Genomic DNA, 57671 nt, shown 5'->3' with positions numbered 1-57671 from the left:
CACGCTTTGCGTGCTCAGCGTGGGCCGATTCCCTGGAACGCCGTGGTGCGGGGCGCGTTGTCGGCCGGGCCCATCCTCCTGGTCGCCGTCCTCGCCGACCGCACCTCCCTCGGTGTGGTCGCCGCCATCGCCGCCATGCTCGCCGGGATCAACGACCGGCCCGGGAGCCGGCGGGTCTCCGTCAAGCGGATCGGGGTGCCGGCGCTCGCCGGGGCGGTCGGGATGTTCGTGGGGACCACCGCGGGGGAGCACATCGGGGCGGTCCCACTGACCGTGCTGCTGACCCTTGTCGGGCTGGTCGCGGGGGGTGTCAGTGCCGTCGGACCCGTCGCCTCCGGGGCCGGTACGCAGCTGCTGGTCGCTTCGGCGATCGGGGCGGGCATGCCGTTGCCGGAGGAAGGGGGGCTGCGGGCCGTCGTGTATCTCGGCGGTGCCTGCTGGCTGCTCGCGCTGCGGCTGGTGCTGCCCACCCCCGGTGCCCTCGTCGGGGACTTCCGGTTCGACGGCGAGCGGGAGGCCGTCGCCGAGGTGTACGACGCCGTCGCCGCGCTCCTGGACGCCGTGGGAAGTGAGAACGCCACCGCGCGGCGCGTCGCGCTCACCGCCGCCCTCGATCACGCGCAGGACGCGCTCACCGGACCCCGGCTGCGGCGGTACGCCAGCTCGGCCGCCGAGCGGCGGCTGCACGCGCAGTATGCCGCCGCGCTGCCGCTCGCCGAGGCCGCCACCGCGCTCGCCTGGGCGGAGGAGGCGGTGCCCGGGCGGGCCTCCGCGGGACCCCGACGGCTCGCCGTCGCCGTACGGGAGAACACGCACACCGGGCCGTTGCCCGCGCCCGCCCGGTCGGCGCCCGCGCTCCGGGCACTCGACGACGCGTTGCTGCGGGCCGCCGAGGCCTTCGACCGGGGCCGGGGCGGGGATCTGCACAAGCGCCGGCTCACCGTCCGGGGCGTGCTGCGGTCCGTTTTCGGGGCCGGCGGGCGGGAGTACGGGCTGCGGGTCGCCCTCTGCTTCGGGGCAAGCGTCGCCGTGGCACAGGCGCTGCACCACTCCCACTGGTACGGGGAGCACCAGCACTGGTACTGGCTGCCCGCCACCACCGTCTTCCTCGTCAAGCCCGACCTCGGACCGCTCGTCTCCCGGGTGCTGTGCCGGGCCGCCGGGACCGTCCTCGGAGCGCTGGTCTTCGCCGGATTCGCGCTCATGCTGCCGCGGCCCGAAGGACTCGTCGCGCTGGTCGCCGTCAGCGGGGCGCTCATTCCCGTGGCCACCCGGCACTTCGCCGCGCAGACCGCCGTCGTCACGGTCCTCGTCCTGGCGCTCGTGATGGTGGGCGGCGAGCCGCAGGCCTCCGTCGGCCGGATCACCGAGACCCTGCTCGCCTGCGCGATCGTGCTGATCGTGGGGCACCTGCCGATGCCGGGGCAGCGGGGCGGGGGAGTGCGGTCCCGGCTGGCCGCGGCGAGTGGCGCGGCCGAGGCGTACCTCACGCATGTTCTGCGGGAGACCGAACGGCCTGGCCCACGGGAGATGGCGCGGCCTGGTCCACGGCAGACCGAGCGGCCTGTTCCACGGCAGACCCCGCGCCCTGTCCCACAAGGCGCCGGGTCCGTCGTACGAGACACCCCCGCCGACGACACCCGCGCCCGGCGCTGGACCCTCCGCCGCGAGGCCTACCGCGCGCTCGCCGAGGCCCGTACCGCCATCGCCCTCGCCGCCGCCGAACTCCCCGCGCTCGCCCGGCACTCGGAGGGCGCCGACGAGATCGTCGCCGTGCTCGAAGGGATCGTCGACACGACCACCGCCTGCGCCGTCCACCTCGACGACTCAGGGCGACTCGCCCCCGAACAGGTCCAACGGCTCACCGAACTACTCGACGAACTCGGCCGACTCGACGAGGGGCGAGGACGAGTGGGCGTTCAACTGCCCGGAGTTCCCCTCGCCGGTTAGGGCCGGGTAGAGCCGGTCAAGGCCGGTGAGGAGTTACACCCGTACCCACACCGGTGCGTGGTCCGACCCGGGCGTCCCCACCCGTTTCTTCGGATCCTCGTCCACCGACGGCAGGACGAGGGCGTCCTCCTGCTGCTCGGGCAGGCCTGTCCCCGCCTCCACGATGCGGCGGGCCAGACGGTGGCTCACCAGGACGTGGTCGATCAGTTCGGCGCGCCCGAAGCTGACCCGGGAGAAGCGGCGCGCTGCGGGTATGCGCGGGGCGATGTCCCACAGCCGGAACGGATCGCCGAGGTCGGACTTGAGGAACGCGCGCGGTTTGTCGAGCTCGGAGCCGGGCGGCCCGAGCAGGATCTGTGTGGTGGCGGCGTTCACCACGTCGTTCATGTCGCCGAGGACGATCACGTCCCGTTCGGTCCCGGCGCCTTCGAGCAGGAAGTCCGCGAGGGCGCGCAGGGTCGTCGCCTCGGCCGCCCGCCGGTAGAGGGCGTAGGCGCCGAAGCGGGCCCGTTCGGCCTCGTCGTGCGGCTGGAAGCGGGTCCGGTCCCCGGTGCCCGGATACGACAGCAGCTTCGACTTGAGATGGGCGACCGCCACCTGGAGCACCCCGTCGCCGGTGCCGGTCTCCACGGCGAGGAAACCGCGGCTGGTCTCCCTTTCGTGCGCGTCCGGCTTGTTGCCGTCCTTGACCTGCACGGGGTGCAGCCCGTCCGCGAACGCATGGGTGTCCCGCCGTATCCGCAGGGGGGTACGGCTGAGGAAGCCGACGCGGATGCCCCTGTGGTCCGCGTGCCGGGAGAGCGCGGTGTGCCACTCCCCGCCGATCGCCTTGACCAGATCGGCGAGTGTCTCCTCCTGCCCGACCTCCTGGACGCCCAGCAGCGCCGGGTCGAGCGTGGTGATCACGGAGGCGAGGGCCGCCACTTTCGCCTCGTACTCGGCCTCGGTCCTGGGAGCGCCGTCGCCGCTGTGCGGCAGCATCAGATTCTCTAGATTCCAGGTGCCGACGAGCATGCCGGACCCCTTCCGGAAGGCGTACGACGGGCGGTGCGGTGAGGCCGGCGTGCATGTGCCCGCGCCGCCGCGACAGAGCGGCGACGGGATGCGCCGTTCACCCACTGGGGGGGCAGGACCGCGTCGTACGGTGCCTGTATGACGCCTTCCCCCGCAGGTCTCATCATCACCCCGTGCACGGTGCTGGCGCACGACGATCATGAGCAGGTCGGGTTCGTGCACGACGCCGCGATCGTCGTACGGGAGGGTGTCATCGAGTCGGTGATCAGCAGTGCGCAGGCCGAGGAACTGCCCGCGGCGGAGCGCATCGACGGGCGGGGGCAGATCGCCCTTCCCGGGCTCGTCAACTGCCACACCCACGCGCCCATGGTCGCCCTGCGCGGTGTCGCGGAGGATCTGCCGACCGAGGAGTGGTTCAACGACGTCGTCTGGCCGATCGAGTCCAACCTCACCGAGAAGGATGTGGAGTTGGGGGCACGGCTGGCCTGCGCCGAGATGATCCGGGGCGGTGTCACCTGCTTCGCCGACCACTACTTCTCGATGGACGCCGTCGCCGCGGTCGTCGAGGAGTGCGGCATCCGCGCGTCTCGGGGAGGCGTACTTCTCCTCGCAGGGGCCCCAAGGGCGGGAGAAGTCCCTGGAGTTCGCTCTACGGCACCGCGGCGGCGCCGGTGGCCGCATCACCACGGCGCTCGCCCCGCACGCGCCCTACACCGTGGACGACAGCGACCTCACCGCGACCGCCTCGCTCGCCCTGGAGCACGGCCTCCCCGTCCATCTCCACGCCGCCGAGAACCGCGACCAGGCCGAGACGAGCCTCGCCCGGCACGGTGTGACGCCCATCGAGGTGTTGCGGCGCACCGGGATCCTCGACACGGACGTCCTGATCGCGCACGGCACCGGCATCCTCGACAGGGACCTGCCGATTCTCGCAAGTGCCGTCGGCCGTACGGCTGTCGCGACCGCCCCCCGCGGCTACCTCAAGTTCGCCTGGCCCACCACCACGCCCGTGCGCGCCCTGCACGACATCGGAATCCCCGTCGGACTCGCCACGGACGGGGCCGCCTCCAACAACTCCCTCGACGTATGGGAGTCGATGGCGCTCACCGCGCTGATCCAGAAGTCGACGACCGGTGACCCGCGCTGGCTGACGTCCCGTCAAGCCCTGCACCACGCGACCCTCCAGAGCGCCCGCGCCGTCGGCCTCGGTGAGGTCGTCGGCAGCATCGCCCCCGGCCGGCGTGCCGATATCATCCTGGTCGACCTCACCGGCCCGCACACCCAGCCCGTCCACGACCTCGCCGCCACCCTGGTCCACAGCGCCCGCTCCTCCGACGTGCGTACGACGATCGTCGACGGCCGTGTGCTGATGCGGGACCGGGAGCTGCTCACTGTTGATGTGGGCGCGGTCGTAAGGGAGTTGGGGGAGCGGATGCCCGGACTGCTGGACCGGAGCCATGGCAAACGGATCCAGGATTACAACACCTGAAATCCGGCCTGAGAGAAGCGTTTTGGCGCCAACCGTCGGTGACCGGGCGGTTGCGAGGGATGGTTTCACGCTACACATGAAAGCCGGAGCGCACCTGTCTGACGGGGAGGACCGGCCCAGTGGAGCTGACGATCGACGTCGCGGTACTGCTCGCTGTGATCATCGTGCTGCGGTTGCGTCGGCGAACGCATGCGCGCAGTCGGAACGACGAGAAGCTGACCGTGGCCATCGTGCTGGTCTTCGGGATTCTGATCGCTCCCACCGCCTTCGGGCACGGAGTCGTGGACGTCGTCGGTCAACTCGCCCAGGGGGTCACCGAGTCGGGCAGCCCATGATCTCCGCGCCGCTAGGCTGACGCCCATGGACCCCGCCGACGACCTCCTCGACCGCCCCTACGACGTGTACCGGCGCCTGCGCGACACCGCGCCCGTGCATCGGATCGCCGGGCCCGACGGGACGCCCGCCTGGATCGTCACGCGGTACGACGACGTGCGGGCGGCTCTCGCCGATCCGCGGTTGTCGCTGGACAAGCGGTACGCCACGGCGGGGACGTACAAGGGGTTCTCGTTGCCGCCCGCGCTCGACGCCAACCTGCTCAACATGGATCCGCCGGACCACACCCGGATCCGTCGGCTGGTCGGGCGGGCCTTCACCCCGCGTCGGATCGAACAGTTGCGCGGGCCGATCCGGCGCACCGCCGACCGGCTCCTCGACGCGCTCGGTTCCCACGGGACCACCGATCTCATCGCCTCCTACGCCGCGCCCCTCCCGATCACGGTCATCTGTGACCTGCTCGGGATTCCGGACGAGCACCGGCTGGACTTCCGGGTGTGGACCGACACCCTCGTCGCGCCGGACCCGGCGGCCGGACCCACAGCGGCCAAGGAGGCGGTCGTGTCGATGCTCGGCTTCTTCACGCGGCTCCTCACCGACAAGCGCCGGGCACCCGCGGACGACCTGCTCTCCGATCTGATCGCCGTCCGCGACGAGGGCGACCGGCTCAGCGAGGACGAGCTGATGTCGTTGGCCTTCCTCATCCTCTTCGCCGGGTACGAGAACACCGTGCAGCTGATCGGGAACGCGGTGCTCGCCCTGTTCCAGCACCCCGGACAGCTCGCCGCCCTGCGCGAGGACGCGACCCGGCTCCCCGCGGCCGTCGAGGAGTTCCTCCGCTACGAGGGCCCTGCCCTGCTGGCCATCCGCCGCTTCCCCGTGGAGGACGTCACCATTGGCGGGGTCACCGTCCCCGCGGGCGAGACGGTCTGGGTCTCCCCGTCCGCCGCCAACCGCGACCCCGACCGCTTTCCCGACCCCGACCGTCTGGACCTCGCCCGCGACGCCTCCGGCCACCTCGCCCTCGGCCACGGCATCCACTACTGCCTCGGCGCCCCGCTGGCCCGTGCCGAGACCGAGATCGCCCTGGCCGCGCTGCTGGAACGGTTCCCGGATCTCGCGCTCGCCGAGCCCACCCCGAGGTGGCGCACCTCCCTGCGCGCCCGGGGCCTGCTCGCGCTCCAGGTGTCGTACTGAGTCAACCCGTCCCAGCACAGCTTCGACCCGTCCCATCAAACCCGTCCAGGAATGTGTCGCGACAGCGATGAGTTCCCCCCCACGGTCACCACCTCGAACGGACCGTTGCACAGGAGGGACCTCATGGCGCTTCCGGAGATCGTCTCTCCGGACGAATGGCGCGCGGAGCTGCTGGTCAGGGAGAAGGCGGCCACGCGCGCGGGACGCCCTCAACGCCGAGCGGTGCAGGCTTCCCACGGTCGAGGTCGAGGAGGAGTACGTCTTCGAAGGCGGTGACGGCAAGGCCACCCTGCTCGACCTCTTCGAGGGGCGCGGCCAATCGTCGTCCACCACTTCATGTTCGCGCCCGAATGGGACGCGGGCTGCCGCAGCTGCTCCGCCTTCCTGGACCAGATCGGACACCTGGCCCATCTCAAGGCGCGGGGGACGACATTCGCGGCCGTGTCGAGAGCGCCGTATACGAAGATCCTGCCGTTCAAGGCGCGGATGGGATGGGCCGTGCCCTGGTACTCGTCGTACGGCGGCGACTTCGACCACGACTTCGAGGCCACCCTGGAGATCGACGGCGAACCGGCCGAGCGACCCGGCATCAGTTGCTTCCTGCGCGACCTTGACCGGGTCTTCCACACCTACTCGACCTATGAACGCGGCCTCGACGGACTCGGCTCGACCACCAGCTTCCCCGACCTCGCCGCACTGGGACGGCAGGGGGAATGGGAGGAACCCAAGGGGCGCGCGTCCGCTCTCGGGGCGCCTGCGGGCAGCGTACGCATGAGGTATCACGGAGAGTACGAGATCTGACACGGAGGGTGGGTGATGTCGTCGCACGGTGACGGGACCCTCACACTCCGGGGTGAATCTGTGTCGGCTACGTCTCAGTACGGCAACTCACCGAGGCTTTCGGGCCCTGGAAGGCGTTAACTCCTACAAGCGCTCCTACGGGGAGTGCAACGCTTTCTGGAGGTGCAGGGTGGTGAACGGGCGAACAGTGCTCGAACGCTTTCCCGCTGGCGGGCCGCGCGGATCGTGGCCGGCGGAGGAGTTCGCGCAGGCGAGGCGTCTTGAGGGGCTGCCGGCGGAGGTCGTCATGGATCTCGCGTCGGACACGTTCCTGGTGATCGTCCGCAGTGGAGAGGCAGCGGTAGACGTTGTCGCGTGAGGTCAGCCCGCCTCCTTGGCGGGCACCTTTGCCGTGAACTGCTCGGCCTGGAGCGAGTACAGCTCCGCGTAGACACCACCGGAGGCGAGGAGCTCGTCGGGCGTGCCCGACTCCACGAGCCGGCCCTGCTCCAGGACGTGCACCAGGTCCGCGTGGCGTACGGACGCCAGCCGATGGGTGATCAGGACGACCGTCTGACCGGTGCCGGCCAGGGCGCGGATCTTCTCGAAGACCTCCAGCTCTGCCCGTGCGTCCAGGGCGGCCGTCGGCTCGTCCACGATCAGGATGCGCCCGCGCCGGTAGGCGGCGCGGGCGATCCCGAGCCGCTGCCACTGCCCGCCGGACAGCTCGTGCCCGCCGCTGAAGTTGCGGGCCAGCAGGGTGTCCAGGCCGCGCGGCAGATCGGCCAGCACCTCCCCGGCTCCGGCCTCGGCGACCGCGCCGGACACCCGCTCCTCGGTGAGCGGCACCGAGGAGCGGCCCACCGCCACATTGACGCGGGCGGTGAACGGCCACCGCTTGAAGTCCTGGGCGACCATCGCGACCCGCTCGGCGAGCAGCTGCCGGTCCGCGTGCGCCGCGTCCAGGTCGTCCCACAGGATCCGGCCCCGGTCGGGGGCGTACAGCCCCGCGAGCAGCTTGACCAGGGTGGTCTTGCCGGAGCCGTTCTCCCCGACCAGCGCGACGATCTTGCCGAGCGGCAGGGTGAGGGTCACGTCGTCGAGCGCGGGGTGGGTCGCGTCGCCCGGGTAGGAGAAGGAGACGTTCTCGAAGCGGATCTCCCGCGGCTCGTCCGGCAGCGCGGCCCCACCCTCCGGGATCGCCCGCTCGGCCGCCTCCGTGTAGAGCCGCTGGAGGTCGCCCACGAACAGGGCCTCCTCGTGCAGCGCGTTCATCTCGATGACCAGGGTGTTCAGGCTCTGCGAGCCGGTGCGCACGGCGATCACGGCCGTACCCGCCACCGACAGCGCCATCGCGCCCGCCAGCAGCAGCCCGCCCAGTGTCGCGTACGTCGCCACCGTCGCCAGGCCCGTCCAGGCCGCCGCTATCAGACCCGTCCGGGCCGCGAGCCGGGCCAGTCGGGCCTGCTCCGCCTCCGCCGTCTCCGCCATCGCGCGGTAGTGCCTGAGCAGGAACGGCCCCACCCCGTGGACACGGATCTCCGGCGCCGCCTCCGGCTCGATCAGCAGGGCGCCGAGCAGGCGGCCCGCCCGCACGTGCTGCACCCAGGTGTGGAAGGACTCGTACTGGCGGCGCGCGATGGTCAGCGCGCCCCAGCCGCTCGGGATCGTCATCGTGACCAGCAGCGGCAGCAGCGCCGGGTGCAGCACGGTCAGCACGCCCGCCGCCGCGATCAGCGAGATCATCGCGTTCACCACCCGCGTCGCGAACGAGATCATCCGGCGGGCCGAGGTGGCGCCGTACTGCGCGGTGTCCAGCAGCTTGTGGAAGGCGTGGTCCTCGATCGCGGCCAGCTCGACGGTGGCCGCCCGCTCCAGATACCGCTCGGTCGCCACCCGCTCCACCTTGGGCTCGAGGCGTCCGGTGGCATGCGTCGACGCGGCCCGCAACAGCGCCCCGAGGAGCATCACGGCGGCCATGGTGACCAAGGCGGGCACAGCCCCTCGCAGCCGGTCCTCCAGCGCGCCCCCGCCGATCAGCCGGCCCAGCACACTGTTGACCGCGAGCAGACTCACCGCCTGCGCGAGACCCCGGGTCACCTCGGCGGCCAGCACGGTCCGCGCGGCCCGCCGGTCCGCTTCCCAGGCCAGCCGGAGACTCGCCGACAACAGCGACGGCAGCCGCCCCACCATGGCCCGGAACCCCAGCTCCAGAAACGCGTCGGAGTGGGAGTTCCAGCCCGTGTCGTACCTCAGCGGCCCCCCGAAGAGCAGGCGCTCCGACTCGGAGACTCCGGGCTGCTCAGTGTCACGCCGTTTCCCCACCGCAGACCTCCCCCGATCCTGGACGGGGCCACTATGGCGGCGGCGGGGCGCATGGAGGGAGGGCGCAAAAGGGGGCGGAGAAAACACGCGGGCGTACAACGCGCCGCGAAGGGGCGCGGGGCTGCGTCACTATGCGGCTCCGCCGCGCGGGCGCGGTCGGCCCCGCAGGCCCGCGCCGAAAGGCGGCCTACCCGGCAGAACTGACCGGCCTCGACCAACCAGGAGTCGTCCCCGTCAGCCGGCACAACGCCAGATACAGCGGTATCGGCGGCGTGTACGGCAACGTCCCCTCAGCCCGATGGACAAGAGACGGCACCACCGGGGCGTCCGGAACAACCGCCCCGGTGGCGTACTGGGCAGGCCTGGGCCATTCGAGCGCGTAGTCGGAGTCGGCAGGAACGATCCACCACCAGTGCGTGTCGTCGGCGTACACACACCCGACCCGCGGCAACCGGGTCACCAGCTCTCTGCTCAACTGCACCGGCACCCCGACCGCGTCGCAGCCCAGCGGCACCGTCATCCCCTCCGGAACGGCCAGCCTGCGCGGCGTCCCCGGCGCCCGCAGCCCGCGGCCGAGGCGGACCAGCGTATCCATGGTCAGCACCTGGCCGCCGGATCCGCCGCTCACGCCCATGCGCCCGCGCCCGCTCCGTGATCGCGCGCTTCCCCCACGGGTGCCGCTCTGTGATGCTCCTCGGCCTCGTCCCCCTGGCCCGATCCCCCGGAGGGAACCGGCTTGGGGCGGGCTCCCCAGCCCAGATCGTTGCGCGGGCCGGTGTCCTCGCGGGGTGCGTCCGCCTTGCGCGGCAGCTCCGCCCAGACCAGCAGACCGGGGCCGTGCTCATGGGCGCCCCACGCGTGACAGAGGGAGTCGACGAGGAGCAGTCCCCTCCCGTGCTCCTCTTCGCCGCGCTGCGGGGACGGGTGCGGTTCACCTGGCGCGCAGCCCTCGTCACGTACGGCTATCCGCACCAGGTCGTCATCGTCGTGCAGCTCGCAGACCACACGGCTGCTCGCGGTGTGCACGATGGCGTTGGTGACCAGCTCGGAGACGACCAGGGCGGCCGAGTCGCAGGTGTCCTCGCAGACCGCCCAATGGGTCAGCCGCGCCCTCGTCAGGCGTCTGGCCTGCGCGGGAGAACCCGGATGCGCGGCCAGCTCGAAACGGAACCGGCGCCGGGCAGCAGCCCTGTCGGGCCCTTCTGCCGCGACAGCGCCGAGACCCGGGGGGTGGCCTACGGCAGCGTCTGTTCCTAAGGGCGGGGACGGAATCACGCTTGCCACTATCGCCCCGTCGTGAACACTTGGCAAGTGTCACTCTGAAAAATGCAGAGTGCTGTGTGACGTGGTGAGAGGCCGTGGCACACTGCTCGCAACAGCATCTTGGGCGGCGCCAGTTGGGATCACCGGAGATCCGTACGCAGCGGTATTCGTATCCGTACAGATTTTCGAGTTGGGTCTTCGAATGGCGCCGCTGGGCTGTCAGCATGCTGGTGGCTCTGGCGCCCGTACATGACTTCGTGGAGGTGGAGCGTGAGCGAACCGCGGTCCGCGCCGACGGTCGGCCAGGTCGTCCTCGGCCGACGCCTGCTGGACCTGCGGGAACGTGCCGGGCTCAAACGCGAAGAAGCCGCCCGTATCCTCCGTGTCGCCCCCGCCACCGTCCGCCGTATGGAGATGGCCGAGGTGGGGCTCAAGATCCCGTACCTCCAGCTCCTGCTGAAGGCCTACGGCGTCAGTGACCAGGAGGCCGAGGACTTCGTCCAGCTCGCCGAGGACGCCAACCGCCCCGGCTGGTGGCAGCGCTTCCATGACGTGCTGCCCGGCTGGTTCTCGATGCACGTCAGCCTGGAGGGCGCGGCCGCGCTCATCCGCGAGTACGAGCCGCACTTCGTCCCCGGTCTGCTGCAGACGGAGGACTACGCGCGTGGCGTCCTGCGCTCGGGCGCCATCGGCCAGACCAGCCCCGAGGACATCGAGCGCCATGTCGCCCTGCGCATGGAACGGCAGGGACTGCTCACCCGTCAGGACGCGCCCCGGTTGTGGGTCGTCATGGACGAGACCGTGCTGCGCCGCCCCGTCGGCGGCCCGGAGGTGATGCGTGCCCAGATCGACAAACTGCTCGAGGCAACGAAGCTGCCCCACGTGACGCTCCAGGTCGCCCCGTTCGCCAACGGGCCGCACCCCGGCACGTACGGGCCCTTCGTGCTCTTCCGATTCGCCGTGCCCGAACTTCCGGACATGGTCTACAGCGAGTACCTGACCGGCGCGATCTATCTGGACGCGCGCGTCGAGGTGGCGACCCATCTCGAGGTCATGGACCGCATGGCGGCGCAGGCCGCTACGGCACATCGCACGAAGGAGATCCTCCGGGATCTCCGCAAGGAGCTGTGAATGAATCGCATCAAGCCGCGCCTACCCGTCTACAACGGCATGCCCGCCCGGGAGTTGGGGAGCGAAGGCTGGCACAAGCCGTGGAGCGGCGGCAACGGCGGCAACTGCCTGGAGGCGATGAAGCTCGCCGACGGCCGGATCGCCGTCCGCCAGTCCACCGATCCGGACGGGCCGGCGCTGATCTACACCACCGACGAGATGACCGCGTTCATCGAGGGCGCGAAGGCGGGGGTGGCCGACTTCCTGCTCTCCTGACCTCAGTGCTCAATTGATCGGTAATCACTTAATGGTTGAGATGGACACCAACAAGCCGCATCCCGCGGATGTGCGACTCGTATCTCGGAGGCACACTCAGAACCAGGACGCCATGCGCCGTGGGGCATCCACCAGCCTGCTGACGGCCACCACCGACAGCGGTGGCTGCTCCGCCTTGTCGGGGCCGAGGTTCAGGCCGTAGGAGATCTGCTCGATCGACGGCGGTCCGACTGCGACATTGCGCCGGACCGTCGACGCCGAGGACTGCTCACCGGCCTTCACGGGATACGACGCCGCCATGGTGCCGGTACGGCCGACTCCCGCCTTTCGGACAGTTCCCGGGGGAGATCGGGCAGGAGCGGACGCGTGGGGCTCCTCGGGGGGCAGGCCCCAGGGGGATCAGCCCCAGGGGGATCAGCGGATGCCGTTGTCTCCTACGACGCCTGCGTCTCGCCCGGTGGCAGCGCCCCGCACAGTGCCTCGAGCGCCGCCGCGTACGCATGCTCCGAAGGTGTCGCATACCCCACGACCAGGCCGTCGTGGGCCGGCATGTCCGTGTCCGGGTGACGGAACTCCGCGAGCCCGTCCAGCGCGACGCCCTGCCAGATCGCGGCCTTGACGGCGGACCGCTCGGTGCCCGGCGGCAGCCGCAGCACCGCGTGCAGCCCCGCCGCGGCCCCGCTGACCTCGATGTGCGGCGCCAGCTCGGCCAGCGCGGCGACGAGCCGGTCCCGACGGCCGCGGTACCGCTGCCGCATCTGCCGTACGTGACGGTCGTAGGACCCGGAGACGATGAGGTCGGCGAGGGCCAGCTGGTCGAGCACACTCGCCCAGGCCTCCCGCTCGCCCTTGGCCGCGAGTACCTCACCGACGTACCGCTCGGGCAGCACCATCCACCCCAGCCGCACCGCGGGCGACAGGCTCTTGCTGACCGAGCCGATCAGGATCACCTGCTCGGGGTCGAGGCTCTGCAGGGCGCCGACAGGCTTGCGGTCGTAGCGGAACTCCCCGTCGTAGTCGTCCTCCAGCACCACCGCGCCACGCGCGCGTGCCCAGTCGACCACCGCCGCCCGGCGCTCGGCGTGCAGTGGACCGCCGGTGGGGAACTGGTGCGCCGGTGTGAGCAGGACGGCCCGCTCGCGGGTCAGCCGGTCGACGCGTGCGCCGTGTTCGTCGAGGGGGAGTGGCACGGTCCGGACGCCTTCGGCCGCGAGCAGCTCCCGGTGGAAGGGCAGGCTGTACGCCTCCACGGCCAGCGGGCCGCGCAGGGGCTGCCGGCCTCCGCCTCCGCCTCCGAAGAGCAGTCGCAGGGCGTGCGCGAACCCGGAGCAGATGACGATCCGGTCCGGCTCCGTCCGCACGCCACGCGCGCGTGCGAGGTATGCGGCGAGGGCCGCTCTGAGCTCCGGCCGTCCGGCGGGGTCGCCGGGGCCGAAGACCTCGTTCGGGGCCTGGTGGAGGGCCCGGCGGTAGGAGGCGAGCCAGGCGGTTCGGGGGAAGCCGGAGGCGTCCGGGGTGCCCTGGCGGAGGTCGTGGCGGGTGGAACGTGCGCGTGGGTGGGGGGCCGACTTCCTCCGGCGTACGGCGGGGTGGAGCGGCCGGGACCGTTCGGCGACGCGGGTGCCGGATCCCTGGCGGGCGGTGAGCCAGCCCTCGGCGACGAGTTCGGCGTAGGCGTCGGCCACCGTGTTGCGGGCGACGCCGAGGTCGGCGGCGAGCGAGCGGTAGGGCGGCAGCCGGGTGCCGGGGGCGAGCCGCCCACTGCGTACGGCGTCCCGCAACGCCCGGATCAGCGCGGCCCGCTTGCTGCCCCGACCGGAGAGCTCAAGGTGCAGGTCGGAGCCGATCCGCTCCGCGTAATTGACCCACGATTCTGCCATGGAAATGCACCCTACAGCCGGTCTTTCCGGCCCGTAGGTTCATCACATGACGACGAACACGAACGTGACAGGTACGGCTCGGTTGAACTTCGCGAAGGCCGCCCCGAAAGTGTTCCGGGCCCTGATCGGCTTCGACGCGGCCGCCCGCGAGGGCCTCGACCCCACCCTCGTGGAACTGATCCAGATCCGCGCCTCCCACCTCAACCACTGCGCGTACTGCCTCCACATGCACACCAACGACGCCCGCAAGGCCGGCGAGACGGAGGACCGCCTCCACATGGTCCCGGTCTGGCGAGAGGCCCGTCATTTCTTCACAGAGAAGGAACAGGCCGCCCTGGCCCTCACGGAGGCGGTGACGCTGGTGGCCGACGGCGGAGTCCCCGACACGGTCTACGCGGAGGCCGCGGCCTGCTTCGACGAGCAGGAACTGGCCCACGTGCTGTCCCTGATCCTCACGATCAACACATGGAACAGGGTGGCGCTGTCGACGGCGAAGGTGGCGGGGACGGACGAGCGGGGGTGAGGTAGGGGCCGGCTCGGGTGAGGGAGCGGCGTCTGGCGGGGAGGGGGCGGCGCGTTGGGTGGAGGGGCCGGCTCGGGTGGAGGGGTGGTGTCTGGCGGGGAGCGGGCGGTCTTGGGTTGAGGGGTGGCTCTGTTCGAAGAGCGGTCGGTCTTGGGTAGAGGGGTGGCTCTGGCGGGGGGAGGGACGGCGTTGGGTGGAGGGGCGGCGCCAGGCGAGGGAGGGCGCCGGCTGGGTCCTGCGGCTCTCCTGACCCCACTGGTCCGGCGGTTCCTTGTCGTGCCGGCCCCCTCGATCCGCCGCGACGGCGTGCAACCGCGAATGCCCGCAACCGCGACGCCGCGCCCCAGCGGTACCGACTCGCCGCCCCCCTCGGCCCGTCCGCCGCCCTACACCGTCATCGGCCGGTCATACGGCCCGATGGGCGCCGGCAGTCGCGAACTCCCCGTCAGATACCGGTCGACCGCCGCCGCAACCGCCCGCCCCTCGGCGATCGCCCACACGATCAACGACTGCCCCCGCGCGGCGTCCCCTGCAGCGAACACCCCCGGCACATTCGTACCGAACCCGGCATCCCGCGCGACCGTCCCCCGGGGCTCCATCCCCAGCCCCAACTGCTCCACGAGCCCATCCCCCCGATCCGGCCCGGAGAACCCCAGTGCCAGCAGCACAAGGTCGGCGGGAAGTGTCCGCCCCGTCCCCGCCACCGGCCGCCGCGCCGCGTCCACCTCGACGAGATGCAGCGACCGCACATGCCCGTCCCCGTCCCCGGTGAAGCGCAGCGTGGACGCCGCGAACAACCGTGCGTCCGCGTCGGCCGCGGGCGCGGTCTCCAGATCCCGGGCCTCCTCGTGCGCGGCCGACAACCGGTAGATCTTCGGATACGTGGGCCACGGCTCGGCATCCTCGTCCCGCTCACCACCCGGCTGCGCATAGATGTCCAACTGGGTCACGGAGGCGGCCCCTTCACGCACCGCGGTCCCCAGACAGTCGGCCCCCGTGTCACCCCCGCCCACGATCACGACATGCTTCCCGGCGGCCGACATCGGGGACTCCGCCAGGTCCCCCTCGCGCACCCGGTTGGCCAGCGGCAGATACTCCATTGCCTGCTGAACCCCGGCCAACTCCCGCCCCGGCACGTCCAGTTCGCGCCACGCCGTGGCCCCCGTGGCGATCACCACCGCGTCGTACCGCGACCTGAGCTCCGCCGCCCCGACGTCGCGCCCGACCACCGTGGACGTACGGAACTTCGTCCCCTCGGCCCGCATCTGCTCGATCCGCCGCTCCAGATGGTGCTTCTCCATCTTGAACTCGGGGATGCCGTACCGCATGAGGCCGCCGAGCCGGTCGTCCTTCTCGTAGACGGCGACCGTATGCCCCGCCCGGGTCAACTGCTGTGCCGCGGCGAGCCCGGTCGGCCCCGACCCGATCACCGCGACGGTCCGCCCGGACAACCGGTCCGGTGGCCGCGGCGGCGTGAACCCGAGCTCCCAGGCCCGGTCGGCGACGGCAGCCTCGACATTCTTGATGGTGACCGCCGGCTGGTTGATGGCGAGCACACACCCCGTCTCGCACGGCGCCGGACACAACCGCCCCGTGAACTCGGGGAAGTTGTTCGTCGCGTGCAGCCGGTCGGCGGCCTGCCGCCAGTCCTCTCGCGAGACCAGGTCGTTCCACTCGGGGATGAGATTCCCCAGCGGACAGGCGTCGTGGCAGAACGGGATGCCGCAGTCCATGCAGCGGTCCGCCTGCTTGCTGATGATGGGCAGCAGCGCCCCGGGGACGTACACCTCGTCCCAGTCCCGGACCCGCTCCTCGACCGGCCTGCGAGGCCAGTCCTGGCGAGGTGTGGTCATGAATCCCTTGGGATCGGCCATGGCCGTCTTCCTTGCTCGCGCTGGTGACGCCGACGCGTCCGCCGTGGGCCGTGCGTCATCGGGCGGCACTCCTGCGGAACTCCTTTCCGCCACGATACGGCTGATCGGCCCCTCACGCAGAGTGCCGGTCAGCCGCTGGGACAGCGCTTTCTCGGCGTTCGGAGACAGTGTGGGCAACGCTCACGTGAGGGCCAGCACGTACGCCAGCGCCGCCGCGCCCGAGGCGACCGCGCGGACGTGGTTCCACATCGTCCACTCGCGCACGTACGTCGGCCAGTACGCCGCCGCCTCCGGAGTACCCGGGTCCAGCTTGAGCAGGGCGTCGTTGCGGGGCACGTTCGCCACCATCGTCAGCCCGAACGAGCCGAACAGATACAGCGCGCTGCCCACCAGCAACTCCACCGTCCCCTCGTCCGGCCACAGCACGAACGTCACGACCGCGATCATCGCGCACAGCACCGCGGAGCCCGCGAACACGGCCATGAACGGCGGCCGCAGCGCGGTCACATTGATCGCGTTCATCGCGGCGACGCCCTGCGCGGGCGGCAACTCGGCGAGCCCCCTCATCACCAAGGTCGAGAACGCACAGAAGACCCCTGCCACCAGCCCGGTCCCGAGCACCCCCAGCACGACCAGCCCGAAGTAAGGCCCCTCGATCATCACCACACCAGCTCCCGCCTCCGGCCGAGCCCCAGGCCCAGCACCACCCGTCCCCACCAGTGAATCCCGCCCCCACCCCTCGAACCATGGCCATGGCGCGCACCCTCATAACCGAACGTCCACCCCACCCGAACCCCTGAGATCCGCCACACCGGTTGTTCCGCCGGGCCCTCCGTCTCCGCCGGGCCGCAGCGGCCGGGTCCCGGCGTCCTCAGCCCGGCGCCTGAGCCACCTCCTCCACCATTCCCGGCACCCGCCACCTCCTGAGCACAGCCTCCACACTCCCCGAGATCCGCCGCCGCGCCTCATGCCGCGCCACCCCGCTCATCAGCAACGCGTCGTACGGCGTGTCCACATGCCGCACGGAAGCCGCCACCGCCGACACGACCGCGCCCTCCGACAAGGCTCGTCCCGCGGCACTCCGCCCCACCCGCCCGCTGCCGCGCAGGGACGCATGCGAGGCGATGGCCCGAGCCCGCTCCTCAGGGCACCCCGGAAACAACCGCCGTATCTCCGCCGCGAACGCCTCGGTGAACCGCACGTCCTCCACCGCCCGCCGCCGCGCGTCCCGCACCCGGCGCCGCCGCCGTGCCTCCGCGTCAGCCAGGCACCGCTCCTCGGCCCGCGCCAGCCCCGCCTCCTCGACGAGGACGCCCTGCCGTTCGTAACGCCCCTTGCGCCGGTTGAACCGCACGACGACCGCCGACAGCGCGCTCTCCTCCCGCGAGCGGCGGGTGAGCGCGGTGTCTCCGCGCGCCAGGAACACCAGGTGCCCGAGGTCGGCGCAGTCGAGACACCGCGGCGCCCCGCCCTCGACGACGAGCATCGCCAACGGCCCGCCCCGGCACTCCGCACAGTGCCGTCTCCTCAACGGCTGGACGACAAGAGGTCCGCCAGGGGTCGGGGAAGTCACGAGGCCTGCCATGAGGGGTTCATTCCCCAGCCGCGCTCATGACCGACACCGGACAACCGGCGTGGTGACCCCTGTCCGCCGCCCACCGGGTCCACGAGCGCGACACCTTCGGCACAACGGCTGACGCATCATGGCCGTGTGCGACTCGAAGCGATCACCTGGGACCGGCTCGGCGAGCAGCTGGCCGACCGACTCCTCGACCTGAAGCCGGCCGACGGCAGCCCCTGGCCCCGCGTCGCCCTCGACGGCGCCCCGGCAGCCCGCCCCGGCGAACTCGCCGAGCGTGTCGCTGAGGCTCTGCGCATACGCGGCCGCCCTTCGCTCGTCGTCGGCATGGAGGGCTTCCTGCGCCCCGCCTCGCTCCGTCTGGAATACGGCCACCACGACCTGGAGGCCTACTACAGCGGCTGGTTCGACACCGGCGCTCTCTGGCGCGAGGTCTTCGGCCCCCTCGAACCCGGCGGCGACGGCCGAGTCCTGCCCGACCTGTGGGACCCGGTCACCGACCGCGCCACCCGCAGTCCCTACGTCCGTCTCCCGCCCGGCGGCGTCCTGTTGCTCCACGGCCCTCTCCTGCTGCACCACTGGTTCCCCTTCGACCTGACCGTCCACGTCCTCCTCTCCGAGGGCGCCCTCCGCCGCCGTACTCCCGCGCCCGACCACTGGACCCTCCCCGCCTACGAGCGCTACGCCGACGAAACCGACCCGGCCGGCACGGCCGACGTCCTCGTCCGCGCCGACGACCCCCGCCACCCGGCATGGAGCGGCTGACCGGGCCCGTCCGAGGACTGGGGCGTCGCCGCCCGAGACCGGCCGCCGTCACCGACAGATTCCGGGTGCGGGCCCCCGGTGGCGCGGCGAGAATGTAGGGCGCCGGGACTTGCGGTGCCGTCCGCGCCGCGCCGGCCGTCCGGCACCGGGAGGTACTCCATGACCACCGCCGGAGACATCATGCACCGGGGCGCCCAGTGGATCCCCGCCCACGAGACCCTCGACCGCGCCGCCCAGCTCATGCGCGAGCTCGGCGTCGGAGCCCTGCCCATCAGTGACGCGAACGAACGGCTGTGCGGCATCCTCACCGACCGCGACATCGTCATCGGCTGTGTGGCCGTGGGCCACGACCCGGCCAAGGTCACCGCGGGCGAGATGGCCCAGGGCACACCCCGCTGGATCGACGCGAACGCCGACGTCACCGACGTCCTGCACGAGATGCAGGAGCACCGGATCCGCAGGCTCCCCGTCATCGAGAACAAGCGCCTGGTGGGCATGATCAGCGAGGCCGACCTGGCCCGGCACCTGACGGACGAGCAGATCGCCGGCTGGGCCGAGAGCGTCTACGCACGCAGTTCCACCACCCACTGACCGTCCCGCGGACGACCCCCGGTCACAGCCAGCCGTTGCGCCGGAAGCCGCGGTACAGCACGCCACAGGCGACGGCTATCACGCCCATGACCAACGGGTAGCCGAACGTCCAGTGCAGCTCCGGCATGTGGTCGAAGTTCATGCCGTACACACCGCAGACCATCGTCGGGACGGCGATCACCGCGGCCCAGGCCGTGATCTTCCGCATGTCCTCGTTCTGCGAGACCGTCACCTGCGCGAGGTGGGCCTGAAGGATCGAGTTGAGCAGTTCGTCGAACGCGGCGATCTGCTCCTTGGCGCGCAGCAGGTGGTCGGAGACGTCGCGGAAGTACGCCTGTATCTCCGGGGCGACGACATGGATCGGCCGCGTGGAGAGCTCCTCGAGCGGGCGGCTGAGCGGGACCACCGCCCGCTTCAGCTCCAGGAGTTCGCGCTTGAGCTGGTAGATGCGGCCCGGGTCGACCCGGGCGCCGTTGTCCGCGAACACCGCCGTCTCGACCAGGTCGATGTCCGACTGCATCGAGTCGGTGACGTCCAGGTAGTCGTCGACCACATGGTCCGCGATCGCGTGCAGCACCGCGGCCGGCCCCTTGGCGAGCTGCTGGGGATCGGACTCCAGCTCCTCGCGCAGCGGACCCAGCGATCCGTGACTGCCATGCCGCACCGTGATCACGAAGTCCTCGCCGGCGAACACCATGATCTCTCCGGTGTTGACCACCTCGCTCGTCGCCGTGAGCTCCTCGTGCTCGACGTAGCAGACCGTCTTGAACACCGCGAACAGCGTCTCGCCGTAGCGCTCCACCTTCGGGCGCTGATGGGCCTCGACCGCGTCCTCGACGGCCAGCGGGTGCAGGTCGAAGAGGTCCGCGATGCCCTCGAACTCATGGTCCGACGGTTCGTGCAGGCCGAGCCAGACAAAGCCGTCACGGCTCTTGCGCACCCGCTCCACGGTGTCGACCAGGTCACCGTCGACCGGGATACGGGCTCCCTCCTTGTATGTCACGCAGTTGACGACCGAGGTGCCCAGCGGGGAGCGGGCGTGGTGGCTCAGGTCGACGCGCGGGCGCCGCCGGGCCAGCCGGGCCACCTTGCGCAGGCCGCCGACGCTGCCGAGGCTCGTGACCTTTCGCAGATTCCCTGCCATGGACATCCGGATCTCCTCGCGTGGATCTCCCAGCGACGCGTGTCTGCGTCCTGGCGGGCCAGTTTGCCAGGCCGACGTAAGCGTCGGGTGAGCCTGTGGGCAGGGAAGGTTCCGCTTGGTTCCCGCCTGTGGACAACCGATCCGCGTCCGCCTCGGCGCCGTCGCCTCGTCGGACGGAGGCCGGCCATCTCGTCGTGGGACCGCGTCGTCCGTTTCGGACAAGCATGCCAACTGCGATCATCGCGGCATGACAGGAACCGACCGGTATCTCCTCGACAACCGGCAGACGGAGGCGGGCGAGCGCTTCGACGCCTTCGCCACCCTCTTCGACCCCACGACCTTCCGGCACATCGAAGGATGCGGCATCGGATCCGGCTGGCGCTGCTGGGAGGTCGGCGCAGGCGGCACGTCCGTGGTGTCCTGGCTGGCCGAGAAGGTCGGTCCGACCGGAAAGGTCGTCGCGACCGACATCGACACCACCCGCCTGGCCGCGGCGGCCCGCCCGCCGGAGGTGGACATACGCGTTCACGACGTGAGCGCCGAGGAACCGCCGGGGGAGGACTTCGACCTGGTGCACGCCCGGCTCGTCCTCGTCCACGTGCCCGACCGGGAACGGGCCTTGCGGTCGATGATCAAGTCCCTGCGCCCCGGCGGACGGCTCCTGCTGGAGGACGCCGACCCCGCCCTGCAACCCCTGACCTGCCCCGACGAGCGCGGCCCCGACCAGCAACTGGCGAACCGGCTGCGCCAGGGGTTCCGCCGGCTGCTCGCCGACCGCGGCGCCGATCTCTCCTACGGCCGCACCCTCCCGCGCCTGCTGCGCGAGGCCGGTCTGCGCCAGGTGGCGGCCGACGCCTACTTCCCGCTCGCCTCGCCGGCCTGTGCCGCCCTGGAGTCCGCCACGATCCGCCAGATCCGCGAGCAGCTGGTCACGGCGGGCCTCGCCACGGACGAGGACATCGACCGCCACCTCGCCAACGTCGCCACCGGCACGATGGACCTGGCCACGGCCCCGTTGATCTCGGCGTGGGGCCGCAAGGCGTAGGACGGGAGCGGCAGCCGGGGCGCCGGGATGTCGGTCGTCAGTCCGGCATCGGAGGTCTCCCACCCACCCGCTCCACCGCCAGCGCACCCGCCCGGCAGCCGTCCGCAGCCGCGTCCTCGGGTGCGGCGCCCGCCAGCAGGGCCGCGAGGAACCCGCCCGTGAAGGCGTCGCCCGCCCCGGTTGTGTCCCGGGGCGTCGCCGCTACGGCGGACACGCGGGCGTACACGCTGCCGGAGCGCGCGATCACCGCACCCTCCGCTCCCTGCTTGACGACCACCAGCGGGACGTGGCGGCTCAGCTTGGCCGCCGCGTCCGCCGCGTCGGCCAGCCCGGTGAGCAGGCACGCTTCGTCCCGGCTCGGCAGCAGGACGTCCACCCCCTCGATCAGCGAGAGGCAGCGGTCCACTCCCAGCTCACCGAGGAAGCCCGCCGACGCCGGATCAAGGCTCACCGGAACACCACGCGTGCGTGCCGATTCCAGGGCCACCGCCACCAGCGCCCGGCTCGGCTCCGAGAACAGCAGATAGCCCGACAGGTGCAGCCACGCCACGCCGTCGAGCAGCGCGTCCGACCAGTCGTCCGGCTCCAGCCGCAGCGAGGCGCCGCTGTCCGTGAGGAACGTCCGTTCGGCGGCCTCTCCCGTGTCCACGAGGCAGATCACCGTCCCGGTGGGTGCCTCCGGATCGGCGACGAGCCGCGGCCGTACCCCGCACTCGGCCAGCTCCCGCTCGTGCCAGGCGGCCGCGTCCGCGCCCACCCGCCCCAGCAGCCGTACCTCCGCACCGCCCGCGCGGGCGGCCCAGCAGGCCACGTTGGCCCCTGCCCCGCCCGGCACCGTACGGATCGCGGCGGCGGTGTCCGTGCCCGCGGCGAGCGGCCCCCGGTGCCGGGCGACGACGTCCGTGATGACATCCCCGACGACCAGCAGGGCGCCACCCCGGCCGGCCGCGGCGGTACCGAGCGCGTCCGTCGTCACGCCCCGGCCCGCGCCGCGGCGATCCGCCCCGCCAGCCGCACGTTGCCGCGCACCGCCGCCAGGTTGGCGTTCAGCGAGGCACCGTCGGTGTGCCGCACCAGGTAGTCCAGCAGAAACGGCGTGACCCCTTGGCCGGTGACCCCCGCTTCCTCGCACGCGCGCAACGCGGCCGCGAGCACCCGCGCGTGCAAGTCGGGGTCCAGCTGCTCCTCCTCGGGGACGGGGTTGGCGACGATCAGCGCAGAGCCGGGCGCGCCCAGCGCTTCCCGCGCCCGCATGACCTCCGCGACCTGCTGCGGGGAGTCCAGCCGCCACTCCACGGGATAGCCGGAGTCGGACAGATAGAAGCCGGGGAAACGGTCCGTCCCGTACCCGGCGACCGCGACCCCCAGCGTCTCCAGTCGCTGGAGCGTCGCGGGCACGTCCAGGATGGACTTCACGCCCGCGCACACCACGGTGATCGGTGTGCGTGCCAGCAGGCCGAGGTCGGCCGACTCGTCCTGGGTCGTCGTCCACTCCCGGTGCACCCCGCCGAGCCCGCCCGTCGCGAACACCTCCACCCCGGCCAGGGCCGCCAGCTGCGCCGTCGCCGACACGGTGGTCGCCCCGCTCACCCCCGCGGCCACCGCGAGCGGCAGATCCCGGTGACCCAGCTTGCGGATCCCGTCCTCGTTGGCGACCCGCTCCAACTGCTCCTTGTCCAGGCCGACGAGGGGCCGCCCGTCCAGTACGGCGATCGTCGCCGGTACGGCTCCCTGCCGCCGTACGACGTCCTCCAGCTCCAGCGCCACCTGCAGATTGCGCGGACGCGGCAACCCGTGCGCGATGATCGTGGACTCCAGAGCCACTACGGGTCGACGCGCGTCGATCGCCTCGCGCACCTCTTCGGACACCACCAGCACCACGGGCCTGCCTCCTGTCGTTCGGTCTTCCCTCATCTCTGGCGGGCGGCACGTCAGGTCAAACCCTTGCGGGCTGTGGAGGACGACACCAGCCTGGGGTGCATGAAGGACAGCTCGACACGTCTCGACCATGTCGTCCTCTGGGTCCGTGACCCGGTGGCATCGGCCGACTTCTACGAGAAGACCCTGGGCATGGAACCCGTGAGGCTCACCGACTTCGCCGCGGGGGCGGTGTCCTTCCCCTCCGTACGGCTCAACGACGAGACCATCTTCGACCTCATGCCGCTCACCATGGCGGACCACATGAAAATGGTCCCTGGCGCTGCCGAGAGCGCGGGACACCCCGTCAATCATGTTTGCCTGGCCCTGCCCGCCGACGATTTCGAGGCACTCCGCGCCCGCCTCGAGGAACGGTCCGTGCCGGTCTCGGACATCTCCCGAGAGTCCTTCGGCGCCCGCGGAACGGCCCGGCGCAGCTTTTACTTCCGCGACCCGGACGGGAACGTCTTCGAGGCGCGCCACTACGACTGACGCGGACCGACGCGCGAGGAGGGCCACACGCCACGCGTGTGTGGCCCCCTCCTGCGAGATGTCAGACCGCCCCTACGCCGGTCAGCGCTCCGTGCGGGTCGAGCACGTACTTACGACTGGCGCCCTGGCGGTCCGAGGACCAGCCCAGCCCCTCGGGCGCGGTCGTCCGTCCGCGCACCATGTGCTGGTCGCTGACGCAGATGGTCCGTCCTGGAGCTCAAGCGTCCGTCAGGGTCGACGGTCCTGACCTCCACAGCGCCTGGCTTGAGACACGCGACTGCCCTGTTTCCGCTCATGTCTGATCACCGTCCCTTCGGCTCCGATCCCTCGGATGCCAGTGGCTGGGCTGCCTGCCGCTGGGTGCCGGCCGTGCGTCAGAACAGCGGCTCAGGCAGCACGCCCTCCAGCGCGAGCAGCTTCCGCTTGGTCTCCAGACCGCCGCCGAACCCGCCGATGCCGCCGTCGCTCTCCACGACCCGATGACACGGCACGACGACCGGCAGCGGATTGGAGCCCATGGCCACCCCCACGGCCTGCGCGGCACCCGGCTGGCCGACCCGTCCGGCCAGATCGCCGTATCCGACGACCTGGCCGTACCGCACACCCGACGCCAGCTCGCGCAGCACCTGCCGGTTGAAGCCCGAGATCAGCGACCAGTCCAGGGACAGCTCGAAGTCGTGCCGATCGCCCGCGAAGTACGCCTCGACCTGGCGTATCGCCTCGGCCAGCAGTGCGGAGCCAGGCGCCTCGACGGCCTCGGTACCCAGCCGGGACGCGAGCCGCTCCAGCGCTTTGTCGCGGACCGGTTCGGTGGCGTGGAAGACCACGTTGACCAGGCCCTCGTCGGTCGCGGCCAGCAGCAGCGGCCCGATGTCCGTGCCGACGACGGTCCACACGACCCGCTGCTCGTCCTGTCCTTGGCTGTTCATGCGTCCACCGTACGAGCCGGCACTGACAACACCCGGCGGCCGGCGCGAACAGGCCGCTACTCGTGCAGCGCGTCCCGCACCACGTCCGGCGTGTTGGTGATGATGCCGTCGACGCCGTACCCGGCGACCAGCCGGGCGGCGTCCGCAGTGTCGACGGTCCAGGTGGAGACCTCGAGCGGCCTGCCGTGCGGACCCGTGAAGGCCTGGACCGCGGAGACGTACGCCCTGGAGACGGCGGTGTACGACGGGTTGATCTGGTCGGCGAAGACCGCGTACGCGTGCAGGTCCGCCACGGACGGCGTTCCGAGGAAGCCGGTCTTCACACCGGGCTTGAGATCGTGGACGGTCCGCAGACTGGCCGCGCTGAAGCTCTGTACGACCAGCCGGCTCCTGTGCTTCCGGTCGAGCCACCCCTCGTTGCTGAGGAGCTTGAGGGTCTCCTGTTCGATGCCCGGATACAGCTCCGGGTTCTTGAGTTCGAGGAGCAGATTCTGATGGTGAAGATCGACGCGGTGCACATACTGCTCGAGCGTCGGCACGCGCGCGCCCGCGTAGGCGGCGCCGAACCAGCTGCCCGCGTCCAGACGCGCGATTTCCGCGGCGGTGAAGTCCTTCACCTTCCAGGGCGCCCGACCGGGGAACACCTGCTCCACGTCGGTGGTGCGCTGGAGGCTGTCGTCGTGGAGGACGACGAGTTCGCCGTCCTTGGTGCGCTGGACGTCGTTCTCGACCCAGACGGCGCCGAGCCGTGCGGCGCTGTCGACGGCGGCCAGGGTGTTCTCGGGGGCGTAGGCGGAGGCGCCCCGGTGCGCGATGATCACGGGCGGTGTGCCGTCCTCGACGGCTCGGACGTCGGTTGCGGGAAGCAGGAGGGCGGCGGTCCCCAGGAGCGCGGTGGTCATGGCGGTCGCAGCGCGCGCGTGCATACGTACTCCTCGCGTCGAGCAATCACGTACAGCACAACTGTGACAGCACCGCGTCAACGGCAGTGGGGTACAGAATGGGCACATCCTGAACGGTCGTGTTCCAAGTCCGCTCACCGATGCCGCACAACTGCGGCAAGGGCGTGTTTCTTTGCCGGAGAATCGTTCGACCATTCCGGTGAGAGTCATACTCTCTGCCTCGACCCCGACCGCTCGTGCGGTGCTGGGAAGGGGCACATTTCAGGGAATTCCAGGACGTAAGAGGGCGGAAGGTAGCCGCGCATGCAAGGCACGGTCGACGGATTCAGCTACGGACTCGTCACACCGCTGGTGGCCTACCTCATGGCCTGCCTCGGTGGCGCCCTCGGCCTGCGTTGCACCACCAGATCCATGCTGGTCAACCGGTCTTGGCGACCCGGCTGGCTGGCCCTCGGCTCGGCGGCGATCGGCTCCGGCATCTGGACCATGCACTTCGTCGCGATGATGGGGTTCAAGGTCGAACAGGCACCCATCCACTACGACAGGGCCATCACCTTCGCGAGCCTGGGCGTCGCCGTCGTCATGGTGGGGATCGGGGTCTTCATCGTCGGCTACCGGGGCGCGACCGGAACACCTCTGATGACCGGCGGTGCCGTCACCGGCCTGGGCATCGCCTCGATGCACTACCTGGGAATGGCGGGGATGCGCCTGAACGGGCAGCTGGAGTACAACACCGTCACCGTCGCCATCTCCGTGGTCATAGCCGTCGTCGCCGCCACCGCCGCCCTCTGGGCAGCCGGGCAGGTCAGGGGATTCCTGTGGAGCGTGGGCGCGAGCCTGATCATGGGCCTCGCCGTCACGGGCATGCACTACACCGGCATGGCCGCCCTCAGCGTCCACGTGCACCGCACGTCCGCCCCCATCGCCGGTGACTCGCCCGCCTCCCTGCTCGCGCCGATGATGATCGGCCCGCTCGCCTTCCTGCTGATCGCGGGTGTCGTCGTGATGTTTGATCCGCTGATGGTCATGGGCAAGCCCGTGTGGTCGCCCGTCGAGAACAAACCCGGCGTCCCCGCGCGCGAACTCGTCCACCACCCGGCCGCCCGCCGTCCCTCGCTCCGCCCCCGCCGGAACCTGACCCACAGCGACTCCCGCACCCCGCAGAACCGCTGACCCACCGGCCCCTCCTCCACCCGAAGCCCCTGATCGGGCCGCGTTGTCAGTGGGGAGTCGTACGGTGGACTCCATGCGGCCCGTTTCCCACATCGAACGTACGGTGGCGCCCTTCGAGGTCGTCAGCCCCTACCAGCCCAGCGGCGATCAGCCGGCGGCCATCGCCGAGCTGGCCAAGCGCATCGAGGCAGGTGAGAAGGACGTCGTCCTGCTCGGCGCGACCGGCACCGGAAAGTCCGCCACCACCGCGTGGATGATCGAGAAGCTCCAGCGCCCCACCCTCGTGATGGCCCCGAACAAGACGCTGGCCGCCCAGCTGGCGAACGAGTTCCGCGAGCTGCTGCCGAACAACGCCGTCGAGTACTTCGTCTCGTACTACGACTACTACCAGCCCGAGGCCTACGTCCCGCAGTCGGACACCTACATCGAGAAGGACTCCTCGATCAACGAGGAGGTGGAGCGCCTGCGCCACTCCGCGACCAACTCGCTGCTCACCCGCCGGGACGTCATCGTGGTCGCCTCGGTCTCCTGCATCTACGGCCTCGGTACCCCGCAGGAGTACGTGGACCGCATGGTCGCGCTCAAGGTCGGCGACGAGATCGACCGCGACCAGCTGCTGCGCCGATTCGTCGACATCCAGTACACGCGCAACGACCTGGCCTTCACCCGGGGCACCTTCCGGGTGCGCGGCGACACCATCGAGATCTTCCCGGTCTACGAGGAACTCGCCGTCCGTATCGAGATGTTCGGCGACGAGATCGAGGCCCTGTCCACGCTCCACCCGCTCACCGGCGAGATCATCAGCGACGACGACCATCTGTACGTCTTCCCGGCCTCGCACTACGTCGCGGGACCCGAGCGCATGGAGCGGGCCGTCAACGACATCGAGAAGGAGCTCGGGGAGCGCCTGGCCGAGCTGGAGAAGCAGGGCAAGCTCCTGGAAGCTCAGCGTCTGAGGATGCGCACGACGTACGACCTCGAGATGCTCCGCCAGATCGGCTCCTGCTCGGGCGTCGAGAACTACTCGATGCACTTCGACGGCCGCTCGCCCGGTTCCCCGCCGAACACCCTGATCGACTACTTCCCGGACGACTTCCTGCTCGTCATCGACGAGTCGCACGTGACCGTGCCTCAGATTGGCGCGATGTACGAGGGCGACGCCTCCCGCAAGCGCACCCTCGTCGACCACGGCTTCCGCCTCCCCTCGGCTCTGGACAACCGCCCCCTCAAGTGGGAGGAGTTCACGGAGCGCATCGGCCAGACCGTCTATCTGTCGGCGACGCCCGGCAAGTACGAGCTCTCGCGCGCGGACGGCGCCGTGGAGCAGATCATCCGCCCCACCGGCCTGATCGACCCGGAGGTCGTCGTCAAGCCCACCGAGGGCCAGATCGACGACCTGGTGCACGAGATCCGCACCCGCACCGAGAAGGACGAGCGTGTCCTGGTCACCACGCTCACCAAGAAGATGGCCGAGGATCTCACCGACTACTTCCTGGAGCTCGGCATCCAGGTCCGCTATCTGCACAGCGACGTCGACACCCTGCGCCGCGTGGAGCTGCTGCGTGAGCTGCGTTCCGGCGAGTTCGACGTCCTCGTCGGCATCAACCTCCTGCGCGAGGGACTCGACCTGCCCGAGGTGTCCCTGGTGGCCATTCTCGACGCCGACAAGGAGGGCTTCCTGCGCTCCGGCACCTCCCTGATCCAGACCATCGGCCGCGCCGCGCGCAATGTATCCGGCCAGGTCCACATGTACGCCGACAAGATCACCCCGGCGATGGAGAAGGCCATCGAGGAGACCAACCGGCGCCGGGAGAAGCAGGTCGCCTACAACACGGAGCGGGGCATCGACCCCCAGCCGCTGCGCAAGAAGATCAACGACATCGTCGCTCAGATCGCCCGCGAGGACGTCGACACCGAGCAGCTGCTCGGCTCCGGCTACCGCAAGGGCAAGGACGGCAAGGCAGCGAAGGCCCCCGTGCCCTCTCTCGGCAAGGCGGCGGCCGGGACCAAGGCCGCCAAGGGCAAGGCCAAGGAAACCGTCCCGACCGACCGCCCCGCGGCCGAGCTCGCCGAGCAGATCGAGGAGATGACGGCACGCATGCGTGCCGCCGCCGCCGACCTCCAGTTCGAGATCGCGGCCCGGCTGCGCGACGAGGTCTCCGAGATGAAGAAGGAGCTCCGGCAGATGAAGGAGGCCGGCCTGGCCTGACCCCCATCGCGCTGTGTTGCAAGACCGACACAAAGTGCGCTCCGGGGTGCGTCACCGTCGGTGCCCCTGCGTAGGGTTCTGGACAACCGCGGGCACCGCGGTAACAGGGGGCAGCAGCGAGAGGGGTTCGGCGCGTGACCGTCAACATGACCAAGGGTCAGGCCATCAGTCTGCAGAAGAACGACGGAGGCAGCCTGACCGCGGTGCGCATGGGTCTCGGCTGGCAGGCGGCTCCGCGGCGCGGCCTGTTCGGCACGCGCACGCGGGAGGTCGACCTCGACGCCTCCGCCGTCCTGTTCGCGGACAAGCAGCCCGTCGACGTCGTCTTCTTCCGTCACCTGGTGAGCGACGACGGTTCGGTCAAGCACACCGGTGACAATCTCGTCGGCGGCGTCGGCCAGGGCGGGGACGACGAGGCGATCCTCGTCGACCTGGCCCGCGTCCCCGTTCACATCGACCAGATCGTCTTCACCGTGAACTCCTTCACGGGCCAGACCTTCCAGGAGGTGCAGAACGCCTTCTGCCGGCTGGTCGACGAGACCACCGGCGACGAACTGGCCCGCTACACGCTCGCCGGCGGCGGCGCCTACACCGCCCAGATCATGGCGAAGGTGCACCGGACGGGCCCGGGCTGGACCATGACGGCCCTCGGCACCCCGGCCAACGGCCGCACCTTCCAGGACCTGATGCCGTCGATCCTGCCGCACCTGTAACGGGCCCGCCGAGCGGCACCCGACCGACACCACGACACAGGGGGAGAAGGCGATGACGGCCGAGCTGGTGCGGGGGCAGAACCACCCGCTCTCCCAGGCCCGTCTCGAGATCCGGATCGCGGCCGGTACGCCGGTCGTGGCCGGAGCCACGCTCGGCGACGAGCACGGCACGGTGCACGGCGTCGAGTGGGTCGTCCACCCGGGAGCGCCCGCCCTGCCGGGTCTGGAGGTCTCCCGGCAGGCGGCCGCCGAACACCGCCTCGCGGTGGATCTCGGCGCCGTGCCCGAGGCCGTCCACCGGGTCCATGTGCTGCTCGCCCTGCCCTCGGCGGGCGGACCCGTGCGCTTCGGCGCCGTCGCCGCCCCCTTCGTCGCGGTCACGGGCCTCGACGGCACCGAGCTCGCCAGCTACACCATCACCGGTCTGGACGCCGAGTCGGCGGTCGTCGCGCTGGAGCTCTACCGACGCCAGGGCGCCTGGAAGGTACGCGCCGTCGGCCAGGGCTACGCGGGCGGTCTCACCGAACTCCTCACCGACCAGGGCCTTCCCTGGGCCCGCCAGCTCGCGAACACCATCCATGAGGCGGTGGCCCAGGGCCTGGCCCGAGCGGTGACGCCCCCGGCCCGCACGGCGGACGGCGACCGTGCCCGGCAGACGACCACACCGGCACCGGGCCCCGACCAGGGCTCCTCCGCGACCCAGGGCGCCGCCGGTGCCGTACCCCCGCAGCCGCTGTCTCCGTACGGCACACAGCCACCGGGCACACTGCCGCAGCCGACGACCCCGAGCGGCGGCCCGGCCTCCGGCACATCGCAGCCCGCCTCTCCCTACGGCGCGCAGGGCGCCCCGGCGACCGGCGGGCCGCAGCCCGGACACACCCAGGTGCCCGCGGACGCGTCCGCGGCTCAGCCTCCCGCGCCCACCGGTGGCGGCCCGATCGACTACAGCCACCCCCGACGGCAGAACGCCGCCCCGCCCCCGCCTCCGCCCGCCGTGCCCCCGGTTCAGCCGGGGCAGCCCGCGCGGCCCGTTGCAGGGGACGCGACCGGCTGGTCGATGGACGAGCGGCTCTACAACCAGGTGTGGGGCATGTTCGAGGACCTGGCCCGCTCCACGGCCGCGTACCGCAGCGCCGTCGACTTCGCCGACTCGCGCAGGGAGCAGGAGCTCGACGCGGCCCTCGCCGACCCGCGCAGCCGGATCGGCGGGCAGGGCGACGCCGCACGTGAGGCGGCCCGCGCCAAGTATGCCCAGCTGGTCGAACAGGCCCGCGCGGCCTACGACCGGGATCTCGGCCAGCTCACGGCCGAGTCCGAAGTGGTCGAACCCGCCCTGCCCCTGGCGTACGCCCGCTGGGACAACTCCGCCTGGCATGACTACCGCGTGCCGTTCGAGGCGCCCATGGCCGTGCGCCTGGGCGATCTGCATCTGCCCGAGTGCGCCGAGCTGCGTATCCCGATGCTGGTCCGGCTGCCGCTGGAGCGCGGCCTGTGGATCGACAGCGGAGCCACCGGATCCCTCGACGGCTCGTTCCTCGACTCCCACGAACTGCACCGCCTCGCCATGGACACGGCCGTGGCGCTCGCGGCCCGGCTCCTCGCCGTCCACCCCGCCGGGGACTACACCGTGCACGTCATCGACCCGGCCGGGTCGGGAGCGCAGTCACTCGCCCCGCTGGTGTGGGCGGGCGTGCTCGCGGCCCCGCCCGCCGTCGGCGCCGCGGGCGTGGCGGACGTCCTGGCCCGCCTCACCGAGCGCGTCGACCTCGTGCAGATGGCGGTGCGCGGCGGCGCGGCCGACGCCCTCCCGCCCGGCCTCGACACCTCCGAGCAACTCCTGATCGTCAACGACTTCCCGCACGGCTTCGACGACCGGGCCGTCACCCAGCTGCGCTACCTCGCGGACGAGGGACCGTCCGTCGGCGTCCACCTCATGATGGTCGCGGACCGTGAGGAGGCCTCCGCCTACGGCCCCCTCCTCGACCCCCTGTGGCGCTCCCTCATGCGACTGACCCCGGTGCCCGACGACCACCTTGCCGACCCGTGGGTCGGGCATGCCTGGACCTACGAGCCCGCGCTCGTCCCACCCGGCAGCCAGGTCGTCCAACAGGTCCTGAACCAGGTCGCGGCGGCTCGTACCAAGTACCCGTAAAGTGCCTCCCACCTGGTATTTTGACCTTCCTTTTGCCAATCGCTTTACCTTTCCTTGGTGATTGGGGTACGGTTGGTGGCACGGAGGGGAGTACTCCCTGTCGATGCGGCGTACCCGTCAATACGGATCAGGCCTGATCCCGGGGCGTCGGCCCACCGTGGGTGGAAGAGACCTCCGGCAGCGCGACGACGCTGGTTACTTGCCGTTACGTATTGCCGGAGGAACTGTGGATGTTTCCGTGACCCTGTGGGTCCTGACGATCGTGGGCCTCGCCGCCCTCATCGCGGTCGACTTCTTCATCGGCCGCAAGCCGCACGACGTGTCCATCAAGGAAGCGGGCATCTGGACCGTTGTCTGGATCGCCCTGGCCGGCCTCTTCGGGCTCGGTCTGCTCGTCTTCGGCGGCGGCCAGGCCGGCGGAGAGTTCTTCGCGGGCTTCATCACCGAGAAGTCCCTGAGCGTGGACAACCTCTTCGTCTTCGTCCTGATCATGGCGAAGTTCGCGGTGCCCTCGCAGTACCAGCAGCGGGTGCTTCTCGTCGGTGTCCTCATAGCCCTGGTACTGCGCGCGATCTTCATCGCGGCCGGTGCCGCGATCATCGCCAGCTTCGCCTGGGTGTTCTACATCTTCGGCGCCTTCCTCATCTGGACCGCCTGGAAGCTCATCCAGGAGGCCCGGGCGGACGAGGAGGAAGAGGAGTTCGAGGAGAACAAGCTGCTCAAGGCCGCCGAGCGCAGGTTCGGCGTGGCCGACCGCTACCACGGCACCAAGCTGTGGATCGTGGAGAACGGCAAGCGGGTCATGACCCCGATGCTCGTCGTGATGCTCGCGATCGGCTCCACCGACGTGCTCTTCGCGCTCGACTCGATCCCCGCGATCTTCGGCCTGACCCAGGACCCGTACATCGTCTTCACGGCCAACGCGTTCGCCCTGATGGGTCTGCGGCAGCTGTACTTCCTCATCGGCGGTCTGCTGAAGAAGCTGGTCCACCTGAGCTACGGCCTGTCGATCATCCTGGGCTTCATCGGCGTCAAGCTGGTGCTGCACGCCCTGCACGAGTCCGGGGTCCACGTCCCCGAGATCAGCATTCCGGTCTCGCTCGGCGTGATCTGCGCGGTCCTGATCGTCACCACGATCACCAGTCTGATGGCCACCAGGAAGCAGGCGGCGGCCGAGGCGGCGCAGGCGGAGGGCGAAGGCGCTCCGAAGGACAGCATCGAGGCCTGACCACCGCAGACGTAGAAGAATCAGCACCGGGAGCGGAGCACGGCGAATTGCCGGGTATCGCTCCCGGTGCTTGTTTGGTTCCAGCGCGTTCCCCGGCCCGGGGGCGCCGTGGCCGGCTGGAGACACTCATGAAGTTCGTGCAGATCATCGGCTTCGAGACCGAGCGCATGGAAGAGATGCAGCAGCTGCTGCAGGAGGCGGGGCAGCGCAACGCGGGCAGGACGGGCGGCCCGACCCACCGCATGCTCCTGAAGGACCGGGACAAGCCCAACCACTATCTGGCGCTGATCGAGTTCGACTCGTACGACGAGGCCATGCGCAACAGTGACGACCCCGAGACGAGCAAACTCGCGGAGCAGCTGGGCGCCCTGAGCATCGGAGAGCGCGTCTACACCAACTGTGACGTCCTGGAGTCCGGCGACATCAAGTAGCCCAGGCACGGTGCGGAGCCGGTCGGCCTCTGCGACGATCGCTGCATGATCGCTCGGCTCCCGACGCCCACCACGAGTTGGACGTCCGCCGTGCCGGTGCTCGCGGTCGTCCTGCTGGTGTTCACGTGGGGACGCGATCTGCCCGGCGCGGTCGTCGTGCTCGTGACCCTGGTCCTCGCGGGGGCCGTGCTGGCCCCCGTGCACCACGCCGAGGGTGATCGCCCACCGGGTCGGTGAACCGTTCGGCTCCCTCGTCCTCGCGTCGCCGTCACGATCATCGAGGTCGCCCTGATCGTCATCCTGATGGTGGACGGCGGCGACAAGGGCTCGACCCGGGCCAGGGACACGGTCTTCGCGGCCATGATGATCACCCTGCAACGGCATTGTCGGCATCAGCCTCCTCGTGGCCGCACTGCGCCAGGGCACCGCGGTCTTCAACCCCGAGGGCACCGGCGCCGCCCTCGCCACGGTCGCCACCCTGGCCACGCTGAGCCTGGTGCTGCCGACGTTCACGACGAGCAAACCGGGCCCGGAGTTCTCCGCCACCCAGCTGACGTTCGCCGCGCTGTCCTCGCTGATCCTGTACGGGCTGTTCGTGGCGACCCAGACCGTACGGCACCGCGACTACTTCCTCCCGATGACGAAGAAGTCGTAGAACTCGATGGCCGTCCCGGCGAGCGAGGCGGCCGCGAGCCGCGGCATGGAGGGCGCCTTTACCGTGCGTACGTCGTGCATGCCGCATCAACTACCCACGGTGATCAGCGGTTACGGGGGCGCGTGAGCGCGCTCGGGCGTGATCAGTACGTGACGGTGATGCGCCGGGCGGGACCGTCGACTCGGACGAGACCGCCGTAGGGGATGACGAGTTGTGGATCGGTGTGTCCGTAGTCCACGTCGAAGACGATGGTGGTGTGCGGGGCATATACGCGCATGGCCTGCAGTACCGCCTCGCGCTGGTCGGCGGCGTAACGATCCGCCTCCTCGGGGCTGTTGGGGCGGTCGAAGGCCCACGTCTTGGGACGGCCCCAGAGCAGTGCGGAGAAGCGCTGGAGGAGTCCGCGCTCGCCCATGTTGCGCAGGGTGCGGAAGACCTCGACGTCGCTCGGCATTTCCTCCGAGGTCTCCAGGAGCAGCACTCCGCCGTCGTACTGACTCAGATCACGCGCGATCTCGCGGTCGGCCATGAGCAGCCAGCCCACGATCTCCAGACAGCCGCCCCAAGCCCGGCCCTCCACCGTCCGGTCGGCGTTCACCCAGGTCCAACCGTTGCCGGGACGGGTCTGCGGTTCGGAGTCGAAGGTGGCGGGGTCCGCCCAGTCACGGTCGACGTCCCGCCAGCGGGCAGCGGGAGTCAGTTCGTACTCGCCCGAGGTGAACAGGGCCGCCCGCAGGGAGTCGGCGGTCAGCGCGCTCATGGCCACCGGCCGTCCGAGCGCGGTCATCACGGTCGCGCCGTGGTAGCCGACGATGCCGGTGCCGTACAGGAACGCGAGCAGGTTGGTGTTGTCGCTCATCCCGAAGAACGGCTTCGGATTCGCCCGGATCAACTCCCGGTCCAGGAACGGCAACACGGTGATCTGGTCATCACCGCCGATGGACGCCATGACCGCCTTGACGTCCGGGTCGGCGAAGGCGGCGTGGATGTCGTCGGCGCGCTCCTGGGGCGTCGAGCCCATCCTGCGGGTCGACGGATACTCGACCGGCTCCAGCCCGTACTCCTTGCGCAGCCGCTCGAGCCCCAACTCGTAGGGGCGCGGGAAGAGCCCCGGCAGACCGGCGCCGGGGGAGATGACGGCTATGCGGTCGCCCGGTACGGGCTTGGGCGGGTACGAGATCGTCGTCATGCCCGGAGGGTACGGGCCGCACCGCGCGTGGCGCACCGTGATAAACCGGGTCCCAGCAGCCCGCCTTCACCGACCGGAGGAACCGTGCCCCGCACCCTGGCCAACGCCCCGATCATGATTCTCAACGGCCCCAACCTGAACCTGCTGGGTCAGCGTCAGCCGGAGATCTACGGCAAGGACACCCTGGCCGACGTCGAGGCCCTGTGCGCCAAGGCGGCCGCCGCGCACGGCGGCACGGTGGACTTCCGGCAGTCGAACCACGAGGGCGAGCTGGTCGACTGGATCCACGAGGCGAGGCTCCAGCACTGCGGGATCGTCATCAACCCCGGTGCCTACTCGCACACGTCGGTCGCCATTCTGGACGCCCTCAACACCTGTGACGGGCTGCCGGTACTGGAGGTGCACATCTCCAACATCCACCGGCGCGAGTCCTTCCGGCACCACTCCTACGTCTCGTTGCGCGCGGACGGAGTCATCGCCGGCTGCGGAGTGCAGGGGTACGTCTTCGGCGTGGAGCGCGTCGCGGCGCTGGCGGGGCCGGCCCAGGCCGACGTGTAAGGACCGATGCCCTGGACGCACGGTCCTTACCGCCGCTTCGCCACCGCTACAGTCGCCCCGCCTCCACGATCCGCTTCAGAAAGCGCTGCGTGCGCTCCTGCTGCGGGTCGCCGAAGATCTGCCCCGCGGTCCCGCGCTCGAGCACCACACCCGAGTCCAGAAAACAGACCTGGTCGGCGACCTCGCGCGCGAAGCCCATCTCGTGCGTGGCCAGCACCATGGTCATGCCGTCGCCCTTCAGGTCGCGCACGACGTTCAGGACCTCGCCCACCAGCTCCGGGTCGAGGGCCGCGGTGATCTCGTCGAACAGCAGCAGCCGGGGGCGTACGGCGAGCGCGCGCACGATCGCCACACGCTGCTGCTGACCGCCGCTGAGCCGGTCGGGGTACTCGCCGGCCTTGTCGCCGAGCCCGAGCCGCTCCAGGAGCTCGCGGGCGTGTTCCTCGGCCTGCGCGCGGGTCGCTCCGTGCACCCGGCGCGGGGCCAGCGTGATGTTCTCCAGCACCGTCATGTGCGGAAAGAGGTTGTACGCCTGGAAGACCACGCCGATACGGCGCCGTACCGCGTCCTGGTCGACGCGCGGATCGGTGATCTCCTCGCCGTCCAGCCAGATGGCCCCGTCGTCGATCTCCTCCAGGAGGTTGGCGCAGCGCAGCAGGGTCGACTTGCCGGAGCCGGAGGCGCCGATCAGGGCGGTCACCGTGTGCGGGGCGACCTCCAGGTCGACGTCCCGCAGCACGACCGAGTCGCCGAAGGTCTTGCGGACGGACTCCATCCGCAGCACCGGTGCCTCGCTCATGTGGTCCCTCCCTGGGCCCGCTGACGGTCCATCCGTGCCGTCACCCAGTCCGTGAAGCGGGTCATCGGGATGGTCAGCGCCACGAACACCAGGCCCGCGACGATGTACGGCGTGTAGTTGAGGCTGCGGCCGACGATGATGTCGGCGGCCCGTACGGCGTCGATCGCGCCGCCGATCGACACGAGACCGGTGTCCTTCTGGAGGGACACCAGGTCGTTCAGCAGGGGCGGCACCTGGCGGCGCACGGCCTGCGGCAGCACCACATGACGCAGCGCCTGCCGGTTGGAGAGACCGAGCGAGCGGGCGGCGGCGCGCTGCGAGGGGTGCACGGACTCGATGCCGGCGCGGAACACCTCGGCCACGTACGCCGAATACGTCAGCGTGAGGGCCGTACCGCCCAGCAGCACCGGGTCGACCGTCACGCCCTGGAGCCGCAGCGCCGGGACGCCCAGGACGACGATCATGAGGTTGATGATGAGCGGAAGCCCGCGGAAGAAGTCCGTGTAGGCGGCGGCCAGGAAACGCAGAGGAAAGAACACCGGGCCGCGCAGCGTGCGGGCGATGGCGATCAGCATGCCGAGCACCAGCACGGCGACACCGCAGATCAGTAGCAGCCGGACGTTCAGCCACAGTCCTTCGAGGACCTTCGGGAACGCCTCGCGCGCGTACTGCCCGTTGAAGAACGTCTCCTTGGTGCGCGGCCAGCCGGGCGCGCTGACGACGACCAGATAGAGGACGACGGCGGTGACCAGGGTGGAGACCGCGGCGATCGCCGACGCGCGGCGGGCGCGGGCACGCTTGAGACGCTCCCGCTCGATCCGCCGCTGCGACGGTGTGTACGAATCGCCCGCCTCCGGTGTCCCGGCGCCGGACTCGTCCTTCGTGAGCGTCACTTGAGCACCGGGGCGTCGACGGCGTCCGACAGCCACTCCTGCTCCAGCTCGGCGAGCGTGCCGTCCTTGCGCAGGGCGTCCACGGCGGCCGTCACGCAGGAGGTGAGCGCGCTGCCCTTGTCGAGGACGAGCCCGAACTGCTCCGGCGTGCCGGCCTGGTTCTCGAACTGCCCGACGATCGTGCCGTCCGTCACCTCGGCCGCCGTGATGTAGAAGGCGGTCGGCAGATCGACGACGATGGCGTCCACCTGGCCGTTCTGCAGCGCCGACTTGGCCTGGTCGTTCTTGGCGTACGCGGCGGCCTCCCGCGTCGGCTTCACCACGTCCTCGATGTAGTTGAGGCTGGTCGTGCCGACCTGGGCGCCCAGCTTGAGGCCCTTCAGGTCCGCGATGCTCTTCGCCTTGGCGGCCTTGGTGCCCTTGAGCGCGATGACGGCCTGCCGCACGTCGTAGTAGCCGGACGAGAAGTCCACGGCCTTCTTGCGCTCGGCGCTGATCGACACCTGGTTGATGTCGAAGTCGAAGGTCTTCTCACCCGGTGCGAACGCCTTGTTGAAGGGGACGCTCTGCCAGACGACAGCGCTCTTGTCATAGCCGAGTTGCTTGGCCACGGCGTAGGCGACGGCCGACTCGAAGCCCTTGCCGCTCGCGGGCTTGTCGTCCTTGAACCACGGCTCGTACGCGGGCTCGTCGGTCGCGACGGTCAGCTTTCCGGAGCTCTTGGTGGCCAACTTGCCCTTGGCGCAGGTGGTTCCGGTCGACCCCGAGGCTTTGGCGTTCGCGTCGTCCTCCGACTGCGGAGCACAGCCGACGGCGGTGGCGAGCAGGGCTATGGATGCCGCGACGGCGGCGCGGCGCAGTGCGCGGGGGGCAAGGTGCATGGCGGGAGAGTGACAGTCCACTGTCCCGTTTGTCGAGGTCACAGCGGCAGTTGTCCGCATATTGGGAACGTGTGTTGCATTCTTGTGAACGCTTTTCGGACAAGGCGCCTGGGCCGCCGGTCGAGGGCGGGGATGAGGAGACCGGCGGCCCGTACCGCGCAGGAGCCGTCATCCTGTGCGGGGCTGCTCCCAGTTGACTGCGCAACCATGTGCGCCGGGAGCGCGTGCGTGGCGCCGGCGTGTGTGAAGAGTTCACACGGGGCGCGTGCGAAGGGTATGCGCGGGGCGCGTACCCCGGGGTTCACCACCCCCGCGCGCGCCACTCCGGCAATTGCGGCCGCTCCGCGCCCAGCGACGTGTCGTTCCCGTGTCCCGGGTACACCCACGTCTCGTCCGGGAGCGCGTCGAAGATCTTCGTCTCGACGTCGTGGATCAGGCTGGCGAACGCCTCGGGATCCTTACGGGTGTTGCCCACACCTCCCGGGAACAGACAGTCCCCGGTGAACACATGGGGATGCCCGTGGGGGTCGTCGTAGACGAGGGCGATCGAGCCCGGTGTGTGCCCGACCAGGTGGCGCGCGGTCAGCTCCACACGCCCCACGCGGATGACGTCGCCGTCGTCGACCAGGACGTCAGTGGGCACGGGGATGCCTTCGGCGTCGTCCCGGCCGGCGTACGTACGCGCGCGCGTGGCCGCGACGACCGCGGCGAGCGCCTGCCAGTGGTCGCCGTGCTGATGCGTGGTGACGACGGATGCGATGCCGTCGTCGCCGATCATGCCCAGCAGGGTGTCCGCGTCGTTGGCCGCGTCGATCAGCAGTTGCTCGTCGGTGGCCCGGCAGCGCAGCAGATAGGCGTTGTTGTCCATCGGGCCGACCGCGATCTTGGTGATCATCAGGTCCTTGAGCTCGTGCACGTCGGCGGGCCCGCCGACCGTCACCTGTCCGCTGTACGTCATGACGGTCAGCCTATAGCGGGGGCAGCGAGGGGAGGGTGCCGCCGTGGACCGTCAGGGCCGAGCCGTCGCGGCGGCCGGCCAGCCAGCCGAGCAGGTCGGCCCGGCGCCCTGTGACGACGAGCGCGATGTCCCCGTGGCCGCCCGTCGGGAGCCGGTGGCCGTCGGCCTCCTCGATCATGAGGGAAGGCACCTCGGGGTGGCCCAGGAAACGCTCCGCGAGGAAGGTGATCTCGCGCTGGACGAAGTCCTCCGGAAGATCCTCCAGCTCGTAGCCGATCCCGAGGTCCACGTGGTGCAGCTCCACCTCGGCCCACCGCCGGAACGGCACCCGGGACGCCGAGTCGGTGACCCCGTTGCGGAGCTCGACCGTGCGCGACCAGTCGGCCGGTGCGGCCCCCACCTCCTGGAAGCGCTCGGCACTCTCGCGGAGGTCGGCGAGCTGGACGTCGAGGGGGCGCGGGGCGTCGCGCTCGATGTCGGCGTCACGCGCTTTCGCGGAGGGGTACATGGGCTGTCCCCGCAGAACGTTCACGAGGGCGTCGGCATTGCGGGACAGGTGCGCGAGGACATGGCCGCGGCTCCAGCCGGGCAGCCGTGACGACTCGGTCACGGACGCGTTGTCCAACGTGGCGGCTGCGGTCAGGAGCCGCTCGGTCGCACCACGTACAGACACCAGGTCATGAGCGTGATCAATCATGCTGCTGACCCTAGCCCCGCCACCCCTTTGGGTGAAGGTGGTGAAGCAGTGCCGTAAATCGAAAGCGCGTGCTATATGGTCGGGTGCGGCGTCGGGCATGCTGGATGGTCGGGGATTGTTATGCCTCCGGGGAATCCGACCGGCGTTGTCAGTGGCTCCCCCTAGTCTGAGAAAGCACGGGGGCCCCGCCCCTGTCACTCCTCTCAAGCCAAGAAAGGTGCGGACCGGCGTGGCCGACCGTCTCATCGTCCGTGGCGCGCGCGAGCACAACCTGAAGAACGTCTCGCTCGACCTGCCTCGCGACTCGCTCATCGTCTTCACGGGCCTGTCCGGGTCGGGCAAGTCCTCCCTGGCCTTCGACACCATCTTCGCCGAGGGCCAGCGTCGCTACGTGGAGTCGCTCTCCTCGTACGCCCGCCAGTTCCTCGGCCAGATGGACAAGCCCGACGTCGACTTCATCGAGGGCCTCTCGCCCGCGGTCTCCATCGACCAGAAGTCGACCTCGCGCAACCCGCGCTCGACGGTCGGCACCATCACCGAGGTCTACGACTACCTGCGCCTGCTCTTCGCGCGCATCGGCAAGCCGCACTGTCCCGAGTGCGGCCGCCCGATCTCGCGCCAGTCGCCGCAGGCCATCGTCGACCGGGTCCTGGAGCTGCCGGAGGGGAGCCGCTTCCAGGTGCTCTCGCCGCTGGTGCGGGAGCGCAAGGGAGAGTTCGTCGATCTCTTCGCCGATCTCCAGACCAAGGGTTACAGCCGTGCGCGCGTGGACGGCGAGACCATTCAGCTCTCCAACCCGCCCACGCTGAAGAAGCAGGAGAAGCACACCATCGAGGTGGTCATCGACCGCCTCACGGTGAAGGAGTCCGCCAAGCGCCGTCTCACCGACTCGGTGGAGACCGCCCTCGGCCTCGCCGGCGGCATGGTCGTGCTCGACTTCGTCGACCTCCCCGAGGACGACCCCGAGCGCGAGCGCATGTTCTCGGAGCACCTGTACTGCACCTACGACGACCTGTCCTTCGAGGAGCTGGAGCCCCGTTCCTTCTCCTTCAACTCGCCCTTCGGCGCCTGCCCCGACTGCTCCGGCATCGGCACGCGCATGGAGGTCGACCCGGAGCTGATCGTCCCCGACGAGGACAAGTCCCTCGACGAGGGCGCCATCCACCCCTGGTCGCACGGCCACACCAAGGACTACTTCGGCCGTCTGATCGGCGCTCTCGCGGACGCGCTGGGCTTCCGGACGGACATCCCCTTCGCCGGGCTGCCCCAGCGCGCCAAGAAGGCCCTGCTCTACGGTCACAAGACGCAGATCGAGGTCCGCTACCGCAACCGGTACGGCCGCGAGCGGGTCTACACGACCCCCTTCGAAGGTGCCGTTCCCTTCGTCAAGCGCCGGCACAGCGAGTCCGAGAGCGACGCCAGCCGCGAGCGCTTCGAGGGCTACATGCGCGAGGTGCCCTGCCCCACCTGTGAGGGCACCCGCCTCAAGCCGCTCGTCCTCGCGGTCACCGTCATGGGGAAGTCGATCGCCGAGGTCTCCGGCATGTCCATCAGCGACTGCGCGGACTTCCTGGGTGAGCTGAAGCTCAGCGCCCGTGACAAGAAGATCGCCGAGCGGGTCCTCAAGGAGGTCAACGAGCGGCTGAAGTTCCTGGTCGACGTCGGCCTGGACTACCTCTCGCTGAACCGCGCGGCCGGCACCCTCTCCGGCGGCGAGGCCCAGCGCATCCGTCTGGCCACCCAGATCGGCTCCGGACTCGTCGGCGTCCTGTACGTCCTCGACGAGCCGTCCATCGGCCTGCACCAGCGCGACAACCACCGGCTGATCGAGACCCTGGTCCGGCTGCGCGACATGGGCAACACGCTCATCGTCGTCGAGCACGACGAGGACACCATCAAGGTCGCCGACTGGATCGTCGACATCGGCCCCGGCGCGGGTGAGCACGGCGGCAAGGTCGTGCACAGCGGCTCCCTGAAGGAGCTGCTCGCCAACGCCGAGTCGGAGACCGGCCAGTACCTGTCGGGCAAGAAGGCCATCCCGCTGCCCCACATCCGCCGCCCCCTCGACCCGTCCCGGCAGCTCACGGTGCACGGAGCCCGCGAGAACAACCTCCAGGACATCGATGTGTCCTTCCCGCTGGGCGTGTTCACCGCGGTCACCGGTGTCTCCGGCTCCGGCAAGTCGACCCTGGTCAACGACATCCTGTACACGCACCTGGCGCGCGAGCTCAACGGCGCGCGGAGCGTCCCGGGCCGGCACACGCGCGTGGACGGTGACGACCTCGTCGACAAGGTCGTGCACGTCGACCAGTCGCCCATCGGCCGCACCCCGCGGTCCAACCCGGCGACGTACACCGGCGTCTTCGACCACGTCCGCAAGCTGTTCGCCGAGACCACCGAGGCGAAGGTCCGCGGCTACATGCCCGGCCGCTTCTCCTTCAACGTCAAGGGCGGCCGCTGCGAGAACTGTGCGGGCGACGGCACTATCAAGATCGAGATGAACTTCCTCCCGGACGTCTACGTCCCGTGCGAGGTCTGCCACGGCGCCCGCTACAACCGGGAGACCCTGGAGGTCCACTACAAGGGCAAGTCCATCGCCGACGTCCTGAACATGCCGATCGAGGAGGCGACGGAGTTCTTCGAGGCCGTCCCCGCGATCGCCCGCCACCTCAACACCCTCAAGGACGTCGGTCTCGGTTACGTCCGTCTCGGCCAGGCCGCGACCACCCTGTCCGGTGGCGAGGCCCAGCGCGTGAAGCTCGCCAGCGAGCTCCAGAAGCGGTCCACCGGCCGTACGGTCTACGTCCTGGACGAGCCGACCACCGGTCTGCACTTCGAGGACATCAGCAAGCTGCTGAAGGTCCTGTCCGGGCTGGTCGACAAGGGCAACACCGTCATCGTCATCGAGCACAACCTCGATGTGATCAAGACGGCCGACTGGGTCGTCGACATGGGCCCCGAGGGCGGCGCGGGCGGCGGACTCGTCGTCGCCGAGGGCACCCCGGAGGAGGTCGCCGGAGTCCCGGCCAGCCACACCGGCAAGTTCCTCAGGGAGATCCTCGGCGCCGACCGGATCAGCGACGGAGCCTCCGTGAAGGCCCCGCGCAAGGCACCGGCCAGGAAGACGGCCGCGGCGAAGAAGACGGTCGCCGCCGAGTCGACGCCGAAGAAGACGGCGACGGCCAGGACGACGACAACCAAGAAGGCCGCGCCCGCCAAGAAGGCCACCCGGGCCCGCAAGGCCTGAGACGCCGGGGCGGCGAGCCGAACACATCCGGTGAAAACACGCGACGAGCGGTGCCCCGCGGGAACTCCCCGCGGGGCACCGCTCGCTCCGTCGTCAGCCCCCTGGGTCGACGTGCCGCCCCGTGCGGACGGATACCGGTCTCGTCAGTGCCTACAGTCCACCCAGTTCGGACGCGTACGGCGGCTGCGCCCCCGCCCGTGAGCAGGTGATCGCGGCCGCGCGTGCCGCGAATCGCAGCAGCCGGGTCCAGTCCTCGACGCCCAGGCCCGCGAGCGCCGCCGGGGACAGCGCGTCGAGGGTGCCCAGACCGTGCAGCAGGGCCGCGTTCACGGTGTCGCCGGCGCCGATGGTGTCCACGACGTCGACCTTCTCGCCCGGCACGGCAAGCGCCGCCCCGTCCCGGGTGAACACGGTCAGCCCGTCACCGCCATGGGTGACCACGACGGCCGAGGGTCCCGAGGCCAGCCACTCGCGCGGGGTGCCGCCCAGCCACAGCGCGTCCTCCTCGGAGAGTTTGAGCAGCGACACCGACGGCAGCCAGCTCTTGAACCGAGCCCGGTAGGCGTCCGCGTCGGGGATCAGCCCGGCCCGGATGTTCGGGTCGAGCGCGGTGAACACACCCTGCGCGGCCGCGGTCCGCAGCAGCTCCTCGTATGCGCTCGCCCCCGGCTCAAGGACCAGCGAGCAGGTCCCGAAGGACACCGCGCGCGTGTCGGTGGGGAGTGAGGCGGGGGCGGCGAACAGACGGTCGGCGGTGCCGTCGACGTAGAAGGAGTAGGCGGCCGAGCCGTTGGTGTCGATCGTGGCGACGGCGAGCGTGGTGGGTTCCGTACCGCGCTGCACGGGGGACACGTCCACCCCCGCCTCCCGCAGCCCGTCGAGCAGGGCCTCGCCGAAGGCGTCGAGCGAGGTGCGGGAGCAGAAGGCAGTGGGGGAGCCGAGCCGGCCGAGGGCCACGGCGGTGTTGTAGGGGCCGCCGCCGAGCGCCGGCGTGAGGCTCGCGAGGGCGCCTCTGCCCTGCGGTACCAGGTCGATCAGGGCCTCACCGGCGACGACGATCACGAGACGTTTCCTTTCTCGAACTGCGAGGGCTGCGAGGGCTGGGAAGGCTGAGAGAACTGCGAGGGCTGCGAGGGCTGCGAGGGCTGCCCCCGCTCCCCGGAGTCGGGGCAGCCGCATGACGTGCGGTGGACGAACGTGCAGTCGAGGCGCACGGTCCGGGCGGGCCGGTCCGGCGCGGCGAGGCGGTCCAGGAGCACACGGACCGCCTGTGCGCCGATCTCCCTGCTGGGCTGGGCGATCGCGGTGAGCCGGGGCGAGAACAGGTCGGCCCAGGCGAAGTCGTCGAAGCAGCACAGGGCGAGGTCGTCCGGTACCGACAGACCGCGGTCGCGCAGGGCGCGCAGGGTGCCGATGGTCATGGCGTTGTTGGCGGTGACGAGGGCGGTGGGCGGTGCGGCGAGGGAGAGCAGGGTGGCTGTGGCCCGTTCGGCTCCGGCCGACTCGGAGTCGCCGTGGACGACGAGGTCGTCGTCGTAGGGGAGACGGGCGGTGGTGAGGCCCTGGCGGTATCCGGTGATCCGTTCGGCGGTGGTGCTCAGTCCGGGCAGGCCCGCCACCAGGCCGATGCGCCGGTGGCCGCGTCCGGCGAGATGGGTGACCAGCCGGGCCGTCGGCCCCGTGTTCTCGGCGCAGACCTGGTCGAAGCGCTGCGGGCCGTCCGCCGGGGCCTCGACCCCACCGCCGGCCACGCCTTCGATCACTCCGTCGATCACGCGGTCGAGGAACACCGTCGGGACCCGGTGGCGCCCAAGGTAGGAGACCAATTCGCGCGGGTCCGCCGAGGGCGCGACGATCATGCCGTCCACACGCCTCTCGTGCAGCAGCTGGACGACCTTGCACTCGTGGTCGGGATCGTCGTGCGGATCGGCGATGAGCAGGCTGTAGCCGTGTTCCAGCGCACCCGCCTCGACGCCCTGGAGGATCTCCGTGAAGTACGGGTTGCTGATCGCCGACACCGCGAGCCCGATGGAGTGGGTGCGGGAGGTCACCAGGGAGCGGGCGAGGGTGTTGGGCGTGTAGCCGAGCTCGTCGACGGCGTCCAGCACGGCCTGGCGGGTGTGGGGCAGGACCGGCCGGGTGCCGTTGAGGACGTGCGAGACGGTCGCCACGGACACCCCCGCGCTGCGTGCCACGTCGGCCATGGTCGGCATCGGGTTCCCCTCCCGGAAGGACGCCCACAGGGCACCAGAACGGCGGCCCATGGCCCGGAAGGTATCCCATTCAGCGGCGCACGTAAACGCTTGCGCAAGCGTTTACGTGCCGTCACCGAGCGGACGGCACACCGCTCACTCCCAGTCCCACCCGATCCCCACGGCCCCCGAGCGCACCCGCGGCTCGACGAGGTGCACCGAGTGGTGGTGGCCGGTGAGGGCCAGCTCCTGGCGGCCGCTGCGGGGGGCCGCGGGGGAGTGCTGGGCGAAGCGGTGGCAGCGCAGGGGCAGGGCGTTCTCGTCGAACCGGACCTGGAGCGCGTACTGACCGCCCGGTGAGCCGAAGCCGCGGACGTACTCGCGGGACACTCCGGCCGTGCCGTCCTCGACGCAGTAGCGGAACAGGAAGGTGTCGCCCGCGCGCAGCCGGGCGTCGAGGAGCAGCTCGGCGACGAGCACCCCCGTGTCGTGGTGCGAACGGACGCGTCCCGTACGGCAGTTCTCCAGGGCGTGCACGGTCATGAGGTCAGGCTTGCACCCCGGGTCGCCGTGGTGGACGGCCATGAAACGGTCGACGCCCTCACGGTGGGCGCGCACGATGTGGTGCGACTCGCGGCCGCGCAGCTCGCGGCGCGCCCCGATGTCTATCCGCTCGTGGTGGCCGAGAGTGTGCAGGCCGCCGTCGGGCGGCGAGTCCAGCTCGCCCAACAGCTGTTCGAGGACGTCCGAGGCCGCGAGGAGGGAACGGTAGGAACGGGCCGCGGGCTGCACAGCGGCCGACCGGTCGTCGTGCTCGGCGAGGAGCCGGATCAGTGACTCCTCCGGCAGCTGCAGGATCTCTTCCAGCGCCCGTACGGCCCGCAGCGACTCGGGACGCTGCGGGCGCCGGGCACCCTGCTGCCAGTAGCTCAGGCTGGTGACGCCCACCCTGACTCCGTACCGCGTCAGATGGTGCTGGACGCGCTGCAGCGGCAGCCCCCGGGCGGCGATCGCGGCGCGCAGCGCGACGTGGAAGGGGCCGCCTCGCAGGGCCGTGTCCAGTTCCGCGTCGGCGACGGTCGCGACGTCCGCGTGCTGTGTGGCGTGCGGCATGCAGGGGCCTTTCTGTGCAGGTCCGGGCGGCTGGTCAGGCCGTTCGTGAGGGTGCGTCGGGGCCGTCCGCGGCAGTGCCGCAAGGAGGCTTCACATCCGTACGCCGTCGTTCCCGGCCCCGAGTTCCCCCGCATTGAAGCGTGTTGACCAAGTCCCGACAACACCTGCCGCCGAACGATGGCGCACTCCCGGCCGGACGGCGGGCCCTCCGTTTCAGGCGGGCGGGGCCTCCCCGTCGCCGCCCAGCAACTCCCTGATCGCCCGCGCCGACAGCGCCGACTTGGGCAGAAAGCCGCGCGCCGGGCTGCCGGCGACCAGCTCCTCGAAGTCGTCCAGCGCGTGCGTGGAGATCAGGATGATGACGCAGGAGACACTGCGGGCCAGCTCCACCGCCACGTCGAACCCGCTCTCGCCGTCGAGGTCGAGATCGACCAGGACGACGTCCGGGCTCAGCTCCGCGGCCCGTGCGAGAGCCTCGGTACCCGACAGTGCGACGCCGACGACAGGTATACCGTCGCGTTCCAGCAGACTTCGCGCGGCCTCCAGGAACCGGATGCTGTCATCGACGAGAAGACAGCGCATGGACATGCGCACAGGGTCCCAACCGTCCGGGGATTGCGCTTTCCGGCTACCCGGAAAGAGTCGGGACGGATTGCTTCCCGGCACCTGGAATGTGCTCAAGTCCTGTACCGAGTGCGCCAGTTCCCGCTCACCCAGCGCAGCGAGAGGTGACGGGCGGTAGCATGTGGGCTGCCCTGGGAAGGCCGTGCGAGTCCGGTCGAGTGGGGGTGTGCGATGAAAGCGCCGCTCGGAGACGTCGGAAGAGGCCGTGGGCGTCGCGCCCTGGCCTCGGGGCTGGTGGCAGCCGCGCTGCTGCTCGCCGCGTGCGGTGGCGGGGGAGGCGGCGGCGACAGGGGCGAGCGGGTCCGCACCGACACCACCTGTGACGGCAGGATCGAGGGCACCACGCAGGTCACCGTGTGGTTCCACGCGGGGCCGAGCGCCGAGTACAACACACTGCGCCGCCAGGTCCGGGACTTCAACAAGGCGCAGCGGGAGGTACGGGTCGAGGCCGTCACACTGCCCGAGCAGCGGCCGTACAACGAACTGGTGCTCTCCGCCGCGGCCAGCGGCGACCTGCCGGACCTGCTCGACTTCGACGGACCCCGGCTCTACAGCTACGCCTGGTCGGGCAAGATCAAGCCGATCGACTCCTGTCTGCCCGACGGCCTGCGGAAGGACCTGCTGCCCTCGATCCGCCAACAGGGCACCTACGCGGGGAGGTTGTACGGGCTCGGCACCTTCGACTCCGGGCTCGGGCTCTATGTGCGGCCCTCAGTGCTGAAGAAGGCCCATCTCAGGATTCCCCAGGGCGCCGAGGACGCCTGGACCGTCCGCGAGTTCAGGGACATCCTGCGCACCCTGCGCAAGGCGGGGTACCGGTATCCGCTCGACATGGGCCTCGTCGACGCGAAACCCGGCGAGGAGTGGAACACCTACGGCTTCGCGCCCGCGGTGTGGTCGGCGGGAGGGGATCTCATCGACCCCAGGACGTTCCGGACCGCCGACGGCTTCCTGAACGGACCCGAGGCGGTCGAGGCGCTCACCACCTTGCAGAACTGGGTGGAGGAGGGGCTCGTCGAGCCCGGCAGGAGCGAACACGCCTTCGCCCAGGAGCGCAGTGTCATCTCCTGGACAGGCCACTGGTGGTACCCGGACTACACCAGGAAGTTCCCCGGTGACCTGGCGATCGTGCCGCTGCCCGACTTCGGCGAGGGCACCGTCACCGGGATGGGCTCCTGGCAGTGGGGCGTGACCTCGGGCGGGGCCGACGGCGACGCCGTATGGCGCTTCCTCGCCTATCTGCTGAAGCCGGACCAGATCCACCGCATGAGCGTGGCCAACGGCGCGATCCCGGCCACGCACAGCGCGGTGAAGCTCTCGCCGGAGTACGCCGAGGGCGGCGCCGAGCACCTGTTCATCGAGCAGTTGACGGACGGCGTGGCCCGGCCGAGGCCGCGCACCCCCGCCTACCCGGCGATCACCGAGGCGTTCTCCCGGGCCTTCCCGAAGATCATGATCGACAGGGCCCCGGTGAAGGCCACGCTCGACGAGGCGGTCGAGGCCATCGACAAGGACCTCGCCGCCCATGACGGTTACCCGAAGGGCGGATCGTGAGCCGTCGCCGTGCCGGGGCGCGTGGCTCTCGGGACGCATGGACGCCAGCGGAGTTCGCGGGCATGCTGAAGGGGCCGGGCCACGACCGACCGAGCCCTGCGCGGGCGCGTGAAAAGGCCCTCCACAAAGGGGTGTTTCGCATGACGGAACCCAACGGCACCATGCACGGAAGCGTCGGCGCCTGAGGCCCTGCCATGCGCCGCTCACCGCTCGGACGAAGCTCCGGGGTCCCGCACCGCGTCCCGCTGCTCGCCCGGCTGCGCGTCGGCCGGAAGCTGATGCTGCTGGTCCTGCTGCCGGTGACCGGGCTGCTCGCCTTCACCGCCTTCAGCTCCGTGGCCCAGTGGCGGGAAGCGCGGACCCTGCGCGACTTCCACACCGGCACCGGGGTGTCGTTCGCGACGGCCGAGGTCACCGACGCCGTCGCAGGCGAGCGGCTCGCCGCCGTCAAGGCCCGGCTGCGCCCCGGCCAGGACACGCCGGCGGAACGGACGGAGGCCGAACGCGCCACCGACCGGGCCCTGGAGCGCGCCGTGACCCGCGCCGCCTCGTGGTCCGGATCCGACATCGCCGGCGACCTCGGCGCCCTCGGCCGTCAACTGCACTCCCTGCGCGTCCAGATCACCACCGGCTCGCTCACCGCCCCCGACATCGCCGAGCAGTACGGCGGCGTCGAGGACACCCTGCTCCACGACGTCACCGCGCTCGAAGCCGGCCGCCCCACCCGGGCCTCGGGCCGCGCCGCCGACGCCCACATCGCGCTCCTGCGAGCCATCGAGGCCGCCGACCGAGAACAGGCGGAGGTCGCCGCCCTGCTCGCCGGGCCCGCAGGCCGGCCCACCGGCGCCGGACGCTGGCCCGCGCTCGAGACGGCCCAGCTGGACGCCTTCCGGGAGAACACCTCGGCCGAACTGCGGACCCAGCTGTACGTCATCCAGTTCCGGGACCCCGGCCGAGCCGTCCGCAGGATCCGCGACCTGCTCGCCACCGCCCGCCCGGAGACCGCCGCCTGGCCCTCGTACGAGCGCTGGCTCGCCGACTCCGGGGCCCGCATCGACGCGCTGCGCGGCATCCAGGACCGGGCCGCCCTCGAACTCGACGCCACGGCCGGCCACGACCGCCGCGACGCGGAGGTCCGCGTGGTGCGCGACCTCACCGCCTCCCTGGCCGTGCTCGCCCTCGTCACCTTCCTCGCGCTCGCCCTCAGCCGGTCGATCACCCGGCCCCTCGGCCAGGTCGCCGCGGGCGCCCGGGCACTGTCGTACGGCGATCTCTCGTACGACATCCGGTACGCGGGCCGCGACGAACTGGGCGATGTCGCCGACACCTTCCGCGAACTGCGCGTGACCACCGAGCGGCTGGCAGCCGAGATCCGCGCCATGAACACGGCGATCGACCACAACCGCCTCGAACACCGCGCCGACGAAGCCTCCTTCGAGGGCACGTGGAGCCAGCTGCTGGGCGGCATGAACGGCACCATGGCCTCCTTCGCGGCGGCGCACGGGCGGCGCGAGGAGGCCGAGCAGGAACTGGCGAGCATCTTCAACCTCTCTCTGGACCTGCTCTGCATCAGCGGGACCGACGGCTACTTCAAGCGGGTCAACCCGGCCTTCGAGCGCACTCTGGGCCACCCGCGCGAGACGATCCTGTCGATGCCGTTCATCGAGTTCGTGCACGAGGAGGACCGGGACACCACCCGTGCGGCCCTCGCACGGCTGGCCGACGGCGTCGAGGTGGCCGAGTTCGAGAACCGCTACCTGCGCGCGGACGGCACCGAGTGCTGGCTGCAGTGGAGCGCCCGGCCGGTCCTGGAACAAGGACTCATCTACGCCACCGCACGCGACGTCACCGAGAGCCGCCGCACCGCCCGGGAACAGGCCGCCCTGCGCCGGGTCGCCACCCTGGTGGCACACGGCGCCCCGCCGTCCGAGGTGTTCGCGAGGGTGGCCGAGGAGGTGGGGGACCTGCTGGACACCACCGCGGCCGTCCTGCGGCAGGAGCCCGACGGCAGGCAGACCGTCCTCGGGACGGTGCTCGGCATCCCGGAAGAACTCGAACAGGCCACGCGCAAGGAGCGCAGCGAGGCGGGGTACGAGGCGATCGACGCGGTCACCCGGACCCGGCGCGCCGCCCACGTGGGACACGCCGTGGGCGCGCCCATCGTCGTCGACGACCGGCTGTGGGGCTTCGTCGTCGCGGCCTCTCCCCTGGAGATGCTGCCGGTGGGCACCGAGTCGCGGCTGGCCGACTTCACCGAACTCGTCGCCACCGCCATCGCCAACGCCGACAGCCGTGACCAGCTGACCGCCTCACGCGCGCGCGTGGTGGCCGCGGCGGACGCCTCCCGGCGGCGCATCGAGCGCGATCTGCACGACGGTGTCCAGCAGCGGCTCGTCGCCCTCCAGCTGGATCTGCGGCTCGCCGAGAGCCTGGTGACCGACCAGTCCTCGGAACTCGCCGAACAGCTGGCACATGTCGGCAAGGGCCTCGACGACGCCTTCCAGGACCTGCTCCAGGTGGCCCGGGGCGTCCACCCGGCCATCCTCTCCAAAGGCGGCCTGGGACCCGCCCTGCGCTCCCTGGCCCGCCGCTCCGCCGTCCCCGTCGAGCTCGACCTGAAGCTGCCCGCGGCCCGACTGCCGGAACAACTGGAGGTGGCCGCCTACTACGTGACCTCCGAATGCCTCACCAACGCGGCGAAGCACGCGCACGCGCGCGTGGTGGAGGTCTCGGCGGAGATCCGGGACGGAGTTCTGGAGCTGGCCATCCGCGACGACGGCGTCGGCGGCGCCGAGCCGGGACGCGGTTCCGGGCTGATCGGTCTCATCGACCGGGTCGAGGCGATCGGCGGCAAGCTGGCGGTCAGCAGCCCGCCCGGCGAGGGCACCACCATGGACGTGCGGCTGCCCCTGGGCGAGCCCTCGCCGGACCGGTGACCGCCCGGGGCGCACGCCGGGGAGTTCGTCCAGGTGGGGGAGCCTGAACTGGGTGACGTCGCGTACGCTCCGGGCGGTCCTGTCGGACGGAGAGGCATCCGTCCGGCTCTGGAGGCGGTGGGTTGCGCCGTTCTGTGCGGTCTGCAGACGCTTGGCCCGCACGAGGTCCGGGTCCCTCGGGTCCAGGACGTCGACCGTGCCGTACGTCTCGTCCGGGTACTGACGGGCACGGACCGGCCGCCGCTGCTTCTCGATCCGTGTCCGCCGCATGTCCCGCACCCTTCGGCCGTGCGACCTTCCGTCCCTCGCCCGGGACGGCCGGTCGGACTGCATCTGCACTGGTTCGAGCATCGCCCGGACACGTCCTGATGTCGTCACGGCAAGCCTCCAATTCCGCTTCCGGCTAGCCGTAAACCCAAGGGTGGGGCAGGCTGTTGGGGCGCGGGCAGAGGGCGGGGCCGGGGGAGCTCCGACCTTGGACGACGCACCGCACAGGCCGGGCGAGGGGGGCTGGGGCATGGACGACGCAGCGCAGCAGCCGGCACGGGGACGGGTCGTCCTCGCCGACGACGACATCCTGCTCAGGGAGGGTCTCGCCAGCCTGTGCGAGCGCGTCGGATACCAGGTCGCGGGCCAGGCCGGTGACGCGGTCCGGCTCCTGGAACTGGTCGACGAGGAACGCCCCGAACTGGCGATCGTCGACATAAGTATGCCTCCGGACCACTCGACCGAAGGCCTCAAGGCCGCCCGTACCATCCGTGAGCGCCACCCTGACACCGGCATCCTCGTCCTGTCCGCGTTCGTCGAGGTCGAGGACGCCCTGGAACTGCTGGCGAGCGGCCGCAAGGTCGGCTACCTCCTCAAGAGCCGCGTCACGGTCGTCGACGAGTTCATCGAGGCCCTGGAGCGCATCCACCGGGGCGGCTCGGTGGTCGACCCCTCCCTGGTGCAGGAGCTGTTCTCCGCCCAGCGCCGCGACGACCCGCTCGCCCGTCTCAGCGCTCGCGAGCGCGAAGTGCTCGCCCTGATGGCCGAGGGCCGCTCCAACGCCGGCATCGGCCGACGCCTGTGGGTCACCGAGGGCACCGTCGAGAAACACGTCCGCAGCATCCTCGGCAAACTCGCCCTCACGGAGGACACCGACGACCACCGCCGGGTGCTGGCCGTGCTGACGTTCCTGGAGTCCCGGTAGGACCTGTCCGGCGGACAGGGGGAAGGCCGCCTGTGTCGTCCACGGGCCCTCCACCGCGGCCGTGATCCGGCTCCGGGCAGGCGCTAGAACGCCGCGATCGGACCGGTGGCTCGTTCACGGCGGGCCAGGGCGCGCATCACCGGAAGGAAGCCGTGGCGAACCGCGGCGATGCGGGTGAGACAGTCGGCGACCGCCTCGGCGGCCTCGGCGGGCACCGACGGCGTGGGGATCTCCAGACTGACGGCCAGGTCGTCGAGGTGGACCACCAGTTCCACGAGGCGCGTGAGCAGGCATTGGTCGAGCGGCAGTACGTGGGTGAACACACCGACAGGCCGGTCGAGCGGCATGGACGGCAGCCGGGTCGTGAGCCGGGCGCGAGCGGCGTCGAACGCCTCGGCCAGGACGTCGGGCCCACCGGCCGCCTCCTGCTCGCCCACCTCGCGGATCCGTAGCGGCACCGCATCGTCCAGATCCGGCGCCGGGCCGACACCGGCCACGAAGTACATGACCGCGTCAATGGGGGGCCGGCCCGCCGGGACCGGCTCGGCCAGCCACCGCTCGACGTTGAGGACCGCTCTGGCCAGATGCCCCGCCAGGCCGCTGACCCGGAACCGGTCCAGCGCGCTCGGCCGCTCTCAGCGCTCGGCCAGCACCGGCGAGCGCAGGAGCACGGACGCGACCCCGGCGGTGTCGAGAAAGGCGGAGATCACACCGGGAGATCAGCGGCCGACCCGATGCGTGGCCACCGGCCGTTGTCCACAGGCTCACCGGACTGTCAGCCCTCGCCAGTAGGGTGTGAGACATGGCCGACCCCTCCAGCTACCGCCCCAAACCAGGGGAGATCCCGGACTCTCCCGGGGTGTACAGGTTCCGCGACGAGCACCGCCGGGTGATCTACGTCGGAAAGGCGAAAAGCCTGCGCCAGCGCCTGGCGAACTACTTCCAGGACCTGGCGAGCCTGCACCCCCGCACCCGCACGATGGTGACCACGGCCGCGTCCGTGGAGTGGACGGTGGTGTCCACGGAGGTCGAGGCCCTCCAGCTGGAGTACTCCTGGATCAAGGAGTTCGACCCCCGGTTCAACGTCAAGTACCGCGACGACAAGAGCTACCCGTACCTCGCGGTGACGATGAACGAGGAGTTCCCGCGCGTGCAGGTGATGCGCGGCCAGAAACGCAAAGGCGTCAGGTACTTCGGGCCGTACGGGCACGCGTGGGCGATCCGCGACACCGTCGACCTCCTCCTGCGCGTCTTCCCGGTCCGCACCTGCTCCGCCGGCGTCTTCAAGAACGCCGCCCGCACCGGCCGCCCCTGCCTCCTCGGCTACATCGGCAAGTGCTCGGCGCCCTGCGTCGACCGCGTCTCCGCCGACGAACACCGCGACCTGGCCGAGGACTTCTGCGACTTCATGGCCGGCCGCACCGGCACCTACATCCGCCGTCTCGAGCAGCAGATGAAGGACGCGGCCGAGGAGATGGAGTACGAGCGGGCGGCCCGCCTGCGCGACGACATCGGGGCCCTGAAGAAGGCCATGGAGAAGAGCGCGGTGGTGCTCGCCGACGCGACCGACGCCGACCTGATCGCCGTCGCCGAGGACGAGCTGGAGGCCGCCGTCCAGATCTTCCACGTGCGCGGCGGACGTGTCCGGGGCCAGCGCGGCTGGGTCACCGACAAGGTCGAGGAGATCACCACCGGCGCCCTCGTCGAGCACGCCCTCCAGCAGCTCTACGGCGAGGAAAAGGGCGATTCGGTCCCCAAGGAGGTCCTCGTCCCGGCCCTGCCCGACCCGGTCGAGCCGGTCCAGGAGTGGCTGACCGAGCGCCGCGGCTCGGGGGTCTCCCTGCGCATCCCGCAGCGCGGCGACAAGAAGGCCCTCATGGAGACCGTGCAGCGCAACGCCCTCCAGGCGCTCGGCCTGCACAAGACCAAGCGCGCCTCCGACCTGACCACGCGCTCGCGTGCCCTGGAGGAGATCGCCGAGGCCCTCGACCTGGACAGCGCGCCGCTGCGGATCGAGTGCTATGACATCTCCCACCTCCAGGGCGACGACGTGGTCGCGTCCATGGTCGTCTTCGAGGACGGACTCCAGCGCAAGAGCGAGTACCGCCGCTTTCAGATCAAAGGCTTCGCCGGGCAGGACGACGTCCGGTCCATGCACGAGGTGATCTCCCGCCGCTTCCGGCGCTACCTCGCCGAGAAGGAGAAGACGGGCGAGTGGGTGGACGACCTCCCCGAGGAGGGCGCCCCCGAGAACGGCCTCAAGGACGACGACGGCCGCCCGAAGAAGTTCGCCTACCCGCCCCAGCTCGTCGTCGTCGACGGCGGGCAGCCCCAGGTCGCCGCCGCCAAGAAGGCCCTGGACGAGCTCGGCATCGACGACATCGCCGTCTGCGGCCTCGCCAAGCGCCTGGAGGAGGTCTGGCTGCCGGGCGAGGACGACCCGGTCGTGCTGCCCCGCACCAGCGAAGGCCTGTACCTTCTGCAGCGGGTCCGTGACGAGGCCCACCGCTTCGCGATCACCTACCAGCGCACCAAGCGGGCCCAGCGCTTCCGGTCGAGCCCGCTCGACGACGTCCCCGGGCTCGGGGACACGCGCAAGCAGGCCCTGCTGAAACATTTCGGGTCCTTGAAGAAACTACGATCCGCCACCATCGACCAGATCTGCGAGGTCCCCGGCATAGGCCGCAAGACGGCCGAGACGATCGCCGTGGCCCTCGCCCAGGCGGCCCCGGCCGCGCCCGCCGTGAACACGGCGACTGGAGAGATCATGGATGAGGAGGAACCCGGCACCATGGGTTCCGGTGGGGAGCCCGTGACGGCGGGTGCCCCGGACGAACGACGGGGGCAGGAGACATGAATGTGAACGAGCACGAAGAACAACAGGACCAGGGCGGAGAAGACGCACAGGTGAGTACGGGCGCACCCGCCGATGCGGCCGGAGTCCCGGAGGCGGCCATCCCCGAGCTGGTGATCATCTCCGGGATGTCCGGCGCCGGGCGCTCCACCGCAGCGAAGTGTCTGGAGGACCTCGGCTGGTTCGTCGTCGACAACCTCCCGCCCGCGCTGATCCCCACCATGGTGGAGCTCGGCGCCCGCTCGCAGGGCAATGTCGCGCGGATCGCCGTGGTCGTCGACGTCCGCGGAAGGCGCTTCTTCGACAACCTCCGCGAGTCCCTCGCCGACCTGGCGGCCAAGCACGTCACCCGGCGGATCGTCTTCCTGGAGTCCTCCGACGAGGCCCTGGTGCGCCGCTTCGAGTCCGTGCGCCGCCCGCACCCCCTCCAGGGCGACGGCCGCATCGTCGACGGCATCGACGCCGAGCGCGAGCTCCTGCGCGAGCTGCGCGGCGACGCCGACCTGGTCATCGACACCTCCAGCCTCAACGTGCACGAGCTGCGCGCCAAGATGGACGCCCAGTTCGCCGGCGAGGAGGAGCCCGAGCTCAGGGCCACCGTCATGTCCTTCGGCTTCAAGTACGGCCTCCCGGTCGACGCCGACCTGGTCGCGGACATGCGGTTCCTGCCCAACCCGCACTGGGTCCCGGAGCTGCGCCCCTTCACCGGCCTCAACGAGGAGGTGTCGGCGTACGTCTTCAACCAGCCCGGCGCCAAGGAGTTCCTCGACCGCTACGCCGAGCTGCTGCGCCTCATCGCGGCCGGCTACCGCCGCGAGGGCAAGCGGTACGTGACCATCGCCATCGGCTGCACCGGCGGCAAGCACCGCTCGGTCGCCACGTCGGAGAAGCTCGCCGCGCGCCTCGCGGCCGAGGGTGTGGAGACGGTGGTCGTACACCGGGACATGGGACGGGAATGACCGCACGTAGTCCGCGGCTGAGCAGGCTGCGCAGGGTCGTCCCCGAAGGGCGCGCGACCCGGCCCGTCGAGGCCCGGGGTGCACGACCCCGTCGGCGCGGCGCCCAGCCCAAGGTGGTCGCGCTCGGCGGTGGCATGGGCCTGTCCGCCTCGCTCGCCGCACTGCGCCGGATCACCGGCGACCTCACCGCCGTCGTCACCGTGGCCGACGACGGCGGCTCCAGCGGGCGCCTGCGCGACGAGCTGGGCGTCCTGCCGCCCGGTGACCTGCGTAAGGCGCTGGCCGCGCTGTGCGGCGACGACGACTGGGGCCAGACCTGGGCCAGGGTCATCCAGTACCGCTTCCAGTCCAAGGGCGACCTGCACGAACACGCGGTCGGCAACCTGCTCATCGTCGCCCTGTGGGAGCAGCTCGGCGACCATGTCCAGGCCCTCGACCTGGTCGGCAGACTCCTCGGCGCGCACGGGCGCGTGCTGCCCATGTCCGCCGTACCCCTGGAGCTCCAGGCCCTGGTCAAGGGGCACGACCCGGACCGGCCCGAGGACGTGGAGACCGTAAGGGGACAGGCGACCGTGGCTCTGACCCCGGGTGAGGTGCAGTCGGTGCACGTCGTGCCGCACGACCCGCCCGCGGTCCCCGAGGCGGTGGAGGCGGTCCTGGACGCGGACTGGGTGGTCCTCGGACCCGGCTCGTGGTTCTCCTCGGTCATCCCGCATCTGCTGGTGCCCGAACTCCTGGACGCGCTCACCCAGACGAAGGCGCGCCGGGTACTCTCCCTGAACCTCGCACCGCAGCCGGGAGAAACCGATGGCTTCTCCCCGCAGCGTCATTTGGAGGTTTTGGGACGACACGCCCCTAAACTCGCCCTGGACGTGGTGCTGGCCGACCAGGCCGCCGTGCCCGACCGCGATTCCCTGACCGATGCCGCCAAGCGGTTCGGCGCCGCGGTCGAGCTGGCGCCGGTGGCCCGGCCCGACGGAACCCCGAGGCACGACCCGGAGCTGTTGGCCGCCGCGTACGACCGTATTTTTCGGATGCATGGAAGGATCGGCCCATGGCGATGACGGCAGCGGTGAAGGACGAGAT

At 70.8% G+C, this 57671-nt stretch carries 51 protein-coding genes and 3 pseudogenes (1 of these 54 running past the window's edge); 29 read left to right on the top strand and 25 right to left on the bottom strand.

What is annotated here, in order from left to right; genetic code table 11:
* Positions 1-6 precede the first annotated feature (6 nt).
* Complete coding sequence (locus QF027_RS12730; RefSeq protein WP_307074553.1) at positions 7-1950, top strand: FUSC family protein; 1944 nt, start codon at positions 7-9, stop codon at positions 1948-1950.
* A gap of 33 nt (positions 1951-1983) precedes the next feature.
* Here the strand turns inward: QF027_RS12730 and QF027_RS12725 are convergent, their stop codons facing one another.
* Positions 1984-2964 carry an endonuclease/exonuclease/phosphatase family protein gene (locus QF027_RS12725; protein ID WP_306983029.1) on the bottom strand — a complete coding sequence of 327 codons (981 nt, stop codon included), beginning with the start codon at positions 2962-2964 and terminating at the stop codon, positions 1984-1986.
* A gap of 138 nt (positions 2965-3102) precedes the next feature.
* Here QF027_RS12725 and QF027_RS12720 point away from each other — a divergent pair.
* The 5 genes and pseudogenes from QF027_RS12720 to QF027_RS12700 all read left to right on the top strand — a co-directional run bounded on the left by QF027_RS12720 (position 3103) and on the right by QF027_RS12700 (position 7142).
* Positions 3103-4453 (top strand): annotated as a pseudogene (locus QF027_RS12720) (amidohydrolase).
* Positions 4454-4572: 119 nt separating this feature from the next.
* Complete coding sequence (locus QF027_RS12715) at positions 4573-4788, top strand: hypothetical protein (RefSeq protein ID WP_306983033.1); 216 nt, start codon at positions 4573-4575, stop codon at positions 4786-4788.
* 25 nt (positions 4789-4813) lie between these two features.
* A complete protein-coding gene (locus tag QF027_RS12710) occupies positions 4814-5983 on the top strand; it encodes a cytochrome P450 family protein (RefSeq protein WP_307074550.1) in 1170 nt (389 codons plus the stop codon).
* Positions 5984-6106: 123 nt separating this feature from the next.
* A pseudogene (locus QF027_RS12705) lies at positions 6107-6784 on the top strand (DUF899 domain-containing protein).
* Between the two features lie 172 nt (positions 6785-6956).
* Positions 6957-7142: a hypothetical protein gene (locus QF027_RS12700; protein ID WP_306986736.1), complete on the top strand. Its 186-nt coding sequence runs from the start codon at positions 6957-6959 to the stop codon at positions 7140-7142.
* 2 nt (positions 7143-7144) lie between these two features.
* Here QF027_RS12700 and QF027_RS12695 read toward each other — a convergent pair whose 3' ends face one another.
* From QF027_RS12695 to QF027_RS12685, 3 genes are all read right to left on the bottom strand, one after another.
* On the bottom strand, positions 7145-9088 hold the full coding sequence (locus QF027_RS12695; protein WP_306983038.1) for an ABC transporter ATP-binding protein: 1944 nt from the start codon (positions 9086-9088) through the stop codon (positions 7145-7147).
* Positions 9089-9275: 187 nt separating this feature from the next.
* A complete protein-coding gene (locus tag QF027_RS12690) occupies positions 9276-9722 on the bottom strand; it encodes a hypothetical protein (RefSeq protein ID WP_306983040.1) in 447 nt (148 codons plus the stop codon).
* Positions 9713-10372: an ATP-binding protein gene (locus QF027_RS12685; RefSeq protein WP_306983043.1), complete on the bottom strand. Its 660-nt coding sequence runs from the start codon at positions 10370-10372 to the stop codon at positions 9713-9715. The genes QF027_RS12690 and QF027_RS12685 overlap by 10 nt, the downstream gene beginning before the upstream one ends.
* Positions 10373-10621: 249 nt before the next feature.
* On the opposite strand from QF027_RS12685, the gene QF027_RS12680 reads away from it, so the two are divergent.
* Positions 10622-11482, top strand: coding sequence for a helix-turn-helix domain-containing protein (locus QF027_RS12680; protein WP_307074548.1), 861 nt, complete (start codon positions 10622-10624; stop codon positions 11480-11482).
* Positions 11483-11737: a DUF397 domain-containing protein gene (locus tag QF027_RS12675; protein ID WP_007381290.1), complete on the top strand. Its 255-nt coding sequence runs from the start codon at positions 11483-11485 to the stop codon at positions 11735-11737. It begins immediately after the preceding gene.
* A gap of 96 nt (positions 11738-11833) precedes the next feature.
* Here the strand turns inward: QF027_RS12675 and QF027_RS12670 are convergent, their stop codons facing one another.
* Together QF027_RS12670 and pdxR are read right to left on the bottom strand one after the other, a co-directional pair.
* On the bottom strand, positions 11834-12037 hold the full coding sequence (locus tag QF027_RS12670; protein WP_307074546.1) for a hypothetical protein: 204 nt from the start codon (positions 12035-12037) through the stop codon (positions 11834-11836).
* A 134-nt stretch (positions 12038-12171) separates the two neighbouring features.
* Entirely contained in the window at positions 12172-13617 is a 1446-nt protein-coding gene (pdxR, locus tag QF027_RS12665; protein WP_307074544.1) for a MocR-like pyridoxine biosynthesis transcription factor PdxR, read from the bottom strand.
* A gap of 46 nt (positions 13618-13663) precedes the next feature.
* Between pdxR and QF027_RS12660 the strand changes: the two genes are divergently transcribed.
* Entirely contained in the window at positions 13664-14140 is a 477-nt protein-coding gene (locus tag QF027_RS12660) for a carboxymuconolactone decarboxylase family protein (RefSeq protein WP_266566245.1), read from the top strand.
* Positions 14141-14526: 386 nt separating this feature from the next.
* Here QF027_RS12660 and QF027_RS12655 read toward each other — a convergent pair whose 3' ends face one another.
* The 3 genes from QF027_RS12655 to QF027_RS12645 form a co-directional block, all read right to left on the bottom strand.
* Positions 14527-16014 (bottom strand): glutamate synthase subunit beta, encoded by a 1488-nt coding sequence (locus QF027_RS12655; protein WP_307074541.1) that lies wholly within the window; start codon positions 16012-16014, stop codon positions 14527-14529.
* A gap of 180 nt (positions 16015-16194) precedes the next feature.
* On the bottom strand, positions 16195-16674 hold the full coding sequence (locus tag QF027_RS12650) for an anthrone oxygenase family protein (protein ID WP_307074539.1): 480 nt from the start codon (positions 16672-16674) through the stop codon (positions 16195-16197).
* Positions 16675-16885: 211 nt separating this feature from the next.
* Positions 16886-17599 carry a DUF2293 domain-containing protein gene (locus QF027_RS12645; protein WP_307074537.1) on the bottom strand — a complete coding sequence of 238 codons (714 nt, stop codon included), beginning with the start codon at positions 17597-17599 and terminating at the stop codon, positions 16886-16888.
* 126 nt (positions 17600-17725) lie between these two features.
* Here QF027_RS12645 and QF027_RS12640 point away from each other — a divergent pair, with 126 nt between their 5' ends.
* A complete protein-coding gene (locus QF027_RS12640) occupies positions 17726-18358 on the top strand; it encodes a uridine kinase (protein WP_307074535.1) in 633 nt (210 codons plus the stop codon).
* 159 nt (positions 18359-18517) lie between these two features.
* Positions 18518-18949, top strand: a complete 432-nt coding sequence (locus tag QF027_RS12635) for a CBS domain-containing protein (protein ID WP_059206142.1) — start codon at positions 18518-18520, stop codon at positions 18947-18949.
* Positions 18950-18971: 22 nt separating this feature from the next.
* Here QF027_RS12635 and QF027_RS12630 read toward each other — a convergent pair whose 3' ends face one another.
* Positions 18972-20099, bottom strand: a complete 1128-nt coding sequence (locus QF027_RS12630; protein ID WP_306983062.1) for a magnesium and cobalt transport protein CorA — start codon at positions 20097-20099, stop codon at positions 18972-18974.
* A 241-nt stretch (positions 20100-20340) separates the two neighbouring features.
* Here QF027_RS12630 and QF027_RS12625 point away from each other — a divergent pair, with 241 nt between their 5' ends.
* Positions 20341-21138 carry a methyltransferase domain-containing protein gene (locus QF027_RS12625; protein WP_306983064.1) on the top strand — a complete coding sequence of 266 codons (798 nt, stop codon included), beginning with the start codon at positions 20341-20343 and terminating at the stop codon, positions 21136-21138.
* A 37-nt stretch (positions 21139-21175) separates the two neighbouring features.
* Here the strand turns inward: QF027_RS12625 and QF027_RS12620 are convergent, their stop codons facing one another.
* Together QF027_RS12620 and QF027_RS12615 are read right to left on the bottom strand one after the other, a co-directional pair.
* On the bottom strand, positions 21176-22114 hold the full coding sequence (locus QF027_RS12620; RefSeq protein WP_307074533.1) for a carbohydrate kinase family protein: 939 nt from the start codon (positions 22112-22114) through the stop codon (positions 21176-21178).
* Entirely contained in the window at positions 22111-23019 is a 909-nt protein-coding gene (locus QF027_RS12615) for a pseudouridine-5'-phosphate glycosidase (RefSeq protein ID WP_307074531.1), read from the bottom strand. Before QF027_RS12615 ends, QF027_RS12620 begins: the two co-directional genes overlap by 4 nt.
* Before the next feature lie 99 nt (positions 23020-23118).
* On the opposite strand from QF027_RS12615, the gene QF027_RS12610 reads away from it, so the two are divergent.
* Positions 23119-23547, top strand: coding sequence for a VOC family protein (locus QF027_RS12610; protein ID WP_307074529.1), 429 nt, complete (start codon positions 23119-23121; stop codon positions 23545-23547).
* Positions 23548-23921: 374 nt separating this feature from the next.
* Here the strand turns inward: QF027_RS12610 and QF027_RS12605 are convergent, their stop codons facing one another.
* Both QF027_RS12605 and QF027_RS12600 read right to left on the bottom strand, forming a co-directional pair.
* Positions 23922-24476, bottom strand: coding sequence for a methylated-DNA--[protein]-cysteine S-methyltransferase (locus QF027_RS12605; protein ID WP_306983072.1), 555 nt, complete (start codon positions 24474-24476; stop codon positions 23922-23924).
* Positions 24477-24532: 56 nt separating this feature from the next.
* Entirely contained in the window at positions 24533-25402 is an 870-nt protein-coding gene (locus QF027_RS12600; protein WP_307074527.1) for a glycerophosphodiester phosphodiesterase, read from the bottom strand.
* Positions 25403-25681: 279 nt separating this feature from the next.
* Between QF027_RS12600 and QF027_RS12595 the strand changes: the two genes are divergently transcribed.
* The 7 genes and pseudogenes from QF027_RS12595 to QF027_RS12565 all read left to right on the top strand — a co-directional run.
* Positions 25682-26551: an MHYT domain-containing protein gene (locus tag QF027_RS12595; RefSeq protein ID WP_306983077.1), complete on the top strand. Its 870-nt coding sequence runs from the start codon at positions 25682-25684 to the stop codon at positions 26549-26551.
* Between the two features lie 73 nt (positions 26552-26624).
* On the top strand, positions 26625-28760 hold the full coding sequence (gene uvrB / locus QF027_RS12590) for an excinuclease ABC subunit UvrB (protein WP_306983079.1): 2136 nt from the start codon (positions 26625-26627) through the stop codon (positions 28758-28760).
* 134 nt (positions 28761-28894) lie between these two features.
* Positions 28895-29473, top strand: a complete 579-nt coding sequence (locus tag QF027_RS12585; RefSeq protein ID WP_306983082.1) for a TerD family protein — start codon at positions 28895-28897, stop codon at positions 29471-29473.
* A gap of 52 nt (positions 29474-29525) precedes the next feature.
* Positions 29526-31625 (top strand): TerD family protein, encoded by a 2100-nt coding sequence (locus tag QF027_RS12580; protein WP_307074525.1) that lies wholly within the window; start codon positions 29526-29528, stop codon positions 31623-31625.
* A gap of 226 nt (positions 31626-31851) precedes the next feature.
* On the top strand, positions 31852-32853 hold the full coding sequence (locus QF027_RS12575) for a TerC/Alx family metal homeostasis membrane protein (protein WP_208616938.1): 1002 nt from the start codon (positions 31852-31854) through the stop codon (positions 32851-32853).
* A 128-nt stretch (positions 32854-32981) separates the two neighbouring features.
* On the top strand, positions 32982-33284 hold the full coding sequence (locus QF027_RS12570; protein WP_057618380.1) for a hypothetical protein: 303 nt from the start codon (positions 32982-32984) through the stop codon (positions 33282-33284).
* A 45-nt stretch (positions 33285-33329) separates the two neighbouring features.
* Positions 33330-33930: pseudogene (locus QF027_RS12565) on the top strand (calcium:proton antiporter); the annotation flags it as partial.
* Between the two features lie 151 nt (positions 33931-34081).
* Here QF027_RS12565 and QF027_RS12560 read toward each other — a convergent pair.
* On the bottom strand, positions 34082-35128 hold the full coding sequence (locus tag QF027_RS12560; protein ID WP_307074523.1) for a S66 family peptidase: 1047 nt from the start codon (positions 35126-35128) through the stop codon (positions 34082-34084).
* Positions 35129-35212: 84 nt separating this feature from the next.
* Here QF027_RS12560 and aroQ point away from each other — a divergent pair, with 84 nt between their 5' ends.
* On the top strand, positions 35213-35686 hold the full coding sequence (gene aroQ, locus QF027_RS12555) for a type II 3-dehydroquinate dehydratase (RefSeq protein WP_059206156.1): 474 nt from the start codon (positions 35213-35215) through the stop codon (positions 35684-35686).
* Positions 35687-35732: 46 nt separating this feature from the next.
* Here the strand turns inward: aroQ and QF027_RS12550 are convergent, their stop codons facing one another.
* The 5 genes from QF027_RS12550 to QF027_RS12530 form a co-directional block, all read right to left on the bottom strand.
* On the bottom strand, positions 35733-36485 hold the full coding sequence (locus QF027_RS12550; RefSeq protein WP_306983094.1) for an amino acid ABC transporter ATP-binding protein: 753 nt from the start codon (positions 36483-36485) through the stop codon (positions 35733-35735).
* On the bottom strand, positions 36482-37378 hold the full coding sequence (locus QF027_RS12545; RefSeq protein ID WP_306983097.1) for an amino acid ABC transporter permease: 897 nt from the start codon (positions 37376-37378) through the stop codon (positions 36482-36484). The genes QF027_RS12550 and QF027_RS12545 overlap by 4 nt, the downstream gene beginning before the upstream one ends.
* Positions 37375-38259, bottom strand: coding sequence for an ABC transporter substrate-binding protein (locus QF027_RS12540; RefSeq protein WP_307074521.1), 885 nt, complete (start codon positions 38257-38259; stop codon positions 37375-37377). The genes QF027_RS12545 and QF027_RS12540 overlap by 4 nt, the downstream gene beginning before the upstream one ends.
* A gap of 301 nt (positions 38260-38560) precedes the next feature.
* The gene (locus QF027_RS12535; protein ID WP_306983102.1) at positions 38561-39217 is read right to left on the bottom strand and encodes an MBL fold metallo-hydrolase; all 657 of its coding nucleotides are present in this window, start codon (positions 39215-39217) and stop codon (positions 38561-38563) included.
* A 10-nt stretch (positions 39218-39227) separates the two neighbouring features.
* Positions 39228-39914 carry a maleylpyruvate isomerase family mycothiol-dependent enzyme gene (locus QF027_RS12530; RefSeq protein ID WP_307074519.1) on the bottom strand — a complete coding sequence of 229 codons (687 nt, stop codon included), beginning with the start codon at positions 39912-39914 and terminating at the stop codon, positions 39228-39230.
* A gap of 229 nt (positions 39915-40143) precedes the next feature.
* Here QF027_RS12530 and uvrA point away from each other — a divergent pair, with 229 nt between their 5' ends.
* The gene (gene uvrA, locus QF027_RS12525) at positions 40144-43161 is read left to right on the top strand and encodes an excinuclease ABC subunit UvrA (RefSeq protein ID WP_307074517.1); all 3018 of its coding nucleotides are present in this window, start codon (positions 40144-40146) and stop codon (positions 43159-43161) included.
* 150 nt (positions 43162-43311) lie between these two features.
* On the opposite strand, the gene QF027_RS12520 is transcribed toward uvrA, so the two are convergent.
* The 4 genes from QF027_RS12520 to QF027_RS12505 all read right to left on the bottom strand — a co-directional run bounded on the left by QF027_RS12520 (position 43312) and on the right by QF027_RS12505 (position 47054).
* Entirely contained in the window at positions 43312-44223 is a 912-nt protein-coding gene (locus tag QF027_RS12520) for a carbohydrate kinase family protein (protein ID WP_307074514.1), read from the bottom strand.
* The gene (locus QF027_RS12515; RefSeq protein ID WP_307082349.1) at positions 44220-45374 is read right to left on the bottom strand and encodes a LacI family DNA-binding transcriptional regulator; all 1155 of its coding nucleotides are present in this window, start codon (positions 45372-45374) and stop codon (positions 44220-44222) included. Before QF027_RS12515 ends, QF027_RS12520 begins: the two co-directional genes overlap by 4 nt.
* A gap of 135 nt (positions 45375-45509) precedes the next feature.
* Entirely contained in the window at positions 45510-46466 is a 957-nt protein-coding gene (locus QF027_RS12510; protein ID WP_307074512.1) for a hypothetical protein, read from the bottom strand.
* A 213-nt stretch (positions 46467-46679) separates the two neighbouring features.
* Complete coding sequence (locus QF027_RS12505; RefSeq protein WP_307074510.1) at positions 46680-47054, bottom strand: response regulator; 375 nt, start codon at positions 47052-47054, stop codon at positions 46680-46682.
* Positions 47055-47261: 207 nt separating this feature from the next.
* Here QF027_RS12505 and QF027_RS12500 point away from each other — a divergent pair, with 207 nt between their 5' ends.
* From QF027_RS12500 to QF027_RS12490, 3 genes are all read left to right on the top strand, one after another.
* A complete protein-coding gene (locus tag QF027_RS12500; protein ID WP_307074509.1) occupies positions 47262-48644 on the top strand; it encodes an ABC transporter substrate-binding protein in 1383 nt (460 codons plus the stop codon).
* 194 nt (positions 48645-48838) lie between these two features.
* Positions 48839-51580 (top strand): nitrate- and nitrite sensing domain-containing protein, encoded by a 2742-nt coding sequence (locus QF027_RS12495; RefSeq protein WP_307074507.1) that lies wholly within the window; start codon positions 48839-48841, stop codon positions 51578-51580.
* A 517-nt stretch (positions 51581-52097) separates the two neighbouring features.
* A complete protein-coding gene (locus tag QF027_RS12490; protein ID WP_307074505.1) occupies positions 52098-52772 on the top strand; it encodes a response regulator transcription factor in 675 nt (224 codons plus the stop codon).
* Between the two features lie 83 nt (positions 52773-52855).
* Here QF027_RS12490 and QF027_RS12485 read toward each other — a convergent pair whose 3' ends face one another.
* Complete coding sequence (locus tag QF027_RS12485) at positions 52856-53392, bottom strand: maleylpyruvate isomerase N-terminal domain-containing protein (protein WP_307082347.1); 537 nt, start codon at positions 53390-53392, stop codon at positions 52856-52858.
* A 182-nt stretch (positions 53393-53574) separates the two neighbouring features.
* Between QF027_RS12485 and uvrC the strand changes: the two genes are divergently transcribed.
* The 4 genes in view from uvrC to whiA are tightly spaced (each overlapping or abutting the next) and all read left to right on the top strand, a layout consistent with a single transcriptional unit that may run on beyond the window.
* Positions 53575-55629 (top strand): excinuclease ABC subunit UvrC, encoded by a 2055-nt coding sequence (uvrC, locus tag QF027_RS12480; protein ID WP_306983126.1) that lies wholly within the window; start codon positions 53575-53577, stop codon positions 55627-55629.
* Positions 55626-56585, top strand: a complete 960-nt coding sequence (gene rapZ, locus QF027_RS12475; RefSeq protein WP_057618362.1) for an RNase adapter RapZ — start codon at positions 55626-55628, stop codon at positions 56583-56585. The genes uvrC and rapZ overlap by 4 nt, the downstream gene beginning before the upstream one ends.
* Positions 56582-57649 (top strand): gluconeogenesis factor YvcK family protein, encoded by a 1068-nt coding sequence (locus QF027_RS12470; RefSeq protein ID WP_306983129.1) that lies wholly within the window; start codon positions 56582-56584, stop codon positions 57647-57649. The genes rapZ and QF027_RS12470 overlap by 4 nt, the downstream gene beginning before the upstream one ends.
* Positions 57640-57671, top strand: the 5' end (the start) of a protein-coding gene (whiA, locus tag QF027_RS12465; protein ID WP_031057649.1) for a DNA-binding protein WhiA. Its footprint extends 958 nt past the window's final position; the window shows 32 of its 990 coding nt (coding positions 1-32); it begins with the start codon at positions 57640-57642; its stop codon lies beyond the right edge, outside the window. Before QF027_RS12470 ends, whiA begins: the two co-directional genes overlap by 10 nt.

Origin of the sequence: Streptomyces canus (assembly GCF_030816965.1) — a bacterium.
Lineage (GTDB): Bacteria > Actinomycetota > Actinomycetes > Streptomycetales > Streptomycetaceae > Streptomyces > Streptomyces canus_E.
Note: the sequence above shows the minus strand (reverse complement) of the source record. Positions and strands in the feature narration are given on the sequence as shown.

Coding starts and splice junctions, on each gene's coding strand:
- QF027_RS12560 (WP_307074523.1), bottom strand. CDS start 35,128: ATGACGACGATCTCGTACCCGCCCAAGCCCGTACCGGGCGACCGCATA.
- uvrC (WP_306983126.1), top strand. CDS start 53,575: ATGGCCGACCCCTCCAGCTACCGCCCCAAACCAGGGGAGATCCCGGAC.
- QF027_RS12650 (WP_307074539.1), bottom strand. CDS start 16,674: ATGATCGAGGGGCCTTACTTCGGGCTGGTCGTGCTGGGGGTGCTCGGG.
- QF027_RS12710 (WP_307074550.1), top strand. CDS start 4,814: ATGGACCCCGCCGACGACCTCCTCGACCGCCCCTACGACGTGTACCGG.
- QF027_RS12515 (WP_307082349.1), bottom strand. CDS start 45,374: ATGCCGACCATGGCCGACGTGGCACGCAGCGCGGGGGTGTCCGTGGCG.
- QF027_RS12535 (WP_306983102.1), bottom strand. CDS start 39,217: ATGACGTACAGCGGACAGGTGACGGTCGGCGGGCCCGCCGACGTGCAC.
- QF027_RS12495 (WP_307074507.1), top strand. CDS start 48,839: ATGCGCCGCTCACCGCTCGGACGAAGCTCCGGGGTCCCGCACCGCGTC.
- pdxR (WP_307074544.1), bottom strand. CDS start 13,617: ATGGCAGAATCGTGGGTCAATTACGCGGAGCGGATCGGCTCCGACCTG.
- QF027_RS12660 (WP_266566245.1), top strand. CDS start 13,664: ATGACGACGAACACGAACGTGACAGGTACGGCTCGGTTGAACTTCGCG.
- QF027_RS12605 (WP_306983072.1), bottom strand. CDS start 24,476: ATGAACAGCCAAGGACAGGACGAGCAGCGGGTCGTGTGGACCGTCGTC.
- QF027_RS12625 (WP_306983064.1), top strand. CDS start 20,341: ATGACAGGAACCGACCGGTATCTCCTCGACAACCGGCAGACGGAGGCG.
- QF027_RS12690 (WP_306983040.1), bottom strand. CDS start 9,722: ATGGGCGTGAGCGGCGGATCCGGCGGCCAGGTGCTGACCATGGATACG.
- QF027_RS12595 (WP_306983077.1), top strand. CDS start 25,682: ATGCAAGGCACGGTCGACGGATTCAGCTACGGACTCGTCACACCGCTG.
- QF027_RS12635 (WP_059206142.1), top strand. CDS start 18,518: ATGACCACCGCCGGAGACATCATGCACCGGGGCGCCCAGTGGATCCCC.
- QF027_RS12670 (WP_307074546.1), bottom strand. CDS start 12,037: ATGGCGGCGTCGTATCCCGTGAAGGCCGGTGAGCAGTCCTCGGCGTCG.
- QF027_RS12580 (WP_307074525.1), top strand. CDS start 29,526: ATGACGGCCGAGCTGGTGCGGGGGCAGAACCACCCGCTCTCCCAGGCC.
- rapZ (WP_057618362.1), top strand. CDS start 55,626: ATGAATGTGAACGAGCACGAAGAACAACAGGACCAGGGCGGAGAAGAC.
- uvrB (WP_306983079.1), top strand. CDS start 26,625: ATGCGGCCCGTTTCCCACATCGAACGTACGGTGGCGCCCTTCGAGGTC.
- QF027_RS12530 (WP_307074519.1), bottom strand. CDS start 39,914: ATGATTGATCACGCTCATGACCTGGTGTCTGTACGTGGTGCGACCGAG.
- QF027_RS12630 (WP_306983062.1), bottom strand. CDS start 20,099: ATGTCCATGGCAGGGAATCTGCGAAAGGTCACGAGCCTCGGCAGCGTC.
- QF027_RS12675 (WP_007381290.1), top strand. CDS start 11,483: ATGAATCGCATCAAGCCGCGCCTACCCGTCTACAACGGCATGCCCGCC.
- QF027_RS12645 (WP_307074537.1), bottom strand. CDS start 17,599: ATGGCAGGCCTCGTGACTTCCCCGACCCCTGGCGGACCTCTTGTCGTC.
- QF027_RS12500 (WP_307074509.1), top strand. CDS start 47,262: ATGAAAGCGCCGCTCGGAGACGTCGGAAGAGGCCGTGGGCGTCGCGCC.
- QF027_RS12540 (WP_307074521.1), bottom strand. CDS start 38,259: ATGCACCTTGCCCCCCGCGCACTGCGCCGCGCCGCCGTCGCGGCATCC.
- QF027_RS12510 (WP_307074512.1), bottom strand. CDS start 46,466: ATGCCGCACGCCACACAGCACGCGGACGTCGCGACCGTCGCCGACGCG.
- QF027_RS12550 (WP_306983094.1), bottom strand. CDS start 36,485: ATGAGCGAGGCACCGGTGCTGCGGATGGAGTCCGTCCGCAAGACCTTC.
- QF027_RS12490 (WP_307074505.1), top strand. CDS start 52,098: ATGGACGACGCAGCGCAGCAGCCGGCACGGGGACGGGTCGTCCTCGCC.
- QF027_RS12470 (WP_306983129.1), top strand. CDS start 56,582: ATGACCGCACGTAGTCCGCGGCTGAGCAGGCTGCGCAGGGTCGTCCCC.
- QF027_RS12655 (WP_307074541.1), bottom strand. CDS start 16,014: ATGGCCGATCCCAAGGGATTCATGACCACACCTCGCCAGGACTGGCCT.
- QF027_RS12505 (WP_307074510.1), bottom strand. CDS start 47,054: ATGTCCATGCGCTGTCTTCTCGTCGATGACAGCATCCGGTTCCTGGAG.
- QF027_RS12610 (WP_307074529.1), top strand. CDS start 23,119: ATGAAGGACAGCTCGACACGTCTCGACCATGTCGTCCTCTGGGTCCGT.
- QF027_RS12725 (WP_306983029.1), bottom strand. CDS start 2,964: ATGCTCGTCGGCACCTGGAATCTAGAGAATCTGATGCTGCCGCACAGC.
- QF027_RS12570 (WP_057618380.1), top strand. CDS start 32,982: ATGAAGTTCGTGCAGATCATCGGCTTCGAGACCGAGCGCATGGAAGAG.
- QF027_RS12600 (WP_307074527.1), bottom strand. CDS start 25,402: ATGCACGCGCGCGCTGCGACCGCCATGACCACCGCGCTCCTGGGGACC.